Annotated in this window: 44 protein-coding genes, 1 tRNA gene and 2 pseudogenes (1 of these 47 running past the window's edge); 23 read left to right on the forward strand and 24 right to left on the reverse strand. The window is 62.3% G+C overall.

Annotated features, from left to right (window positions below):
- Nucleotides 1–217 precede the first annotated feature (217 nt).
- Nucleotides 218–463: pseudogene (locus NUW13_11850) on the reverse strand (tyrosine-type recombinase/integrase).
- A 758-nt stretch (nt 464–1,221) separates the two neighbouring features.
- Between NUW13_11850 and NUW13_11855 the strand changes: the two are divergent.
- The 19 genes from NUW13_11855 to NUW13_11945 all read left to right on the forward strand — a co-directional run bounded on the left by NUW13_11855 (nt 1,222) and on the right by NUW13_11945 (nt 21,166).
- The gene (locus NUW13_11855) at nt 1,222–1,836 is read left to right on the forward strand and encodes a hypothetical protein (protein MCR4439715.1); all 615 of its coding nucleotides are present in this window, start codon (nt 1,222–1,224) and stop codon (nt 1,834–1,836) included.
- A gap of 27 nt (nt 1,837–1,863) precedes the next feature.
- Nucleotides 1,864–3,048: a divergent polysaccharide deacetylase family protein gene (locus NUW13_11860; GenBank protein ID MCR4439716.1), complete on the forward strand. Its 1,185-nt coding sequence runs from the start codon at nt 1,864–1,866 to the stop codon at nt 3,046–3,048.
- The gene (locus NUW13_11865; protein MCR4439717.1) at nt 3,041–3,775 is read left to right on the forward strand and encodes a pyridoxine 5'-phosphate synthase; all 735 of its coding nucleotides are present in this window, start codon (nt 3,041–3,043) and stop codon (nt 3,773–3,775) included. The genes NUW13_11860 and NUW13_11865 overlap by 8 nt, the downstream gene beginning before the upstream one ends.
- A gap of 28 nt (nt 3,776–3,803) precedes the next feature.
- Nucleotides 3,804–4,343, forward strand: a complete 540-nt coding sequence (locus tag NUW13_11870) for an HD domain-containing protein (protein MCR4439718.1) — start codon at nt 3,804–3,806, stop codon at nt 4,341–4,343.
- Between the two features lie 23 nt (nt 4,344–4,366).
- Nucleotides 4,367–5,743 (forward strand): tryptophanase, encoded by a 1,377-nt coding sequence (locus tag NUW13_11875; GenBank protein ID MCR4439719.1) that lies wholly within the window; start codon nt 4,367–4,369, stop codon nt 5,741–5,743.
- Nucleotides 5,740–6,414 (forward strand): HAD family phosphatase, encoded by a 675-nt coding sequence (locus NUW13_11880; GenBank protein MCR4439720.1) that lies wholly within the window; start codon nt 5,740–5,742, stop codon nt 6,412–6,414. The genes NUW13_11875 and NUW13_11880 overlap by 4 nt, the downstream gene beginning before the upstream one ends.
- A gap of 214 nt (nt 6,415–6,628) precedes the next feature.
- Nucleotides 6,629–7,819, forward strand: coding sequence for a hypothetical protein (locus NUW13_11885; protein ID MCR4439721.1), 1,191 nt, complete (start codon nt 6,629–6,631; stop codon nt 7,817–7,819).
- Between the two features lie 4 nt (nt 7,820–7,823).
- Complete coding sequence (locus NUW13_11890; protein MCR4439722.1) at nt 7,824–9,275, forward strand: hypothetical protein; 1,452 nt, start codon at nt 7,824–7,826, stop codon at nt 9,273–9,275.
- An 11-nt stretch (nt 9,276–9,286) separates the two neighbouring features.
- Entirely contained in the window at nt 9,287–10,255 is a 969-nt protein-coding gene (locus NUW13_11895) for a hypothetical protein (GenBank protein ID MCR4439723.1), read from the forward strand.
- Between the two features lie 15 nt (nt 10,256–10,270).
- A complete protein-coding gene (locus NUW13_11900; protein MCR4439724.1) occupies nt 10,271–11,179 on the forward strand; it encodes a PorV/PorQ family protein in 909 nt (302 codons plus the stop codon).
- Between the two features lie 16 nt (nt 11,180–11,195).
- A complete protein-coding gene (locus tag NUW13_11905) occupies nt 11,196–12,314 on the forward strand; it encodes an isocitrate/isopropylmalate dehydrogenase family protein (GenBank protein MCR4439725.1) in 1,119 nt (372 codons plus the stop codon).
- Nucleotides 12,315–12,375: 61 nt separating this feature from the next.
- Nucleotides 12,376–14,538, forward strand: coding sequence for a DUF1926 domain-containing protein (locus NUW13_11910; GenBank protein MCR4439726.1), 2,163 nt, complete (start codon nt 12,376–12,378; stop codon nt 14,536–14,538).
- Entirely contained in the window at nt 14,517–16,124 is a 1,608-nt protein-coding gene (locus tag NUW13_11915) for a S41 family peptidase (GenBank protein ID MCR4439727.1), read from the forward strand. Before NUW13_11910 ends, NUW13_11915 begins: the two co-directional genes overlap by 22 nt.
- Nucleotides 16,125–16,436: 312 nt before the next feature.
- Nucleotides 16,437–17,051, forward strand: coding sequence for a MotA/TolQ/ExbB proton channel family protein (locus NUW13_11920; protein ID MCR4439728.1), 615 nt, complete (start codon nt 16,437–16,439; stop codon nt 17,049–17,051).
- A gap of 20 nt (nt 17,052–17,071) precedes the next feature.
- The gene (locus NUW13_11925) at nt 17,072–17,473 is read left to right on the forward strand and encodes a biopolymer transporter ExbD (protein MCR4439729.1); all 402 of its coding nucleotides are present in this window, start codon (nt 17,072–17,074) and stop codon (nt 17,471–17,473) included.
- Between the two features lie 45 nt (nt 17,474–17,518).
- Complete coding sequence (locus NUW13_11930) at nt 17,519–17,935, forward strand: biopolymer transporter ExbD (protein MCR4439730.1); 417 nt, start codon at nt 17,519–17,521, stop codon at nt 17,933–17,935.
- A gap of 12 nt (nt 17,936–17,947) precedes the next feature.
- Complete coding sequence (locus tag NUW13_11935) at nt 17,948–18,592, forward strand: energy transducer TonB (GenBank protein ID MCR4439731.1); 645 nt, start codon at nt 17,948–17,950, stop codon at nt 18,590–18,592.
- A gap of 196 nt (nt 18,593–18,788) precedes the next feature.
- On the forward strand, nt 18,789–19,298 hold the full coding sequence (locus NUW13_11940) for a hypothetical protein (protein ID MCR4439732.1): 510 nt from the start codon (nt 18,789–18,791) through the stop codon (nt 19,296–19,298).
- 47 nt (nt 19,299–19,345) lie between these two features.
- Nucleotides 19,346–21,166, forward strand: a complete 1,821-nt coding sequence (locus tag NUW13_11945) for a thioredoxin domain-containing protein (GenBank protein MCR4439733.1) — start codon at nt 19,346–19,348, stop codon at nt 21,164–21,166.
- Between the two features lie 4 nt (nt 21,167–21,170).
- On the opposite strand, the gene NUW13_11950 is transcribed toward NUW13_11945, so the two are convergent.
- Entirely contained in the window at nt 21,171–21,542 is a 372-nt protein-coding gene (locus NUW13_11950; GenBank protein ID MCR4439734.1) for a hypothetical protein, read from the reverse strand.
- A gap of 156 nt (nt 21,543–21,698) precedes the next feature.
- Between NUW13_11950 and NUW13_11955 the strand changes: the two genes are divergently transcribed.
- The 4 genes and pseudogenes from NUW13_11955 to NUW13_11970 all read left to right on the forward strand — a co-directional run bounded on the left by NUW13_11955 (nt 21,699) and on the right by NUW13_11970 (nt 27,079).
- Nucleotides 21,699–21,772, forward strand: a tRNA-Val gene (locus tag NUW13_11955).
- 76 nt (nt 21,773–21,848) lie between these two features.
- Nucleotides 21,849–25,703 carry an alpha-mannosidase gene (locus NUW13_11960; GenBank protein MCR4439735.1) on the forward strand — a complete coding sequence of 1,285 codons (3,855 nt, stop codon included), beginning with the start codon at nt 21,849–21,851 and terminating at the stop codon, nt 25,701–25,703.
- 18 nt (nt 25,704–25,721) lie between these two features.
- Nucleotides 25,722–26,855: an HAD-IIIA family hydrolase gene (locus NUW13_11965; protein MCR4439736.1), complete on the forward strand. Its 1,134-nt coding sequence runs from the start codon at nt 25,722–25,724 to the stop codon at nt 26,853–26,855.
- Nucleotides 26,856–26,899: 44 nt separating this feature from the next.
- Nucleotides 26,900–27,079, forward strand: a pseudogene (locus tag NUW13_11970) (Rdx family protein).
- 18 nt (nt 27,080–27,097) lie between these two features.
- Here the strand turns inward: NUW13_11970 and NUW13_11975 are convergent.
- From NUW13_11975 to NUW13_12080, 22 genes are all read right to left on the reverse strand, one after another.
- Nucleotides 27,098–28,072, reverse strand: a complete 975-nt coding sequence (locus NUW13_11975) for an RluA family pseudouridine synthase (GenBank protein MCR4439737.1) — start codon at nt 28,070–28,072, stop codon at nt 27,098–27,100.
- Nucleotides 28,073–28,090: 18 nt separating this feature from the next.
- Nucleotides 28,091–28,597, reverse strand: coding sequence for a signal peptidase II (gene lspA, locus NUW13_11980; GenBank protein ID MCR4439738.1), 507 nt, complete (start codon nt 28,595–28,597; stop codon nt 28,091–28,093).
- A 20-nt stretch (nt 28,598–28,617) separates the two neighbouring features.
- Nucleotides 28,618–28,995 carry a TraR/DksA C4-type zinc finger protein gene (locus NUW13_11985; GenBank protein ID MCR4439739.1) on the reverse strand — a complete coding sequence of 126 codons (378 nt, stop codon included), beginning with the start codon at nt 28,993–28,995 and terminating at the stop codon, nt 28,618–28,620.
- 61 nt (nt 28,996–29,056) lie between these two features.
- Nucleotides 29,057–32,209 carry an isoleucine--tRNA ligase gene (gene ileS / locus NUW13_11990; protein ID MCR4439740.1) on the reverse strand — a complete coding sequence of 1,051 codons (3,153 nt, stop codon included), beginning with the start codon at nt 32,207–32,209 and terminating at the stop codon, nt 29,057–29,059.
- A gap of 34 nt (nt 32,210–32,243) precedes the next feature.
- Complete coding sequence (locus tag NUW13_11995; GenBank protein ID MCR4439741.1) at nt 32,244–33,065, reverse strand: purine-nucleoside phosphorylase; 822 nt, start codon at nt 33,063–33,065, stop codon at nt 32,244–32,246.
- A 17-nt stretch (nt 33,066–33,082) separates the two neighbouring features.
- Entirely contained in the window at nt 33,083–33,781 is a 699-nt protein-coding gene (locus NUW13_12000; GenBank protein ID MCR4439742.1) for a hypothetical protein, read from the reverse strand.
- A 41-nt stretch (nt 33,782–33,822) separates the two neighbouring features.
- Nucleotides 33,823–34,473, reverse strand: coding sequence for a DivIVA domain-containing protein (locus NUW13_12005; GenBank protein MCR4439743.1), 651 nt, complete (start codon nt 34,471–34,473; stop codon nt 33,823–33,825).
- Nucleotides 34,474–34,488: 15 nt separating this feature from the next.
- Nucleotides 34,489–35,223, reverse strand: a complete 735-nt coding sequence (locus NUW13_12010) for a YggS family pyridoxal phosphate-dependent enzyme (protein MCR4439744.1) — start codon at nt 35,221–35,223, stop codon at nt 34,489–34,491.
- A 94-nt stretch (nt 35,224–35,317) separates the two neighbouring features.
- On the reverse strand, nt 35,318–36,604 hold the full coding sequence (locus NUW13_12015) for a 6-phosphofructokinase (protein MCR4439745.1): 1,287 nt from the start codon (nt 36,602–36,604) through the stop codon (nt 35,318–35,320).
- Nucleotides 36,605–36,642: 38 nt separating this feature from the next.
- Nucleotides 36,643–37,632, reverse strand: coding sequence for a ketoacyl-ACP synthase III (locus tag NUW13_12020; GenBank protein MCR4439746.1), 990 nt, complete (start codon nt 37,630–37,632; stop codon nt 36,643–36,645).
- A gap of 21 nt (nt 37,633–37,653) precedes the next feature.
- Nucleotides 37,654–38,658 (reverse strand): phosphatase PAP2 family protein, encoded by a 1,005-nt coding sequence (locus tag NUW13_12025; GenBank protein ID MCR4439747.1) that lies wholly within the window; start codon nt 38,656–38,658, stop codon nt 37,654–37,656.
- Nucleotides 38,659–38,808: 150 nt separating this feature from the next.
- Nucleotides 38,809–40,227: a pyruvate kinase gene (gene pyk, locus NUW13_12030; GenBank protein ID MCR4439748.1), complete on the reverse strand. Its 1,419-nt coding sequence runs from the start codon at nt 40,225–40,227 to the stop codon at nt 38,809–38,811.
- Between the two features lie 34 nt (nt 40,228–40,261).
- A complete protein-coding gene (locus NUW13_12035) occupies nt 40,262–42,703 on the reverse strand; it encodes a DNA internalization-related competence protein ComEC/Rec2 (protein ID MCR4439749.1) in 2,442 nt (813 codons plus the stop codon).
- Between the two features lie 63 nt (nt 42,704–42,766).
- Complete coding sequence (gene coaE, locus NUW13_12040) at nt 42,767–43,408, reverse strand: dephospho-CoA kinase (GenBank protein MCR4439750.1); 642 nt, start codon at nt 43,406–43,408, stop codon at nt 42,767–42,769.
- Between the two features lie 13 nt (nt 43,409–43,421).
- Nucleotides 43,422–47,642 (reverse strand): S8 family serine peptidase, encoded by a 4,221-nt coding sequence (locus NUW13_12045; protein ID MCR4439751.1) that lies wholly within the window; start codon nt 47,640–47,642, stop codon nt 43,422–43,424.
- Nucleotides 47,643–47,644: 2 nt separating this feature from the next.
- The gene (locus NUW13_12050) at nt 47,645–48,544 is read right to left on the reverse strand and encodes a glycosyltransferase family 2 protein (GenBank protein ID MCR4439752.1); all 900 of its coding nucleotides are present in this window, start codon (nt 48,542–48,544) and stop codon (nt 47,645–47,647) included.
- Nucleotides 48,545–48,944: 400 nt separating this feature from the next.
- A complete protein-coding gene (gene araA, locus NUW13_12055; protein ID MCR4439753.1) occupies nt 48,945–50,426 on the reverse strand; it encodes an L-arabinose isomerase in 1,482 nt (493 codons plus the stop codon).
- Between the two features lie 9 nt (nt 50,427–50,435).
- On the reverse strand, nt 50,436–51,140 hold the full coding sequence (locus NUW13_12060; GenBank protein MCR4439754.1) for an L-ribulose-5-phosphate 4-epimerase: 705 nt from the start codon (nt 51,138–51,140) through the stop codon (nt 50,436–50,438).
- A complete protein-coding gene (locus tag NUW13_12065) occupies nt 51,125–52,840 on the reverse strand; it encodes a ribulokinase (GenBank protein MCR4439755.1) in 1,716 nt (571 codons plus the stop codon). The genes NUW13_12060 and NUW13_12065 overlap by 16 nt, the downstream gene beginning before the upstream one ends.
- A gap of 36 nt (nt 52,841–52,876) precedes the next feature.
- A complete protein-coding gene (locus NUW13_12070) occupies nt 52,877–54,622 on the reverse strand; it encodes a sodium:solute symporter (GenBank protein MCR4439756.1) in 1,746 nt (581 codons plus the stop codon).
- Nucleotides 54,623–55,413: 791 nt separating this feature from the next.
- Nucleotides 55,414–57,093, reverse strand: coding sequence for a glycerol-3-phosphate dehydrogenase/oxidase (locus tag NUW13_12075; protein ID MCR4439757.1), 1,680 nt, complete (start codon nt 57,091–57,093; stop codon nt 55,414–55,416).
- 75 nt (nt 57,094–57,168) lie between these two features.
- Nucleotides 57,169–57,671, reverse strand: partial view of a glycosyltransferase family 4 protein gene (locus tag NUW13_12080; GenBank protein MCR4439758.1) — the final stretch only. The gene runs 709 nt beyond the window's last position; the window shows 503 of its 1,212 coding nt (coding positions 710–1,212); the start codon falls outside the window, past its right edge; the stop codon is at nt 57,169–57,171.

Genomic DNA, 57,671 nt, shown 5'->3' on the forward strand with positions numbered 1-57,671 from the left:
CACAATTACCTGCCATTTTGCTACACTTATGCATCTCGCCCAACGCTGTTTACATGGATCCCCATAGCACCCCAAACTCCCTTACCGTCGCGGCATAAGACGTCTGCGGATGAAGCATCACTTCCCTCCAACCGGTGAGCTATCAGGCTGCTGCGGCGAGGCACTGTCCTTATCACACGGTCTTATGCGGATCGGCATAACAGTCTCCATGATCACCTCAAGGCACATCATCGAGGCTGCCGACCGCGGCCGGCCCGCGGTTAAGCACGTGGGTACACACCATGGTCCTCTTCACGTCCTTGTGACCAAGGGCCTCCTGGACTGTTCGAATGTCGTAGCCGCTCTCCAGCAGGTCTGTTGCGAAAGGATGCCGAAACGTATGGCATGTAGCGCGCTTGGCCAATCCAGCCTTGGTGATGGCATCCTTTACCGCTTCTTGCACCAGTGATTCGTCTCTGTGATGGGGCTCTTCCTTGCCAGTCTCTAGGTCCTTGCGGCTGTTTCCCTGGGGGAAACCCCATTCCCGGCGCCATTCGGCGGGCGCGCGCGGATACTTGCGGTGCAGAGTGGCTGGCATTTGCACCCAGCCCCATCCCCCTCGTGGAGCACTTTGACCTCCCGCAAATGGTCGCGAAGGGGGCGCTTGAGCGATCCCCGAAGCACGGTCCCTCGCTCCTTGCCACCCTCGCCGTCGCGGGCGATGATTTCACTCCGCGCGAAGTCAGTCTCCTGAACCCGCAGTTGCCGCATTGCCTTGCCGTGGCCCAGCACCATGTCCCGTGGATGGCGGAGGCGCTGAAAGCGGACAAAGCGCCCGACCCATTTCGCGTAGGCCTGGATCGTACGGCGTCTGCAATGGGGGGCACAAGTGGCCTCGCGCAGCTGGTTGAGGAGCTTGCGTGGTCGTCCATCTCCGCACAAGGGCCGCTCGGTGTGAAGGGCAGTCATGATGCTCAACCCCGTCGTCGGTATTTGACCAACCCTTTCGGTGGCAATTTACCAAAGTGCCGTGCAAAAGTCAAGAGTTTTCCTGAGTTCTTATGGAGGGATCGGGCACTTTGCCCTTGCAAAAGTGGGGGAATTGTCCTATATTCGCCACGACCCAGGGACGGCCAGAAGTCACGCGCTACGGCGCTGGCCCCGGAGCAAAGGTGCAAGCCTCTTCGGCGGGTCGGCAGAGACAAGCGTGAGCGGTGCCAAAGGCGAGGTGCGACTCGGGCGGTGAGACGCAAACGATGGAACGCAAGTCTGAAGGGGGCAGTCGTTCTGCTGGCACTGCTAGGGGTGCAGTGCAAGAACCCTTTTGCCACCCGCGAGGCAGAGCCGCCCACCGGCGGGCGCACGCCTTGGATCCCACCCACTTCACCCACCCTGGTGCTGGCGAATCTGCGCAACGCTATTTCCGGCAAGAGCGTCGATAACTATCTGCGCTGCCTCAGCGACGGTTCGTCCGGCCGTCGCCCGTTTGTCTTCATCCCCGACCAGGGTGTTGCCTCGCTGAACCCCGGCTTCTTCGACCGCTGGGGCATTGTCAGCGAAGAGAACTATCTCCGGCAACTGTTTGCCGTGGTGCCTCAGGACTCGCTGCACAAGCTGGAGCTTGAGCTTGTCTCGGAGAACTCTTTTCCCGACTCGGCCGTGGTGGTGGAGAACTATGTGCTGACCGCGCACCACACCCTGCGCGACCCCTCTTATCCGCGCCAGGCGCAGGGCCAAGCCGAGTTCCGCCTCCTGTTGGACCAGCAAAGTGGCTACTGGTACATCTGGCGCTGGCACGACAGCGGCACAGGCCAGGCCCATTCATGGAGCACGTTCAAGGCGGTTTTTGGGAAGTGACGACGGCAGGCTCACCGAGCGAAGGCCATGCGCAGACGACGCACATACCGGAGCCCACGCACCTGGCGACGAATGACCGGCTACCTGCTGCTCATTGGGGCCGTCGTCTTGGTGTTCTTCATCGTCTACGGCAGGCAGCGAGGCGCTGGGGGGCGCGTGGAGCGCAAGATCCCCTCAACGGCAGAGCTCAGGTCAGCGGTGTTGCAGCAAGCGGCCAGGCACGGCGTCGGAGAGCAGCAGGTCACCACAGAAGGGCAGTGGCTTGTCCTCTCTGTTCCGCCGGAAAAGTCGGTCCCCGAGTTGGTTGCCGAAATAGCCCGGAGCGCGCCTGCCATGGGTGCCACCGTGGAGCCTTCAGAGACGGCGCCGGGTGGCGACTCGGCGCGGCTCGTTCTCCGCCTGAAAGGCCAAGCAGCATTGCGCCTCCGCATCCAAAAGGCCCTGGCTCCGGGCCACGAAAGGCCCCTTATCGCTCTGGTCATCGATGACTTTGGCTACTCCGCCGGCGAATTGGCGAAGGAATCTCTCGACCTGCCCTGTGCCCTAACCGTGTCGGTGATCCCCGGGTTGCCCTTTTCGCGGGAGGTGGCCGAGCTGGCGGCGGCAGCAGGCAAAGAGGTGATGGTGCACATGCCCATGGAGGCCTTGCACGAGTCCGTGGAGGATCGGGGCTCCACGCTGTTTGTCCACCTCAGTGACGAGGAGATCCGCCAGCGGGTAGATCGTGCCATTGCCAGTGTGCCCCATGCCGCAGGCCTCAACAATCACCAGGGCTCCCGGGCCACGGCCGACGAGCGGGTTATGACCCTCGTCATGGAAGAACTGAGAGGGCGTGGCCTGTACTTTGTGGACAGTCGCACGAACAGCATGAGCATCGCCTACGAGGTCGCCCTTCGCATGCAGGTGCCCTGCACTGCTAACGCCGCGTTCCTGGACGTCGAAGCAGACACGGCCAAGGTACGGCAGCAGCTCTGGCGGCTCGCCCACCTGGCAAAGCGGCAGGGGCGGGCACTGGGCATCGGCCACCTGCGACGGACCACCCTGGAGGCGCTTCGTGAGGAGGTGCCGAAGCTCCAGCAGCAAGGTTACCAGTTTGTGACTGTGTCGAGACTTCTACGCGTATCCCGACCCATTGCTATGCATTCCGACAGGCAAACGGTTCTGGCAAGACTGGCAGAGAGGGGCAGAGTTTGGAGGACTGCACATGCTTAGACTCGGGGTGAACATCGATTTAGTCGCAGTGATCCGTGCTGATCGTCGCGGCAAGGAACCCAATCCTGTGGCCGCCGCGCTGCAAGCGGAGGTCGGCGGCGCCGACGGGGTCGTGGCCACCCTGCGCGAAGACCGGCGCTACCTGACTGAGCGCGACATGGCTTTGCTCAAGGAAACGGTGACCACCCACTTCAACCTGCGTGTAGCAGCGAGCGAAGAGATGGCCAAGAGGGCAGTGGCTATCCTGCCCGACATGGCGACCCTGATTCCTCCCCTGGCGCAGGGGGTGGTGCCAAGCACGGGACTGGACGTGGCGGCGGGCCCGGAGCCATTGGAGGACCTGGTGGCCACCTTGCGCTCCAGCAACATCGTGGTAGCGGCGCGCATCGAGCCGGATTTGCGGCAGGTGAAGGCGGCTGCGCACGTCGGCGTCGACTACGTGGAGCTGAACACGACGCCGTTGGCCATGGCCCAGGATTTGGACGCCCAGACCGAACAATTGGAGAAGCTGCGCGCGGCGGCGTTGGCCGCCAGCAAGTTAGGGCTTGGCGTGAGCGCTGCCGGCGGGTTGAACTATCAGAACGTGCGCGAGGTGGCAAAAATCCCCCAGATCGAAGAAGTGAACATTGGGCACGCGCTCGTCTGCCGCGCCCTGCTGGTGGGATTGGCCCAGGCGGTGCGCGACATGACCACCCTTCTGCGGGAGTGTAGCCCGCCTGGCGAGTGACCAGGAACCAAAAGAGGAGTATCGACTCGTGGAGAGCGCTGACAAGCTGCGAAAACTGTTCCCTGAGCTGGCCATGATTAGCGACGAGAGCCTGCGCGAGAAGACCCTGGCGGTAATGGTCGACGCCTTGCGGCGCGGCGGCTGGTCGGTCGAGGACTTAGCCACCATGCCCTTCACCTTGCTCATCCCCAACTGCAAGGTGAGCTACTTGACCCACGTGCGGGCAGTTACCCAAATTGCCATCAGAGCTGCCCAGGCGTTGTCTGAGCACTATGCGGGTCACCTCTCCCTGAACATGGATGTGCTGGTGGCGGGCGCGTTGCTGCATGACGTGGGTAAGCTCCTGGAGTTTCGACGCGAGACGGCAGGGTTCACTAAGAGTGCCGGCGGTAGACTCCTGCGCCACCCCTTCAGTGGCGTCGGATTGGCGGTGGCCCACCTCCTGCCCGACGAAGTGGTGCACATCATCGCCGTGCATGCCAAAGAGGGGGACGGCGGCTACCGCAGCCCGGAGGCGGTGATTGTGCATCATGCCGACTTTATCACCTTTGAGCCGTTGCGCGGTTGAGCAATCAGGCAGAGGGAGGGCGCATGGAACAACTGTTCGAGCCGTTCAAGATCAAAGTCGTGGAGCCCATCAAGCGCACCACGCGTGAGGAACGCGACCGCTTGCTGCGCCAGGCTGGGCTGAATGTGTTCAACCTGCCCGCCGAAAGCATCCTCATTGACCTGCTCACCGACAGCGGCACCTCGGCGATGAGCGACAACCAGTGGGCGGGAATGATGTTGGGCGACGAATCTTATGCCGGCAGCCGCAACTACTTTCACCTGGAAGAGACCGTGCGCCGGATTTTCGGCTTTAAGCACATCATCCCTACGCACCAAGGGCGCTCTGCGGAGAATCTGCTCTTCTCGGTAACGGTGAGCAAGGGCAAGGTAGTCCCCAACAACAACCATTTCGACACGACGCGTGCCAACGTTCTCCACAACGGTGGCGTGGCGCTGGACCTGGTGATTGACGAGGGACGCGACCCCCATCTTGACCACCCCTTCAAGGGGAACATGGACCTGGTCAAGCTGCAGCAGGCGGTCGACACGTACGGCCCCGAGAAGATCCCTCTGTGCATGATCACGGTGACCAACAACAGCGGTGGCGGCCAGCCCGTGTCCATGGAGAACATTCGCAAGACCAAGGAGCTGCTCAGCAGGTACGGGATTCCCCTGTTTTTCGATGCCTGTCGGTTCGCGGAGAACTGCTACTTCATCAAGGAGCGGGAGGAGGGGTACCGGCATACCCCGGTCATCGATATCGCGCGCGAGATGTTTTCCTACGGCGATGGCTGCACCATGAGCGCCAAGAAGGATGGCTTGGTCAACATAGGCGGCTTCCTGTGCATGAATGACGATAAGCTGTGCGAGAAGGTGTCCCACCTGCTCATCCTGGTGGAGGGGTTCACTACCTACGGAGGGCTGGCCGGCAGAGACTTGGAGGCGATTGCCCGGGGCCTTGAGGGGGTGTTGGACGAGGACTATCTCCGCTTCCGCATCGGGCAGGTGCGCTACTTGGGGGAGCTGTTGGACAAGGCGGGCGTGCCGATTCTGAAGCCAGTGGGTGGCCACGCCGTGTACCTGAACGCCCGCGAGTTTCTGCCACACATCCCGCCGGCTCAGTTCCCCGGTCAGGCGCTGGTGGTGGCTCTTTACCGGGAGTTTGGTGTTCGCGCCGTGGAAATTGGCAGTCTGATGTTTGCCGAGAAGGACCCGGCAACCGGCAAAGTCCGCCATCCGACCTTGGAACTGGTCCGGCTGGCCATACCACGGCGCGTCTACACCACGATGCACATGAACTATGTCGCTGATGCAGTCATTCGCCTTTACCAGATGCGCGATACCATCAAGGGGCTGCGCCTGGTCTACGAGGCGCCGCTGCTGCGCCACTTCACGGCACGGCTCGAGGAGGTGTCGTGATTCGGGCGGTGCTGTTCGACTTTGACGGGGTGATTGGCGACACCATGTCCTGGCACTTGGCCGCGTGGAAAGAAGTGCTCGGCACGGTGGGCATTGACCTGAAGCCGGAAATGGTGCTCAAAAACGAAGGGCGGCCGGCGGCGGAAATCGCCATGATCATTGCCCGCACCGTGGGTGTGCCGCTCTCGCCGGAGAAGGCCGAGGAGGTGGCACGCCGCAAGAACGAGCGCTTCCGGGCCATTCATCGGGCCTCAGCAGCCCCAGGCGCCCTTGAGTTGGTCGCGGAGCTCAAGCGTCGCGGCGTGAAGGTGGCACTGGTCACCGGCACCGAGCGCGCCAACGTGACGGCCGTGCTGCCGGCTGAGCTGGTCGACATGTTCGATGTCATCGTCGCGGCAGGAGACGCTGAGCGCGGCAAGCCGTATCCCGACCCCTACCTGCTTGCGGCGCAGCGGATGGGCGTGCCGCCGAGCAGATGTCTGGTGGTAGAGAATGCACCCTCTGGCATTCGGGCGGCGCGGGCCGCCGGCATGGCCTGCGTGGCTTTGCGCACCACCCTCGACGATGAATACTTCGCGGGCGCCGACGTGGTCCTTGCCGACCTGCGTGCCCTTCACGCCCACCTGGACAAACTGGGGATCGGAAAGCGGTCAGCCAGAAAAATGGCTTGATTTTTCTGGGTCGTTTGGCTACATTTGCTTGCACACGACAGAGAAGCTGGAGGTCGCCTCGAGTCGATTCTTGCTAGGGATTTGTCCGGTTGCAGCATGGTTTTTGGTCTGAGAACGCGTTCGATTTCCTAGCGGCTCGGAGGGCGGCTTTGCCTTTTGACTTATGGACCGGGTGCCGACCGAGCAGACATCCGGCCTTTTTGTATGAGGGTGGATGATGCGTTTCGCTTGCGGGGCCATCGTGGCCTTGTGCACATGGCTGGCGTGCAGCTCAGAGCCCCCCAACCACTGGGAGGCCGACGCCCCGCGCATTGTAGAGATCAGGGTGCCATCGGTGCTCAATCGCTCGCAAACGTACCCGATCCAGGCCGTAGTGGCAGACCCGCAGGGAGCCCCTGACGTGCGCTATGTGCTCATGACGCGTTATGCCCAAGGGATCGCCGTCGCCACCGACACCTTGTGGGACGACGGCGGCTTCCTGCACCCGGACGATGGGGACGAGATTGCCAAGGACGGCGTCTTTTCGCAACGCATCCGCTGGACCTCAACACAGAGCGCCGCGGAAAGCCTCTCCCTTGAGTTCCGCGCCGTCGACCAGGCGGGCCACTGGTCGGAGACGGTGGTGAAAAGCGTGCTTCTGCGCGCCAACTCACCGCCGCTGATCGTCACCCTGAGCGTACCGGACACACTGCCCAGTGGTTTCCAGGGGAGCTACCTGTTTTGTGCGGAGGTATTCGACTCGCAAGGCGTGGCTGATGTCAGCGTGGTTCGTTTTCGCGCCTTGCAGGGGGGAGCATGGGCCTTCGACGGGGTACTTGTCGATGATGGCACGCAAGGAGACGAGGCGGCTGGCGACGGGCGCTTTTCCATGCGTGTGGAGGCCGCCTTTGCTGCCGGCAAGAAAGGGGACTACCGGCTCATCTTCGTTGCAGCGGATTTGGGAGGAGCGCAGAGCCCTGAGGTGCAGGCACAGCTCTTCATCGCCAACGGACCACCCATGCTGAGCCAGTTGAGCCTGCCAGATTCCGTGACCAAACCGGCGAGCGGCGTTATCTTCGTGCCGATTACCGTAGCCGCGAGCGATCCCCAGTCACTGACTGATATCAAGCGCGTCGGCTTCACTTCACAGAAGCCAGATCTGTCCTATGCCAACGGCGGGCAACCGGTCCCGATGGTGGACAACGGCTTGCCGTTTGATCCGCTGGTGAGCCAGGCTTACGGAGACCAGGTGGCCGGCGACGGAGTGTATACCTTCACGCTGGTGGTGTATGCCGACCAGGAGGCGAGCAAGTGGGACCCACGGGGCAGCCCGATTCAGCAGGGATGGTACACCTTTACCTTTCAGGCGGAGGACAAAGTTGGAAATACCAGTGAGGCAATCGCTCGCCCCTTCAAGATCAAGTAGCCGGGTGCGCGGAGCGTGGCGCTCGGGTCTTGTCGTGGTGCTCCTGCTTGCCATAGCCCCTGTGGGGAGCAGCGCGCAAGTGCTGGCTAGGTTAGGTTATCGGTTCAACCAACCGGCGCCGGTACCGTGGCTGGCAGGCAACGCGGTGACGGACATCCTGATCGCCGGGGGAAAGGTCTGGGCAGGCACCGGTGGAGGGCTCAGCGTGAGTGAAGACGGCGGCAGGAGCTGGCGTTCCTATTCCCGCGCCCACGGCCTCGGCAAAGGGGGGGTGTCGGCGCTGGCAAGGCGCAGGGACACCATCTGGACTGCCACCGCCTTCGACACCCTCATTACCAACATTGGCTACCTGCCGGCAGGGGGCGGGCTCTCCTATAGCGTCGACGGAGGGGCCACCTGGCAGTGGATCCCCCAGCCTGGGCCGACCCCGGTGCAAAACGTCACCTATGACATCGCCCTGACAGACGAGGCGGTCTGGATCACCAGCTGGGGAGGCGGGCTGCGACGCTCGCTGGACATGGGCGCGACCTGGGAGGTAGTGACTCCGGACACCTTCCTGTTTGACCCCTACGGCAACCTCAACCATCGCGCCTTTGCGGTGATCGCCGTCGACGACACGCTCTGGGTCGGCACTGCCAAAGGGATCAACAAGTCCATTGACGGCGGCCGCACATGGGTGAACATGAACCACCAGAACCAACCGCGGCCCATCTCGGGCAACTTTGTGGTGGCTCTTGCCCATCAGCGCTCTCAGGGAAAGTCGCTCTTGTGGGCGGCAACCGTCGAGGCGGAGGATCCAGATGAGTTCCGGGCGGTCTCCGTGTCCGACGACGGCGGCAGGAGCTGGCGGACCGTGCTGCGCGGCGAGTTTGTGCACAACTTTGGCTTTGACCCGGTGGCTGGCACCGTCTATGCGGTCTCCGACAACGGCCTTTGGAAGTCCGTGGCGCCGGATTCCTTCCTTGTCTTTCCGCCCATCGTCGACACAGATACCGGCCAGCGTGTCTACACCACGCAGTTCTATTGTGCGGCCGTGGGCCAGGACGGTTACCTCTGGGTAGGCACAGCCGACGGGCTGGCCAGAACGAACAACAACGGCTTCACCTGGCAGGTGTTTCGCGCCTATGTGCCCACTGGGAGCGGAGGAGCGCCACGCACCTACGCCTACCCGAACCCGTTTTCGCCGATGCGCCACAACCAGCTCGGAGCGGATGGCTACGTGCGCTTCCAGTACAACACCACCAAGCCCGCGCGGGTTACCATCCGCATCTACGATTTTGCCATGGACCTGGTGGCCACTGTGGTCGAGGGTAAAGCAAGGCCAGCGGGAGATTTCAGCGAGGCCTGGAACGGCCGCAATGACCGTGGCGACCTGGTGGCGAATGGCGTCTACTTCTACCGCCTGGACATCGAGGGGGAAGGCACGTTCTGGGGCAAGGTGATGATTCTGAACTGAGTGGAGGAGCGATGAGGAGGCGGCTGCTAATCGGGGGGATCGGCGTCGGCTGGTTGTTGGTGAGCTCCGTAACCTTGGCGGGACAGGGTATCGGCGGCTACGCAGGGGCGTTTCTGCGCATGGGGGTGGCTCCCCGAGCCCAGGCGATGGGGGATGCCTTCGTGGCAGTGCCGGAGGGGCCGGGCATTGGCCTGTACAACCCAGCAGGCGTGGCGCTGCTTGGTGGGCCACAGGCGACTGCAGGCGCGGGCGCCCTGGCCTTGGATCGCTCCCTTTACGTGCTCGGTTTCGCATTGCCGATTCACCCCAAAGGCATCGGTGCCATGGACGGCGGCCTCGGGTTAACCTGGGTCCACGGCGCTGTGCATGACATTGACGGCCGCGACGCCGACGGCGTGCACATCGGAACGTTCTCCAATGCGGAGAATGCTTTCGTTTTCTCCTTTGCGGTGCGGCCGCACCGCATGGTGGCTGTGGGCATGACCGGGCTGATCCTTTACAACCGCCTGCCTGGCGTGACGCGCGACAACGGTACTCTCACCAGTTCAGGGGTGGGCGTGCACTTGGGCGTGGCCGCTATGCCCCTGGCGGGCCTGGTGGTGGGGGCGACAGTGCATAACATCAATGCCAAGTACACGTGGAATACCGAGAGCGTGTACGAGCACGGCACCAGTGTCGTGGACCGCTTCCCGCTCTGTTTGCGCGCCGGCGCGTCGTATCGCCCGGCGTGGGGTTGGCTGCTCGTGAGCGCGGAGCTGGAGCAGAGCGACCGGCAGGGCACATTGTACCGCCTCGGCGTGGAAGCAACCGTCAGCAGGCAGTTAGCGCTGCGCGGCGGGGTTGACAACGGCCGCCTGCGCTGCGGTATTGGCTTGACCTTCCCGATGTTCGGTCGGGCTGTGGCGTTGGACTATGCCTTTCTGCCCACCGTCGAGGGCCTTGCGCCGGACCACATGTTCGCCTGGGTCTTCCACTTCTAAAAGCAGGAGCAACTCATGCATCGTTGGCTCTCTGTAGGGATGTTGCTGATAGCGGGGACCGTGGCGGCAGGGCAGTCTGGGCAAACCGGGTTTGCCCTCCTCAGAATGAACTCGGGCGCCCGCGCCGCTGCCCTGGCAGGGGCAGGGACTGCCTCGGCCGTCGACGCCAGCGCTGCCTTCGCCAACCCGGCGGGTGTGGCCACCTTGCGGGGCAGCGAGCTCTATTTCGCCCATGACGAGTGGCTACAAGGGGTTGACCACGACCTGCTGGCAGTGGCAATTGTCAGCAGGAAGAGCGCCTGGGCGGTCAGCCTGGCCCATCTGGCGGTGGGGGAGATCGAACTGCGCACCATGCCCTCCGCAGAGCCGCTTGCTTCCGTCTCAGCCCATGAGGTGGTTGTCGGCCTGAGCCATGCGCGCCAGTGGCACGACCGACTCCATCTCGGGATCACGGCGAAGTACTTGTACGACAAGATCTACCTCGACACCGCCGGAGGGCTGGCGGTCGATGTCGGCGGTTTCTGTGAGACTGGCTGGTACGGCATAGCCTGCGGCGCAGCCGTGCGCAACCTCGGCACCACCGGTCGCCTGCGCGATGAGCGCGTACCCCTGCCGTATCAGGTGCAAGCAGGGCTTTCCCGGCCGGTGCACCTTCCTGCCCTCCAGAGCAGTCTGCTCCTGGCCGCTGATGTGCTTTTTGAACGAGGGCAGAGCGCAAAGCTCTTGTTTGGGGCAGAAGGCCTGTTGCGCGAGGTCGTGGCACTGCACATAGGGTACGCAGCAGGCTACGACTCGCGAAGGCTTTCCTTCGGGCTCGGCGTAGCAAGCGGCCGCTACCGCCTGGACTATGCCTATACGCCGTTCCCAAATGACCTGGGCAGCACCCAGCAAGTATCGCTTTCTATTGCGCTAAGCAAACGGTAACTTCGCAGGAGGAGAGATGGCCAAATACCGCATCGCATGGCTACCGGGTGATGGCATTGGCAAGGATGTGATGGAGGCGGCGCGGATCGTCCTGGACAGGCTCGAGTTCGATGCCGAATACCTGCCTGGCGACATCGGCTGGGAGTTCTGGTGCAAGGAAGGCAACCCGCTCCCAGACCGCACCATCAAGCTCCTCAAAGAGACCGACTGTTGCCTGTTCGGGGCCATCACCTCCAAGCCCAAGGAAGAGGCAGAGAAGGAGCTCATTCCGCAGCTGCAGGGGAAAGGCCTCGTCTACTCCAGCCCCATCGTGCGTTTGCGCCAGGAGTTCAACCTGCGCACGAATCTGCGACCGTGTCGGGCCTACGAAGGAAACCCCTTGAACTACCGCGAGGGGATCGACCTGGTGGTCTTTCGGGAGAATACCGAGGACCTGTACGCCGGCGTAGAGTTCCATCCGGTGCCGCGTGCGGTGCGCAGTCTCCTGGAGGAGCATAACGCCAAGATGCGCCGTTTCGCCCACGTGGCCGACGAAGACATGGCCATCTCCCTGCGCATCATCACGCGGCAGGCGAGCAGGAATATCGTGCGCGATGCCTTCGAGTATGCGCGCAAGCATGGCTACAAGAGCGTGACGGTGGTGGAAAAGCCCAACGTCATCCGCGAGACCTCCGGCATGATGATCCGTGAGGCGCGCAAGGTGGCCCAGGAATACCCTGAGATCCAGCTGTGGGAGGCGAACATCGACGCCATCTGCATGTGGCTGCTGAAGAACCCGTTAGACTATGGTGTCCTGGTGACTTCGAACATGTTCGGCGACATCATCTCGGACCTGTGCGCGCAGCTGGTAGGGGGAATGGGGTTTGCCAGCAGCGGCAACATCGGCGACAATTATGCGATCTTCGAGCCCACCCACGGCTCCGCGCCGAAATATGCCGGCCAGTACAAAGTGAACCCGATGGCCATGCTCTTGGCCGTCAAGCTGATGTTCGATTGGCTCGGCGAGAAGGACATGGCCCAGCGCTTGGAAGGTGCCATCGCCCAAGTGATCAAAGAGGGCAAGGTGCGCACCTACGACATGGGAGGCAATGCCAGCACCTTGGACCTGGCTCGGGCCGTGGCCAGCAAGCTGTGAGCCACGGGAGCGAGGCGGCACACCATTACCAGGACAGAGCAGAAGAGCGGCGAGGGATGGAGTGAGGAAAATCAACATCGCACTTGGCGTCCATAGCCATCAGCCTGTGGGCAACTTTGACTTTGTGTTCCAAGAGGGCTTTGACAAGGCCTATTTGCCCTTCCTGGAGGCGCTCTATCGCCACCCTCACATCAAAGTGGCCCTCCACTACACGGGGATTCTCTTGGAGTGGATTGCGACGCGCTATCCGCACTTTGTGGCGCTGCTGCGCGAGATGGTGGCTCGTGGCCAGGTGGAGATGATGACCGGCGGCTACTATGAGCCGATCATGATCACCATCCCGGATGAGGATAAGCTCGGGCAGATCGAAAAGCTGACCAGCTACGTCGCTACGCTGACCGGCTACCAGGCCACCGGCATGTGGCTGGCCGAACGCATCTGGGAGCCGCACCTCCCTACGCCACTGACCAGGGCCGGCATTCGCTACACGGTGGTGGATGACGCGCACTTCAAGTACGCCGGCCTGCGCGAAGAGCAGCTTCTGGGGTACTTCCTCACGGAGAACGAAGGGGATACGCTTGCCGTTTTTCCCACCAGTGAACGGTTGCGCTACGCCATCCCTTTCCAGGAGCCGGAAGTGACCATCGACTATCTCCGCACCTTGGCCAGCGAGGATGGCAACCGGCTCGTGGTCTTTGCTGACGACGGCGAGAAGTTTGGCATCTGGCCGGGAACCCACAAGCACTGTTACACCGACCGCTGGCTGGAGCGCTTCCTCACCTCCCTCGAGGAGAACAGCGACTGGATCACCATCGTTCACTTCTCCGAGGCATTGGAGCAGCTTCCTCCGGCAGGGCGGGTTTACCTTCCCACTGCCTCCTACCGCGAGATGATGGAGTGGGCGCTCCCCGCGCGTGCCATGCACGAGTACGAGGACTTTGAGCAGAAGCTTGCCCAGGCGCAGCTCTTCGAGCGCTACAAGGTGTTCGTGCGTGGAGGCTTCTGGCGGAACTTTCTGGCCAAGTATCCTGAAGCCAACCACATGCACAAGCGTATGTTGCGCGTGAGCAGGAGAGTCTCCCGGCTGGCGCACCGGCAGCGCAGCACGCTCATCTCGCAGGCGCGCGACCACCTGTGGGCAGGGCAGTGCAATTGTCCCTACTGGCACGGCGTGTTCGGAGGGCTGTACCTGAACAACTTGCGGGCAGCCATCTACAAAGAGCTCATCTCCGCAGAGCAGCTCCTGGACCGTGTGGAACAGGCCCGCCGCACCAAGAAATGGGTGACAGTACAAGTGAGCGACTTTGACGCCGACGGTCACAGCGAGGTCATTGCCGAGACCGACCGCTTCAACCTTTACCTCGCCCCGGCAAGAGGGGGCGTGTTGACCGAGTGGGACTATAAGCCGAAGGCAATCAATCTCCTGGACACAATCGCGCGCCGGGAGGAAGGGTACCATCGCAAGTTGGCCATTGCCGCTGGTGGGGCGCAAGATTCGCCTGGCCAGAAGAGCGTCGCCAGCATTCACGACCTCGTCTTGGTAAAAGAGCAAGGCCTTGAGCGCCGCCTCCACTACGACTGGTACGAGCACAAGTCCCTCGTCGACCACTTCCTGGGGCCAGATACGACCTTAGAGGAGCTGGCCTCTGCACGCTACGACGAGCGCGGCGACTTTGTGGGTGCTCACTACGAGCTGGCCGTCGCCAAAGAGCGCGGCACAGCCGAGATCGTTTTGCGCAGAAGCGGCCAGGTGAACGTAGGAACTGTTGCGCGCGCCCTCGAGCTCACCAAGCGGGTGCTGGTCAGCGCGGGGCGCGACGAAGTGCTCGCTCGCTATGAGTTGCACAATCCGGAGCGGGAGGATTTTGAGCTGCTCTTTGGTGTCGAGTTCAACGTAGCTCTGCAGGCTGGCCAGGCGCCGGACCGCTATTTTACCTTTGACGGGCGCAAGCCTGCCCAAGCGCACTTGGCGAGCACCGGTGAAGAGCAACGAGTCCATGAGGTGGCGCTCACCGACGAGTGGCGGCAACTCCGCGTCAGCCTCGCCTTCGATCTGCCGGCTACAGTTTGGCGATTTCCCATCGAGACGATCTCGCAGTCGGAAGGTGGGTTTGAACGGGTGTACCAGAGCTCGGCAGTCGTACCCTTGTGGCGCGTGGTGATACCGGCTGGCGAGGACTGGCGTGTCCAGGTGGGCATGAAGTGCGAGGTGCTTGGCAGTTGAGCATCCGCTGGAAATGGACAGCAGGAGTTTTCCTCTTCCTATCTGCTGCCTTCGCACTTCGCCTTGACAGCAAGGCAGCAGGGGCCGTCGCTGTTGCCCAGGACCACCTGCGGCGCTTTGTTGAGGTCCTTAACGCCGTCCGCCGCTACTACGTGGAGGAGGTAGACACAGGGCGGCTGGCGGATGCCGCGATTCGCGGCATGCTCAGCGAGCTCGACCCGCACACTACCTACATCCCGCCAAGCAAGGCGGCGCAAAGTGAACAGCGCCACAACGGCTTCTATGAGGGCACGGGGATCGAGTTCATGGTGCTGAACAAGGTGCCGGTGGTCGTGGCCCCGCAGACCGGCAGTCCAGCCGAGCGGGCGGGCATTCGGCCTGGCGATCGCATCCTGCGCATCGATGATCAGTCCACCCTGGGACTGGACGCCCGGGAAATCGAAGAGCGCCTGCGGGGCAGGATGGGTAGCACCGTGACCTTGAGCCTGCGGAGGCCTGGCGCAAGCGAACTGCTCAAGGTACAGCTGCAGCGGGAGCGCATCCCTCTGGCGAGTGTGGCTTGTGCCTTCATGCTAGAAGGGCGCACCGGCTACGTGCGGCTGGCGTCTTTCTCGCGCACGGCCAGCCGCGAGCTGGACCGCGCCCTGGCCGAGCTCCGGCGGCAGGGCATGGAGCAACTCCTCCTTGACCTACGCTCCAATGCCGGTGGCTTCTTGGAGCAAGCCTATGAGGTGGCAGACCGCTTCATTCCCGGCGGGAGGACGATCGTCTACACCAGGGGACGTGGAGCCCATGCCAGCGAGCAGCTCTGCTCCTCAGACCCTACGCCCTATGCAGATCTTCCCCTCGTAGTCCTTGTGGACGGCGGCTCTGCCAGTGCTGCAGAAGTGGTGGCGGGCGCTCTGCAGGATTGGGATCGCGCCCCAATCGTCGGTGAGCCGACTTTTGGCAAGGCCCTCGTCCAGAGTGAAGTACCGCTGAGCAATGGTGGCGCCCTGCGCATCACCATAGCTCGCTACTACACGCCAAGTGGGCGACTCATCCAGCGCGCATTGGAGGACTTGGAATTGGCAAACGGCACCGCACCGCTCGACCAGACCAGACCCGCGCGCCCCCAGTTTCGCACCATGGGTGGCCGGACGGTCTACGGAGGTGGTGGCATTGTACCGGACGTCGAGGTGGCCGCTCCTGCGCCAAGCGCACTCAGCCTTCAGTTGATCGCCGACGGATTCTTCTTCGAATACGGGGCTGACTACGCGGCGCGACACCGAAGCCTGGCACGAAACTTCGCTGCCTTCAAACAGCGCTTTGTGGTTGACGAAGGAATGCTTCTCGAGTTCCGGCGGCTCCTGTTGCGCCGGAGGGTGGGTGTAGATGAACATGTGGCGCAGGCAGAGCGAGAGCTGTGGCGGCAGGCCATTAAGAGCGAGATTGCCCGGCACCTGTGGGGAACGGAGCGGTTCTACGAGGTGGCCGCTGCCCAGGACGCCCAGGTGAGAGCGGCTTTGGCGCAGTTCCCTGAGGCCAAGCGCCTGCTCCAGGCGGGAATGCGAAGCTCCGTTTCGCGTCTGCAAACCGGGGAATAGACAGAACCTCGCAGCGGACACAAGGCGAGCGCACGAGACAAAGCAAAGACGGGGACGCAGCGGCGCGGTGCGTTATGCCAAACTGCTGGAGAACAGAGGTTGGGGCCCTGCTGCCCTGTGGGCGAGGAGCCGGGGACGCGCAGATGGTCGCAGAGGGGAAAAGCACGCGACGATAACACCAGCTGAGGTGCCCCAAAACTGCGCCATCGAGAAAAAAGTATTGACATTTACGCAAAAATTCGCTATACTTATAAGCAAGACAGACGGGCCGTCCGTTGCAGGTTTCTAACTTGTTGAAGAGGAGGAGGTAGCATGCTCGAACTGTATCTTCGTGGCGGCGCATTCATGTGGCCGATTTTGGCGCTGCTCATCCTAGGTCTGGCAATCAGTTTCGAGCGGTTGTGGACCCTCTCGCGGGCCTCGGTCAAGACGAAGGAGTTCCTGGCCCAGATTCGCGAAGCGCTGAAGGGCGGCGGCGTCAAGCTCGCGCTGGAACTGTGCGAGAAGACGCGTGGTCCGGTGGCGGCGATCTTCCACGCTGGTCTGCTGCGCGCCGACCGTGGCATTGACCAGGTCGAGAAGGCCATTGTCAATGCCGGTTCTATCGAGATGGCATTCTTGGAAAGAGGCCTGGTGTGGTTGGCCACGGTGGTGAGTGTGGCACCCATGCTTGGCTTCTTGGGTACCGTGTGGGGAATGGTGAACGCTTTTGACGCCATTGCCAAGGCCAATGACATCTCCCCCACCATTGTTGCCGACGGTATTTCGCAAGCGTTGCTCACCACCGTGTTCGGGTTGATCGTGGCCATCATCACGCAGGCGGCCCACAACTATTTTGTATCACGCATCGACCGCTTGGTTATTGACATGGAGGAGAGCTCGGTCGACCTTATCGACACGCTGGTGGAGGTGGAGAAGACCAAGTAGCTCTTAGCGAGGAACTTAGCATGTTAGTGGAGCGCAGAAAAGAGCGCACGCTCGCAATCCCGCAGGCCTCCTTGTCGGACATTGTCTTCCTCTTGCTCACGTTCTTCTTGCTGACTACCACCATTGACGTGGACAAGGGAATCGGCCTGGCGCTTCCGCCCAAGGGTGAGACCAAGGAGGTGCGGAAGGAGAACATCGCCAACCTGCTCATCAATGCCAGCGGGCAGGTGATGTTGGACAGGCAGCCGATCGAAGTGAAGATGATTCGGGAGGCTATCAAGACCAGGTTGGCCGAGCGCCCGCAGCTCATCGTGTCCGTCAAGACCGATCGACGCACCCCTTACGAGGTGTTCATCGCGGTTCTGGATCAGGTGAAGCAGGCCAAGGCGCCACGGATCTCCATCGCCGAGCCCGAGTCGTAAGACGGCGGCTCCGGGAACATCTGGCAACGGGAAGGAGTCAAAGAATTGAAGTTCCGGAAGAAAGAGAAGGCTTCCGCCGCAATCCCGACGGCCTCGCTGCCGGATATCATCTTCATGCTGCTGCTGTTCTTTCTGGTGGCGACCGTCTTTAAGCAATATCGCGGTCTGCCGGTGGTGCTGCCGAAGGCAAAGCAGATTGAAAAGCTACCCGGCAAGCGCGATGTAGCTTACGTGTGGGTGGACCGCTTGCAGCGCATCTCCGTCGATGACAAGCTGGTGGACGTGCGCGATATCTCCGGCATCATGTACAAGAAGCGCACCGACCCCTTGCACCCGCTGAAGGTGGTGTCGCTGCGCGTGGACAAGGATGCGCAGATGGGGGTGGTCATCGACATTCAGGAGGAGCTGCGCAAGGCCGACGCCCTCAATGTTAACTATTCGGCAAAACCTGCCGGAGAGTGAGGTGATGGAGCCATGTTGAGGAAAGACCCAAAGGCGGACCTCAGGCTGCAGTACCGGAAGGTCTTCCAGCTTTCCATGGTGCTGGCCCTGGTCTTGCTCATCGGGATGTTCCAAGCCTCCAAGCGCTACGAGATCAGGAGCGAAAAGGTGGAGAGCATCGACTTTAAGATGCAGGTCGATGAGATCCCGCCCACGGAGCAGATGGACCGCCCACCTGCTCCGAGCCGCCCTGCCGTCCCCATCGAGAGCCAGAGCGAGGACATCCCGGAGGACGAGACCATTTCCACCACGGAACTGGACCTTTCGGAGCTGCCCCCGCCCCCTCCGCCCCCAGAGCAAGTAGACGAGTCGGCGCAGATCTTCGTGGCCTGGGACGAGCCGCCCGAGCCGATTGGTGGTTTTCAGGCCATCCAGCGGGCGCTGAAGTACCCGGAGATCGCCCGCAAGGCTGGAGTGGAAGGGAAGGTCTACGTCATCGCCGTCATCAGCGACAAAGGCGAGGTCATCAAGGCCTGGGCGCAGAATTCGCTGGGCAACAACGGGTGCGATGAGGCAGCCATAGAAGCGGTCAAGGCTGTCAAATGGAAACCGGCCAAGCAGCGCGACAAACCGGTGACCGTGCAGATCGGCATCCCTGTGCACTTCAAGCTGAAATAGACCGAACGGAACAGAACAGCGCAACGCATGAAGGCGGTGGAGAGCACCGCCTTCTTCATTGATGGCCATGGCCAGGTTGGAATGGCCCAGGTGAGCCGAGGAGCTCGTGCGGCACCCGACAAGACAAGCAAGGAGCGGTCGAGAAGCAGCGCGCCCCAAGTGGACAGAGCCACCCCGCAGGAGGCGCCAGCTATCCGTGCCCGCCGCCCTTCTGTGCGCACTGCTGGTCGCCGGAGCAGTGCAGTGCTTCAACCCTTTTGCTCCTGCGCTGCACCAGGGTCCCGAAGACGAGTTCATTGTCACCGAGCAACGCACGCCCGAAGAGGTGCTGCAGAACTTCCGCTACGCCTACACCTTCAAGGACTCGCTTCTCTATGCCAACCTTTTGGACAGCTCCTTCGTGTTCGTATTCTTCGACCCCAACCAAGGGTCGTCGGGGCTGTTCATGTCCTGGGGCAGGGACGTCGACTTGAAAACCACGGGGCGGATGTTCCGCAGCTTCGATGTGCTCGACCTGAACTGGAACTCTACCATCTACGCGTTTGAGGAGGAGAGTACCGCAGAGCTTTCCAAGAGCTTCTCCATCAACTTCAGTGGAGCCTTTGCCGAGTTTCGGATATCCGGCACGGCAATCTTCTCGTTCCGGCGTTGTGCGCACGATGGTAAGTGGCGCATCACCCGCTGGAAGGACGAGTCCGAGTACTAAGCATTCCCACAGAGGCCGGTGAGATAGCGGAACAGAGGAGAAAGAGCATGGCAACAACGAGGTGCTGGCAGATTGTGGTGCTCACTTTGGTGTTGACTGCCGGGGCTGAGGCACAATGGGGAGGACAGCGCGTGGTGACGGTGCTGCCCGCCGTGAGACCCGACACCCTTAGCGCCGGGCAGGAGGCGCGCGCGGAGATCGCCTTGGTGATCGCCCCGGGCTACCATATCAACTCCCACAAGCCTTTTGACCCCGACTTGATTCCGACGGACATCTCGCTCCAGGTCCCGGCCGGGGTAGAGGCCGCTTCGCTGCGATTTCCTGAGGGCGTCCGCAAAAAGTTGGCATTCAGTGCAGATGAGCTTTCGGTGTATGAGGACACGGTGGTAGTGACCGCAAAGTTAAGGGTGGAGCGAGTGCCCACGCCCTCCGTCCTGCAGATACGCGGCACGGTGAGTTTTCAGCCCTGTACAGACCAGGCCTGTTTCCCGCCCGATCAGGTGCCCTTTGCTCTCTCCTTCGCGGTTACGGCCGGCCAATCGGCAGCAGAGCATCCAGCTACGAGCGAGAACAGATCAGGCCAGGCCGGCAAGCCCAAAGCGATGGAGCTCACTGCCGATGAACTGCGCGCACAACGCCTACTGGAGCGGGGGCTGCTTTACGCGGTGGCGGCGTTTTTTGTGCTTGGGCTGGCTTTGAACTTGACCCCCTGCGTCTACCCCGTCTTGCCACTCACCGTCAGCTACTTTGCCAGCAGGGGGGAGCAGCGCCGGGGAGCGGCCTTTGCCGCGGCACTTGTCTATGTGGTGGGCATTGCCATCGTCTTCTCCGCACTGGGACTGATCTCGGGACTGGCAGGCAGGCAGTGGGGGTTTCTTTTCCAGAGCCCATGGTTTGTGGCGGCCATTGCTCTGATCGTCCTTGCCATGGCGGCGAGCATGTTTGGCGCCTTCGAGATCACCGTCCCCAGCTGGCTGCTGACGCGCGTGGGCGGTGCCCGCGAGGGCATGGTTGGCGGCTTCGTCATGGGCCTTACGGTGGGCCTGGTCATTGCCCCCTGCGCAGCCGGCATAATCATTGGCCTGGTGGGGCTGGTGGCCAAGCTTGGCATCGTCGGCAAAGGCGCGCTCTTCTTCTTCGTAATGGGGCTCGGCTTGGGGCTACCCTACCTGGTGCTGGCGACGTTCTCGCAGCTCCTCTCGCGCCTGCCAAAGGCTGGCATGTGGATGGTCTGGATCAGGAAGCTGTTCGGCGTGCTGCTCATAGGGGTGGCTTTGTACTTCGTGTTGCCGCAGGCAGAGCGCGCCGCAGACATGCTCGCCTTCTTCCTCGGACTGCTGACCATGTTCGGCGGGCTGCTCTTAGGTTTTCTGGATCATGGCCAGGATTACACGCGCGCCTTCAAGCTGGCGCGGGCGGTCTTCGGAGTGGTGCTGCTCGTAGGGGGGGCAATGCTCTTTCGGGGTGCCTTGCATGAGAAGGCCGCAGGCATCGAATGGGTACAGTATCAGGGCCAGGAGATTGAACAGTTGGCGATGGACAAACCCGCGCTGGTGGAGTTCTACGCCGACTGGTGTGCGCCCTGCAAGCAGATGGAGCGCACGACCTTCCGCGACCCGCAAGTGGTGGCGCGCAGCCGACAGTTCCTCATGGTGCGCGTGGACTGCACCGCCCCGGATGCCATAGTGCAGAAGCTGATGCAGCGATTCAGAGTGACGGGCATGCCGACGCTCGTCTTCTTAGAGCCCGGCGGCACGGAACGAACTGACCTGCGCGAGGTCGGGGCGCTCAACGCCGCGGAATTACTGGCCAGGCTGGAGTCACTTCAGGCGCAAGGCTCCCCTTCGCCCCAGGCCGGACCGCAATAGGCCTTTACTGCTTCTCCTCGTACTTCAGATAAAGCGGGATTTCCGTGCCTTCCTTCACCAACGCGTATTGCGAGCGGTAATACTTGGAAAGCTGCTCATTGACGATGCGATAGACGAACTGCAGGCCCTTGGTGAACTGACTGGGGGGGACCAGCTCGTAGCCCTGGGACAGGAGCAGGGGCTCGGGCACAAACTCGTAGCCGCGCGCGAAATAGCGCTCCATGGCAGCAAGATTCACTGCGATGTCCGGACGCGGCCCTTTGAGTTGGTAGCCCGCTTCCACCAGGGCCCGTAACTGTTGTGCCTGCGAGATTGGGGAAAGCTGAGCAGTTGGCTCTGTGTACTTGTCGGCCATCTGAAAACTCCGTAGACTCATGCGCATCCACAGAATCTTTCGATTGCGAACATGGTAAATTTAACCCCGCGTCGGCAAAAAATCAAGGGCAAAGCGCGGCGGCCAGGAGCAGGGGCGCAGCGTCGCATCTTTTCCCTTGATTTTCACGCGCCGTTTTGCTATTATTGCGACAGTGACGGGCGATTAGCTCAGCTGGTCAGAGCGCTGGTCTCACATACCAGAGGTCACTGGTTCAAGTCCAGTATCGCCCACAAGGAGGATGTGGCCGGGCGCCGCACCTCCTTTTTTGTTCTGGGCCATTGAGTACATTCTGCGGAGGGTACCGCAATGGTGAAGCGCTTGCCTGCCGTTAGTCTGGCGATTGCCGTGTTGGCGGCCACTGCAGCTGCTCAATCGCAAGATACCTTTGTACGCGAGTGGCTGGTAGTCGGGGCCTTTGCCGTGGATCCGGAGCACGAGCCCCTGCGCGCTGACCATCTCGGAGGCGAGGTGGATGCCATGCCCCGACTCGGACAGGTCGCAGGCGGCAAGAGTTGCTTCGTCGCCCAGACCGACCAACAGGGCCGCCTGAACTTCATCCGCATGGGCGTCGAGCCGCCAGAGCGTTCCGTGGTCTACGCCCACGTCTACGTCTTTGTGCCCAGGCTTGTGGAGGCCGTCCTCCTGGTGGGCAGCGACGACGGGGTGCTGGTACGGGTGAATGGCAACGCGGTGCACGAACATCTGGTGCTCCGCGGCTGGCGCGCTGACCAAGACACCGTGCGCGAGCAATTGGGTGCCGGGTGGAATAGGGTGCTGTGCAAGGTGTTCAACAACCTCGGCGGCTTTTCCCTGTCCCTGCGCGTGACCGGCCCGCAGGGCGAGGCAATCGAGGGGCTGCGCTACGCGGCCGAGCTGCCTGCCGACTACAGGCCTGCCGTCGTGCCCAGCCGGTACGACCTGGCCAGCCTGTCTGTGGCGCCCCATGCGCAGTTGACGGCAAAGGGTTCGCTCATGGCCACAGTGCAGGCGCAGGTCCGCCCCCACGGCACTACACCAGTCGCCGCGCTCCGCTGCGTGCTTCAGGTGGCGAGCAAGTTGCACCCGCTGCGACGCACAGAAGGGCTGCGCGGAGATCCGTTCACTATTGCCTGGGCGGTGCCACTCAGCGAGGTGCTGCGTGCTGCTACCGCAGGAGATCTCCTAACGGTTGCAGTGGATTGGGGCAGGGGCAAAGCGATGATGGAGCTCTCGCTCACCCGGCAAGAGGCGCTTGGCGCGGTGCTCGCAGGGGTGGAGCTCAGCGAGCTATTCTCCTTCTCGCAAACTACCTCCGGCACGCACGGCAAGGCGCGCCTCCGGTTGCCGAAGGAGTTGGCTGCCCACGAGCTGTGCCTAAGGGTGAGGGCCCCGCAGAGCGTGGTGAGGGCTTTTTGCGATGACCAGGCTCTGCCCCCCCTTCCGCAACGCCAGGGACTGTGGCAGGCGCAGGTGCGGCAGCCTGAGGCGCGGTTTGCGCTGCCCAGGCTGGACTCGACCCGGCAGGTGCGCCTGGCTATCGACCTGGTACCAGCGAAGCAAGCGCCACGGGTTTTCATCGACTTCGTTGCCCTGGACTATGCTGCTCTGCTCGATGACCTGCGGTTTGGCGAGATGTACGCCCCGGGAAGCGACTTTGGCCAGGCGGAGCTGTGGACACGGCCGGTGGAGGCATTTCAAGCTGCCGATGCCGGCGGTTTGCGCGCCGCCCTGCAGGAGTTCAGGGAGAGGTCAGAGCCCCTGCGCCGCGCGATGAAGCAGGACACCATCCACGTCGTCGGCAATGCCCACATCGACATGGCCTGGCTGTGGCGCTGGCAGGAGACGGTGCAGGTCTGCGAACAGACCTTCCGCCAGGCCTTGGAGTTCATGGGGAAGGACTCGACCTTCACTTATGCGCAGAGCCAGGCCCAGGCGTACCAGTGGATGGAATGCTTTCATCCGGAAATACTGGCGGGCATCAAGGAGATGGTGCGGCGTGGACAATGGCTGGTGGTCGGCGGGATGTGGGTCGAGCCCGACTGCAACCTGCCCGCCGGTGAGGCTTTGGTGCGGCAGATCCTCCTTGGCAAGCAGTATTTGCGGGAGAAGCTGGGAGTCGATCCGCGGGTTGGCTGGACACCTGACACCTTCGGCTACGCCTGGACCTTGCCGCAAATCTACAAGAAGAGCGGCATCGATTACTTTGTCACCAGCAAGCTGTGGTGGAACGATACCACCCCGCCAGAGCATCAACTCTTCTGGTGGGAATCGCCGGATGGCTCGCGCATCCTTACTGTGGTGCCCCTCAGCTATGTCGAGGAGTTGGGGGAGGAGCGGACCCTGCGCACCCTCCTGGACTTTCGCCAGGCCACGGGCGTAAACCACGCGCTCGTTCTCTACGGCGTGGGCGACCACGGAGGCGGCCCCACCAAAGAGATGCTCGCCCGTTTCGACCACATGGCCGAGACGCGCCTCTACCCCACGGTGGTCAAGTCCTCCGCAGAAGCGTTCTTCCGCGCTACGGAGACAAAGCTGGACCTGCCCATCGTGCGCAACGAGCTCTACCTGCAGACGCACCGTGGCACCTACACCACCCAGGGCGCCATTAAGAAGAGAAATCGCCAGATGGAGGTCCTCCTGGAGACGGCAGAAAAGTTCGCCTCCTTTGCCCCACTCCCCTACCCAGAGCAGGAGCTGCGAAGGGCGTGGCAGGGCACGTTGTTCAACCAGTTCCACGACATCCTGCCCGGCTCCAGCATTCCGGAGGTCTACAAAGATGCCCACGCTCTGTACGACTCCTGCCAGGCCCTTGCCGGTTCGGCATTGCAGGCGGCCCTGGAGGCTCTCTGCGCGGAGATCGACACGCGCGGAAAGGGCATGCCCGTGGTGGTCTTCAACCCCCTGTCCTGGGACAGAAGCGACGTGGCCTGGGTGAGGCTGCCCGGACCCCTGCTGGAGCAAAGCTACGAAGTGGTGGATGCCAATGGCGTGCTCCATGCCGCACAACTTCACGAGGATGGTCTGCTGTTTGAAGTCAGCGGCGTGCCGGGTGTAGGCTACAAGGTTTTTTGGCTGCGACCTGCTGCCCGACGCTTCTGGCCAGATGCGCCCCAGGCTGTCCCTTGGACCGTGCAGAACGGCGCCTGGGAAGTGAAGCTGAATGCAGAGACTGGCGATATCGCCTCCGTGGTTGACCGGACGAGCGGCCGAGAGGTGCTGGCCGGGCCTGGCAACCAGCTGCAGTTCTTCGAGGACCAGCCTGCGGAGTACGATGCGTGGAACATAGGCTACACTGGCAAGGAGTGGCGTGCTGACCGGCCCACCGAGCTTGAGGTCATTGCCCAGGGTCCGGTCCGGGCCACGCTGCGCGTGGTTCGTCCGTTCGGCAGCTCACGCTTTGTTCAAGACATCACCCTCTACCGCCGCCTGCCGCGCATCGACATAAGCACGCGTGCGGACTGGCATGAGTCGCACGTGCTGGCCAAGGCCGCCTTCCCCGTTGCTGTTCAAGCACGCGCTGCCACCTACGAAATCCCTTACGGCTGGATCCAACGCACCACCGTGCCGGCCACGCCTGCCGAGAAGGCGATGTTCGAGGTCCCCGCGCAAAAGTGGGTCGACCTGACGGACGACTCAAGCCTCCATGGCGTGAGCCTGCTCAATGACTGCAAATACGGTCACGACATCTGCGGTAACGTCATGCGCATCACGTTGCTTCGCTCCCCGAAGAACCCAGACCCCAACGCCGACATGGGCGAACACGAGTTCACCTACAGCCTGCTGCCGCATGCCGGCAATTGGCAAGAGGCAGAGAGCCATCGACGCGCCTTTGAGCTGAACTACCCTCTGCAGGTCCTGCTCACGCAGCCGCATCCGGGGCGCCTTGGAAAGCAAGGTTCTTTCGTACTTCTCGACGCCGGCTCTGGTGTGATGCTTTCGGCAGTCAAGCGAGCGGAGAAGGGCGAGGCAACAGTTCTCAGAGTTTACGAGCTCTTCGGCAAGGAGACCAGCGTGCAGGTCACCTTCAGGGAGAGGGTTGCCGAAGCATTTGAGACGAACCTATTGGAGGCAATCGGCGGCAGCGTGCCCGCTGCGCGTCGGACGATAAGCACCAAACTCGCCCCCTTTGAGATCAAGACCCTTCTGGTGCGATTCGCAAGCCAGGCCGGGCCCAGGAGGTAGCCCCTGCGCGACAGCCACATGCGCCCGCGAAGCGACAAGATCAAGCCCCGGGAAGAAGTCGCCGCTCTGTGCGCACAGGCGCGGGCGGAGGGCAAGAAGGTCGGCTTCACCTCTGGGGCCTTTGACCTCCTCCACGCCGGCCATGTCGACTATCTGGAAAAGGCGCGCCAGGCCTGTGACCTGTTGGTGGTGGGGGTGAACTCCGACGCCTCCGTGCGGGCCTACAAGGGGCCCCACCGGCCCATTATCCCCGCCCAGCAACGGGCGGAGGTGGTGGCCGCCCTGGAATGCGTCGACCTGGTCTTCATCTTCTCGGAACGCCGCAACAAGGTGAACATCGAACTCTTGCGGCCGGACCTTTACATCAAGGCAGGCGACTATCGGCCAGCGGAATTGACCTCCAGCGAGGTGGTGGAGCGCTGTGGGGGCCGGGTGCTGTTGCTTCCGGTGGCCACCCCTCTGTCCAGCACGGAAATCATCGCCCGGGCCGCCGCGGCACATGTGCCTCAGGCCGCGCCGGTGGAACGCGATGGCGCCGTGCATATTCGTCGCCCGCCTCCGAAGCAGGCGCCCGCCGTGTTCGTCGACCGGGATGGCACCATCTTGGAGGATGTGCCCTTTCTGCACGAGCCGGACAAGGTACGATTGCTCCCCGCGGCAGCCGCAGGCCTCAAGCGCCTTCAGGACATGGGCTATCGGATTGTGGTGCTGACCAATCAGGCGGGAATCGGGCTCGGTTACTTCACGCTTGAGGACTTTTACCGCGTCAACAGTGCGATGCTCAAACTCCTCGATGCCCACGGAGTGCGTGTCGACAAGGTCTACTTCTGCCCGCACGGGCTAGCTGAGCAGTGCGAGTGCCGCAAGCCGGGCACAGCGCTTCTCCGCCTGGCCCAGGAGCAGCTCAATGTGGATCTGCATCACAGCGTGGTGATCGGTGACCGCACAGCCGACGTCGAGACTGCCCGCCGCGCGGGGTGCAGGAGCATCCTGGTGCGCACCGGCGCAGGCGGCCAGGATGGGGAGTACGCCGTGGCGGCCGACTTTGTCGCCAATGACCTCGAGGAGGCCGCTGCTATCCTGCTGGAGCAGGAGCGGAGACCTGCAGGGGAAGACAAGACGAAAACACCAGCTTCCGGAGAAAAGCCATGACCGTTCGCATTCCTTACTGCACCACCTGAGGCTTTCGAGCGCGCGCCGTCAGTTTGGCGGAGGAAATAGCACAGCACTTTGGCATAGAGCCAGAGGTGGTGCAGTCCACCGCAGGCGTGTTTGAGGTGGAAGTGGACGGCCAGCTGATTTTTTCGAAAAGGCGACTCGGCCGCTTCCCGGAGCAAGGCGAGGTCGTGCGCTTGCTTCGGGCTGCAATGCGATAGAGCTGATCCCTCCGGGGGCTATTTGACCGGCATTTCTTTCAGCGCGGCAAGAAGGCGCTGAAAGTCATCCGGGGGCGGGACCTCGAAGTACATCTCCTGGTGCAGGACCGGATGCACGAAGCCAAGGCTGAGGGCGTGCAGGGCGGGCCGGTTGAACTGCTTGAGGAGCTTCACTGCGAAAGCGAGGTTTTCGCGGCTCAGGCCGCTCAAGCGCTTACTTCTGCCGCCGTAGGTGGCATCGCCGAAAACTGGATGGCCGATGTAGGCCATGTGCACGCGAATCTGATGCGTCCTTCCGGTCCCCAAGGTCAGGCACAGCAGGCTGAGCAGGCGAAACTCCTCCAGCACCTCGTAGTTGGTGATGGCCAGCTTGCCGAGTTTGGAGACGGTCATGCGCAGGCGGTTCTTGGGGCTGCGCCGCAGCAAGGTCTCCACCCGGCCGCTCGGCGAGCGGAAGTGTCCCCAGACCACTGCCCGGTACTCCCGCTGCACCTGGCGCGCGGCAAATTGTTGCGACAGTGCCACATGCGCCGCGTCGCTCTTGGCTACCACCATCACCCCCGATGTCTCCCTATCCAGGCGATGGACGATGCCGGGCCGCTGCACGCCGCCAATTCCGGACAGCTGCTGGCAGTGCGCCAAAAGGGCATTAACCAGAGTGCCGGTGTAGTTGGCAAACGCAGGGTGGACGACCATGCCTGCCGGCTTGTTCAGTACCAAAAGATGTTCATCCTCGTAGAGAATGTCCAGGGGGATTTGCTCGGGAAGGATCTCTAACTTCTTGGGTTCAGGAACGGTCACCTCCACCACCTGCCCCGGCCGGACGCGATGGCCAGGTTTCGTGGGCGCGCCGTTGAGCAGGATCTGCCCCTCATCGATCAGGCGTTGAATGCGCGAGCGCGTCAGGTGAGGCAAATGCTGGCGAAGGAAATTGTCTAAGCGCCGGCGCTCATCCGCCTGCGGGACCACCAGGGTGTGCTGTTCGCGCGGCATGTGCCACTTGAGGCACGCTCAGGCAGAGAGTTGCTCGCTGGTCTGCCGGTGGCCGCCACGCTCGGAGCTCAGCAGAATCATTAAGATGAGGACGATGACCCCGATGGTGACGGCAGCGTCTGCGACGTTGAACACCGGCCAGCGGGCCATCAGGAAATCCGGAAAGTCCACATCCACAAAGTCCACAACCCGGCCAAAGAGGACTCTATCGGTAAGATTGCCCAGTGCCCCGCCAAAGGTGATGGCCAAAGCGACGCGCTCGATGTTGCTCACTGCGTGGGCGCGCAGCAGGTAGACCAGCACCACGATACTCGCCACAGCAATCAGCACGGTGAAGACTGGCCCATGGCCCACTCTGATGCCGAAAGCGATGCCCGGGTTTTCCACGTAGGTCAGGCGCACCAAGTCACCCACCAGCGGCACCGAGTGGTCGCGCGGCAGCAGATGGCGCGCCAGCACCTTGGTCAATTGATCGGCCACCAGTACGAGCGCTGCATAGCGGAGCACTTTCACTCGTTCGATCACCTATCGCACCTCGGTTCGGGTCACTGACGCTGCTTCTCCTCCTTGGCCTTACACTCGATGCACAGCCGCACATGGGGCACCGCTTCGAGCCGCTCCTTGCCGATATCCTTGCCGCACTGCACGCACTTGCCGTAGGTGCCGTCCTCGATGCGCTCCAAAGCCCTGTCCAGGTGGTAGAGGAGATTTCCTTCCCGGGAGGCAAGGAAAAAGGCCTTCTCACGCTCCATGGTGTCGGTGCCCTGGTCGGCCATGTGGAAGGAGTAGGAAGAGTGGTCTCCGGTAGCCTCTTTCAGCGTGGAGTTCAACCCCGACTCCTTCAGCCTCTCCAATTCCCTGAGGAGTTCTTCCCGCTTCTGCAGGATCAGCTTCTTGAAGTACTCCAGTTCCTTTTTGGTCATTGTCTCCTCCGACCTGTACACATCACAGGTGTTGTGGTGTGTGCAGACTCCCCACCATCTGTCACCGTTCCCTGATGCGGCTCACCCCGATGGTGACTACCTCCTCGCCAATGTTCCATTTCTTCGTGTACTCGCCACTGACCTCCGGCAAGACGATCTCTTTGGCCAGCGTCTCGGTGCGGATGTACGAGGCAAGCCGCGAGATGGCCTTGGCCAACTTGCCCTGAGCGTCACACGAGATAATGATGCGGTCGACGACGTCAAACTGCGCCACTTTCCGGGTGTTCTGCACCCGGTTGACGAACTCCCGCGCCAGCCCCTCCAGTTCCAGGTCCTCGTTCAAAGTGGTGTCCAAGGCGACGGTGAGTTCGCCTTCGCTGCCAACCACCAGCCCCGGCGCCTGTTGCATCACCACTTGCACATCCTCCGCGGTGAGGGTCACTTCCGTGCCGTCGACCGTGAGGGGCAAAACTCCGCGCGCTAGCAGCGTGCTGATCTGCGTTTCCTCCAGCGAGCGGATAGCCTGGGCCACTGCGTTGACCTTGCTGCCAAACTTCGGCCCCAACGCACGGAACAACGGCTCGGCGCGACGGCTGTGCAGCGCTGATGAATCCGCCACAAACTCCACCCGTTTGATGTTCAACTCTTCCAGAAGCAGGTTCTCCATGCCGTCCAGCATGGCCCGACGTCGGTCGTGAGGATCGACCACCACCAGTCTGGCCAGTGGCTGCCGCACTTTCACCCCCTCCTGGTTGCGTAACGCGCGCCCGAGGAGGACAATTTGCCGCACCAAGTTCATGCGCTCTTCCAGCCGTTCGTCCCAAAAGTCGCAGGGAGGCTGGTCAGGCACTGGATAGGCGTCCAAGTGCACGCTCTCCGGCAAGGAGGCGCCACTCCCCTCCTCCAGCCTTCGGTACAGCTCGTCAGTGAGGAACGGCACAAAAGGCGCAGCCAGACGCACGCTGGTGAGGAGTGCTTCGTAGAGCGTCTGATAGGCGGCCAGTTTGTCTTGGTTGTTTTCTGCTTTCCAAAAGCGTCGGCGGGAGCGCCGTACGTACCAGTTGGAAAGGTCATCGATCACGAATTCGCCGATGCGCCGCGCCGCCCGCGACAGCTCGTACTGCGCCAAGTCGTCGTTGACCACGCGCACGGTGCTGTGCAGCGTCGACAGCAGCCAGCGATCCAGCTGCGAGCGCTCTTCCACCGGGAGACGTTCCGCGCCGGGGATGAACCCATCAACGTTGGCGTACATGGCGAAAAAGTTGTACACATTGACCAGCGTGTCCAGGAATTTGTTCTGCGCCTCAACAACCCCGGCCGGGTCAAAACGCGTGGGCAGCCAGGGCGCGCTGGCGGTGAGCAGGTACCAGCGCAAGGCGTCGGCGCCCTCCTTGTTCAGGTGGTCGAACGGGTCGACCGTGTTGCCACGGCTCTTGGACATCTTCTGGCCTTCCTTGTCCAGAATCAGGCCAAGGGATACGCAGCTCTTGTAGGCCGGCTTGTCAAAGAGCAGGGTGCTAAGCACCAGCAGCGAGTAGAACCACCCTCTGGTCTGGTCAACACCCTCAGCGATGAAATCGGCAGGAAAGTTCTGCTCGAAGACCGCCACGTTCTCAAAGGGGTAGTGGAATTGGGCGTAAGGCATCGCCCCGGAATCGAACCAGCAGTCCAGGACCTCTGGCGTGCGCCGCATGGGCTGGCCGCAAGAGGGGCACGGAATGCTGACTTGGTCAATGTAGGGGCGGTGCAGGTCGATAACCTCACGCAGTCCGCCGCGTTCCATGAGCGCCGCAACATTGCCGATGCTCTCCTGGGCTCCGCAGCCCTCACAGATCCAGATGTTGAGCGGCGTGCCCCAGAACCGATCCCGTGACAGGGCCCAATCGACGTTGTTTTCCAGCCACTCACCGAACCGGCCCTCACCCACCTCAGGGGGGAACCACTTGATCAAGCGGTTGTTGCGTATCAAGGCCTCCTTGAAGGCAGTGGTGCGCAGGTACCACGACTTGCGCGCGTAGTAGAGCAGCGGCGAGGAACAGCGCCAGCAGAAGGGGTAGCTATGTCTGATGCGCTCGGCCTTATACAAGAGCTTCCGCTCGCGCAGGTTGTCGATGATCAGGGGATCGGCATCTTTGACGAACATCCCCTGCCAGGGCTGAATCTCCGCGGTGAAGCGTCCGCTCTTGTCCACTGGCTGCAACACCGGCAGGTCGTACTGTTCGCCTACCTGGTAGTCCTCTCCGCCGAACGCCGGGGCAATGTGCACGATGCCCGTTCCCTCCTCGGTGCTCACAAAATCGGCGACCATGGTGTAGTAGGCGCGCTTCTCCGGGGTAAGGTAGTTGAACAGCGGCTCGTAGCTCACACCTGCCAGCTGTTCCCCGCGCATCTTCTCTTCGATTTCATAGTCGCCGTCGAGACACGACAGGCGGTCAAAGCCAAGCACGAGGTGCGCTCCCTGGTGCCACACCTTGACGTAGGAAAGCTCCGGGTGCAAAGCCAAGGCGACGTTTGAGAGAAGTGTCCACGGAGTGGTGGTCCACACCAGGAAGAACGTGTTTTCCTGGCCGACAATGGGCACTTTCACGTAGATGGAGGGGTCTTCGACCTCTTCATAGCCTTGCGACACCTCGTGGCTGGAGAGCGGCGTTTCGCAACGTGGACAGTAAGGGAGGATCTTGTGACCCTGGTAGAGGAGGCCCTTGTTCCAGAACTGGTGCAAAATCCACCAGACCGTCTCGATGTAGTCGTTGGTGTAGGTGATGTACGGCTGCTCGAGGTCGACCCAAAAGCCGATGCGGCGCGTCATCTCGTCCCAGTCTTCTTTGTAGGCAAAGACCGATTTGCGGCACTCCTCGTTGAAGCGCTCGATGCCATAGGCAATGACCTGGTCTTTGCGCTGGATGCCCAGCTTCTTTTCGACCTCAATTTCCACCGGCAGGCCGTGCGTGTCCCAGCCCGCCTTGCGCTCCACGCGGTAACCCTGCATGGTCCGCCAGCGGCAGACGAAATCCTTTACCGTGCGCGAGATGACGTGGTGAATGCCAGGGCGCCCGTTGGCAGTAGGGGGGCCTTCATAGAAGACGAACTTGTGGGCCGGGTCGCGGGACTCGACGCTCTTCTGGAAGATTCTCCGTTCTTCCCAGAATTTGAGGACATCCTTCTCCAGTTGAGGATAATCGACCCGACCCGAGAACTCGCGATACATAGCCATTCACTTCGACTCAGCGTGGTTGGTGCTCGTCAGTTCACATTCGCTCGATGACTTTGCGCATAAGAATCGTCAGGCTGGGCTCGGCCTGTTTTGCAAAATGCAGAATCTCGGTGATGTCCGCCGGCTTCAGGCAGTCGGCAAAGCAGGCATCGGTGATGACGGACAGGCCCAGCACGCGCATACCCGCATGCACGGCCACTATGACCTCCGGCACGGTGGACATACCCACCACGTCTGCCCCGATGGTGCGCAGGAAGCGGTACTCGGCAGCCGTCTCTAACGAGGGGCCGGTCATGGCCACGTACACACCCTTTTGCACCCAGATCTTCTCCTCCATGGCCACCTGCTCGGCCAAGGCGATGAGGGCGCGACTGTAGGGTTCGGACATGTCCGGAAAGCGCGGCCCCAGCGACTCGTCGTTGATACCGATCAGTGGGTTGTCGCCGAGAAGGTTGATGTGGTCGGTGATAATCACAATTTGGCCTGGGCGGAACAGCGGATTTAGGCAGCCACTCGCCGAAGAGACCACCAGGGTGTGTGCCCCAAGGTGCTTCATGAGGCGCACCGGATAGGTGATCTGCTTCATCGTGTACCCTTCGTAGTAGTGGAAGCGGCCCTGCATGGCCATCACCCTCTTGCCGCCCAACTTACCGAAGAGCAGCTTGCCCGCGTGGAATTCCACCGTGGAGCGGGCAAAGTGCGGGATCTCCTCGTAAGAGAGCACGGCTTCCTTTTCGATTTCGTCGGCAAGGGCGCCGAGCCCGGTGCCAAGGATGATCCCCACCTCCGGCTGCATCTGGGTGTGCCTGCGGATGAAGGCAGCGGTCTCTTCAAGCTGCTGACGTAGTCCCTGCATTGCCGCAATACCTCTTCTCAGCGTGGCGGTTTTTGCTTTCCCTGCTTTTGGGCCTCTCTCTGCTTGCGCAGCGCTTCAATCTCGCGTTCCTGAGCCTCCTGCTCGCGGCGCAGCCTGTCCAGCTCTGCCTCCACCTGGGCCTTGCGCGCCCTTTCGGCGTTCAGCTCCTCTTCCGACCTGCGCAGCCGCTCGGCGTTGATCTGCTGGATGGCATATTGACGGTCCCTCTTGTCCCCCCGCAGGGCAAAGTACAGGGCGCCGACAGCGCTGCCCACGGCAGTGGTGGCGATGCGCAGCGTGTTGTCGGTCTGGTCTTCCTGAAAGCCGCGTTGCAACATCGATCCTAGGTAAAAGCTCACTCCGCAGCTCAGGGCCGTTCCACCAAAGGTGTGCAAGAAAAGTTGGCGATGCCCCTTGGCTGCGGCGATCTCCCGCTCGGAGATGGGCATGCCATTTTCATCGTAGACGGGAGGCCTGCGCTCGATGCTGGAAATGTCGTGAGTCGCCACCCGAAACGCCCGACCATCATCGCCCTGCACAATCAGGTTCGTGGCGTCCGCGGCGACCAGTTCGCCCTGCACCACGGTGCCAGACCTGAGAGAAAGGCGCACCGTCTGTTTCGGCTCGACTTCTTCTTTGGACACAGCCGTCCAGTGTGCGCACCCCACAGCGGCGCTGAGCACGGCCACCACGCCAACCCACCTCACACCGTTCATCCGGCATCCTCCCTGTTGCTCTGTGCCTGCCACCCTGCGGTTCAGATGATGAACTCGTCGCTCAAGCGCCCAGGAGGTGGCGCGGAAGGTTTTTCCTGCGCGGCGCGTTCTGCCCCTGCAGCCGGCGGCGTTGCCGGCTGTTCATCCAGGCCAACGATGCGCGGTTCGCTCTTTTCGGCCGCCGCTTCCTCCTGAATTTCTTGCTCCTCCCGCTGCACGGTCCGAAAGCCACCAAGATCAAGGTCGTCACTGCTCAGCACCTCGACGAGCTCCACTTGCGACTGCAGGAGCTGCTTCAGCCGTTTCACGAAGGAGGCCTTTTCCGCGCGCAGCAGCAGGAGCTCGTTTTTCAGCTGCTGCAGTTGGTTGCGGGCGTCCTCGATGATCTCCTCGGCGCGCAGTTCCGCCTCCCGCACGATGAGCTCGGCCTCTCGTCGGGAAGACTCACGGGACTCGCTGATGCTCTGCTGGGCGTTCATCAACGTCTCCTGCAGGGTCTTTTCCACCTGCTGGTAGTCCCGCAGTTGGGTGCGGACCTTGAGCACTTCTTCGTTGAGCCTATTGCGTTCGCGGAGCAGGGTTTCGAACTGTTCGGCCACCATGTCGAGGAAGGTCTCCACTTCATCGACGTCGAAACCGCGCACGGCGCGTCGAAACTCCTGCTTGCGTATGTCCAGTGGCGTCAATCTCACCGTGGCACCCTCCGGTCAGCTGACGTTGCGCAGCACTTCGCCAGAATCCGGGCCAGGCGGGCCCTCCTGGCGCTGACCGAAAATCGCCCTACCGATGCGCACCAAAGTTGCCCCTTCTTCGACCGCGACTCCAAAATCGTCGGTCATGCCCATGGAAAGATGTGGGATCTGCACGTTGTCGATACCCAGGCGGTCTATCTCTTCTCTTACCTGGCGCAGGGTGACGAAGCAGGGGCGGACGAGCTCTGGGTCAGGAAGGAAGGCACCGATGGTCATCAGCCCCAAGACGCGCACGCCAGGCAGTTGAGCTATGCGCGCCACCAGGTCCGGTGCCTGCTCAGGGGGGACGCCAAACTTTGACGGTTCCCCAGAGGTGTTAACCTCGACAAAGACCTCCACCCGACGCCCACAGGCGATGGCACGGCGACTGATTTCTTCGGCCAGATGCAGACTGTCCACCGACTGGATGAGGTCGAAGCACTCCAGCGCCCGCTTGACCTTGTTCGTCTGCAAGTGGCCCACCATGTGCCACGCTACCCCTCTGCCAATGGCCTGCACCTTGGGCCAGGCCTCTTGCACTCTGTTCTCCCCGATAATGCGGATGCCCGCGGCAATAGCCTCACGAATGCGGTCCACGTGCACGGTCTTGCTCACCGCGACGATCTCCACCTCACGCGGGTCGCGACCCGCCCGGGCGCACGCCGCCGCGATGCGCTCCCGGACCTGGCGGACGTTGTCCTCGATTGCCATAATCCCTTGCCAACGTTGGCTTAAAATATACGCCATTCCTGCAGGAAAAACAACCGGAAAATTGCCCGTTTCCCTGGTCCCTGTGCCGGCGACTTCAAGGGAGCGCGACGTGCGCCAGGCGTTGCCGGAGGTGCTCAGGGTCCTCCCGGGCTAACTTGGCCATCTCTGCCAAGAACTTGGTGTCATCCAAGTCGCGCTGGTGCAAGCGCACCATGTACTCCACGGCCACCTGATAGGACTCGGTAGTTACGTCCACCAGGCGCAAGCGGGTCTTACCCGTGGCGGGGTCCAGCACGTCCTCGAAGCGCACCGGCAGCTGCTTGCCGCCATTCACGCAAATGAGGGCGCTGTCGCGATGCTCGGGGCGCGTGCTCAGCAGGTAGCGCACGGCACTGTAGCCGAGGTCGCGGACGTACTCGCAGTCGAAGGGGATGGGATCGGCGCAGCGGAGCACATAGCCGATGTTGATTTCGACGATCTCTATCTTGTCGCCGCGGGCGGCAAAGCGGTTTTCGAGCTGCAGCTTCAGAATTTTGCCCAATTCCACTTCGCCCAGCCGGATATTCCCGTAGGGGTCATGCTCGATGACCACCCCCGGGATGGCCTGCAGCTCCGCAGGAGTGAATCGCTCGGCCAACCCCTCGGCGATTACCGCCACACCGTGCTTATGGCCCATGGCCCGCCGCTTAAGGATGGCCCCTTCCAGCACGTCGCACACGGCCTGCACGGTGATGGGGCCCGGCTTAAACTCCTCGGCGATGACCGCCAAGGTAGCCCCTGCTGCCTTCGCCATGCCCAGCGCCAAGTGACCGGCCTTCCGCCCCATGGCGACGATGAAATACCAGCGGTTCGTGGTGCGCGAGTCCTCCATGAGATTCTTTACCAACTCGGCCCCCAAGTGCCGGGCGGTCTGAAAGCCGAAGGTGGGAAGATTCTCGGGCAGCGGCAAGTCGTTGTCGATGGTCTTGGGCACGTGCGCGAACTTGATTTTGCCCTTGGCCGCCGCGGCCAGCTTGCTTGCCGCGTAGATGGTGTCGTCCCCGCCTATGGTGATGACATAGTTGACGCCCAAGTGGTGAAAGGCGCGCAGGCAATTGCGCAGCGTGCGTTCATCTTTGGTCGGGTTGACCCGTGAGGTGCGCAGGATGGAGCCGCCCATGAAGTGAATGCGCGCCACGTCCCGCATGTGCAGCTCCCGCACGTTTTGGCGGAGCTCATCCAGGTTGTCGCCGATGAGCCATTTGAAGCCATCCATGATGCCCAACACCTCGAGGTCCGATTTGCGCGCCTCAGTGGTGGCGGCGCTGATCACGCCGTTGATGCCCGGCGCCGGGCCGCCGCCCACAAGGATCGCCAGGCGACTCTTGCCACTCTTGGTCATGGGTGACTCTTCACCTCCAGGCATACGATGAGTCCATCCTACCACTTGACCACTGCCGAGGCCCAGGTGAATCCCGAGCCGAACGCCACCAGCACGATATAATCACCCTGTCGTACGCGCCCCTCCCTGACCGCTTCATGCAAGGCAATGGGGATCGAGGCTGCCGTGGTATTCCCGTACTTGTGAATGTTCGAGTAGACCTTGTCCATTCCGCCAAAGCGCTCAGCCACCGCTTCGGTGATGCGCAGATTCGCCTGGTGCGGGATGATGAGGGCCACTTGCTCAATGGTGAGCTCGTTGGCCCGCAGCGCCTCCTCGATGGCCTCGCAGAAGCGGGTCACGGCGTGCTTGAAAACGGTCCTGCCGTTCATCTTGGGGTCCAGGCTGCCGTCGGTGAGCATCTCCGGCGTCAGACGCGGACTGCGCAAGCAGCCAGGGTGCTCCATCCACAGCTCCTTGGCATAGCGACCATCGGCGAGCAGATTGGTGGACAGGATCCCAGAGCCGTCCGCGCTGGGCGTGACCACCACTGCACCGGCACCGTCGCCAAACAGCACCGCCGTGTCCCTCCCCGCAGTGCTGAGGTTGAGCCCGATTGATTGCACCTCTGCTCCGACGACCAGCACGCAGCGATACATGCCGGTGCGAACGTACTGGTCGGCAATGGACAGGCCGTAGATGAAGCCGCTGCACTGGTTGCGCACGTCAAGAGCGCCAACGTCGGTGATGCCCAGCTTGGCCTGCAGCAAGCAACCGGAGCCGGGAAATGGGTACTCCGGGCTCAGCGTGGCAAAGATGATAAAGTCCACCTCCTCTGGTTTCTTGCCGGCATCTTCCAGGGCCTTCAGGCTTGCGCCTAACCCAAGGTCGGCAGAGCCGACGCCTGGCGTAACGAACCGCCGCTCCACAATGCCGGTGCGCTCCCGAATCCACGCATCGCTGGTATCCATCAACTTTTCCAGATCGAAGTTGCTCACCACCCGCTCGGGAACACACATCCCTGTGCCGGCAATACGCGCTCTCACCATAGATTATCAGCCCGCCTCGATTCAATTGGCAACTGTAGTCACCAGGGCTGCTGGCTTACGGGCAGGGCGCGCCAGCAGCGGATCGATCACTTTCGGCATAAGCACTCGGGTTACTATCACGTAGGCAACGACCACATAGCCGGTACCAATCAAAAGATCGATGATGTAGTGCTGATTGAGGTAGACGGCAGAAAACCACACGCACAGAGGGTAAAGCGCCACCAGTGGCACCGGCCAGCGCAGGCCCTTGTGCACGAACAGGGCGATCACCACCGGGTAGGCCCCGTGCAAAGAGGGGATCGCTGCGAAATGGTTGGGATTGAATCCCCCCCACAGGGTGGTGAAGAACTTCATCCCGATCATCCGGTCCACGTTGAGAAGGCCGCCCGGGCCCATGCCCCAGAAAGAGGTCCTGGCCGGCTGACCAAAGCCATGGGCATATACGTACCACGGCGGGGCCGCAGGATAGGCCATGAAGGTGGCCAGCGCCGAGAAGTTCAGCAGCGTCAGGGTGCCAACGAAGGTGTAGAACAGCCGACGATCGTCCCTCGTGTGCCAGAAGTACCACCCCAAAACAATGGGCAGGCCGAAGTGAAGCGTATAGAACAGGCCCCCAGAGGCATCCAAGAGCTGGCGCAGCGGCGAAGCGCCCAACCTCTGTTGCCAGTGCTGGAAGAAGAAGCAGGGGAGCTGCCCGCCAAACAGTGGGCCAAACAGTGCCAACTCCACTCGGTAGGGGAGCGCCACGTTGATGACCCCCCGCACCGAGTCGGCAATGCCCCGCATCATGTCGTAGGCGGTCCAGAACACGATGAACGGGCTCCAATCGATGAGAAAGCGCTTGCCTTTCTCCTTGCCAAGCAGGGTAGCCAACATGAGCAAAGCCACGAAGGCGTGGTCAGGGCGGACGCGGATCACCTGGTTGATGGCGACAAAGTAGAGCACCACCGCGAGCAACACATACACTCGCCACCGCCGCGAAGGTTTATTGAAATACTGCCGAACGCGCACGAAGAGTCGCTTCATGGAATGTCTCTCACCTTTTCCCACCGATTCCGCGCGGGCGAAAAATGTATAAATGCCCCCGCAGAAAAACAAGCGCCATTTGTCCTCGTGAACCGGGGGCCGCTTTACGGACAGTGTTAGCCGCGCCGGGACGGTGGCGGCCCACCACAGTCAGCCGCGCACCTGGTGAACGGTTATCAGATTGGTAGTGCCCCGTCTGGGGATGGGGAAGCCCATCACCACCACCAGTAGGTCGCCAGGCGAGGCAAGGCGGGCGGCGAGCATGTGGGCGTCGATTCTCTCCAGAAGGTCCTGCAAGTCATCGCTAAACTGGAGCAGGCGGGGGCGCACGCCCCAGACAAGCTGCATCTGCCGCTGCACCGCCACATGCGGCGTAAAGGCGACAATCGGCGCCTCTGGCCGATACTTGGCAATCATGCATGCGGTGTAGCCTGACTGCGTGAGGGTGACAATGGCGCGCGCCTTCAGGTCAGCGGCTGCGCGGCAAGCAGAATCAGCCACTGCGTCGGCAACAGTCGGGGTCGCGGCTGGGCGTGGCGGCGCCTCGCTGCGCAGGTAGCGCTCCTCGCCTTCCACCGCACGAATGATGCGCGCAAGCATTCTCGCCACCTGCACTGGACGCTCGCCGGTGGCAGTTTCGGCGGTAAGCATCACGGCATCGGCCCCTTCCTGGATGGCATTAGCTACATCGGTGACCTCTGCGCGGGTGGGACGAGGCTGCGTGCGCATCGACTCCAGCATCTGCGTGGCGACGATACAGGGCACCCCCGTCTGCCGGCAGCGGTGGACAATCTGTTGCTGCACCACCGGCACCCTCTCCAACGGCAGCTCCACGCCCAAGTCCCCGCGCGCCACGATCACGCCATCGCTGGTGCGAAGGATGGCATCCAGGTCAACGAGCGCCTCCGGCTTCTCGATCTTGGCAATGACGCGCACCGGCGCCCCCTGTGCGGCGATGAGCTCCCGCACTGCCGCAACATCTGCCGCCCGGCGCACAAAGGAGACCGCCACAAGATCGACCCCCTGTGCGAGCCCGAACAAGAGGTCTTTCCTGTCCTTGTCCGTCAGCGCAGGGGAAGAAACCTCGACTCCCGGCAGGTTGATCCCTTTGTAGCTCGTAACCGTCCCTCCTTCGATGACTTTGCAGGTGACAGACCGGTCGGTGGTCGCGAGCACCTTCAGCTGGATGAGGCCGTCATCGATCAGAATCTTGTCCCCTGGACGCACGTCCTTGGGCAGGTGCAGATACCAGGTGGTCAACACCCCTGGGTCTGCCTCTGCCTCTTGGGCAAGAATGGTCACCTCCTGCCCGCGAAGCAGGGTTAGCGAGCCACCCGCCACCTGGCCAATGCGCAATTTGGGCCCTTGCAGGTCCTGCATGATCGCCACCGGCACCCCCAGTTGTTCCGAAGCTCTGCGAATCATGGCGATGGCCTCGGCGTGCTCCTCGTGCGTGCCATGCGAGAAGTTGAGCCGCGCCACATCCATCCCGGCGCGGATAAGGTTTTCGATGGTCTTCTGACACGCGCTTGCAGGGCCGATGGTGCAACAGATTTTCGTCCTTCTCATCTCTTGCTCCGAACTGTGGTTCACAACCTATGGACTACCAGGCCAAAAGCTCTGACAGCGGGGTTAGCCTCCGTCGCCAGCGCACAAGGTGCCACCGCTCGGCATCGCTGTACAAAACTGCCGCTGCGTCATGATCGGTTCGCCAAATGCGGGCCCCCTGCTTCCTGATGCGCGCCAGCGTAGCAGCAGAGGGGTGATGATGCGGGTTCCATGCCCCCACCGAGATGAGGGCAAGCTCCGGCCCCACCGCTGCAAGGAACCGCTCGCCCGAGGCCCCTCGACTCCCGTGATGCGCCACTTTGAGGACCTGACTCCTCAGCAGTGGGCCAAAGCGCAACATGGCCTCTTCGGCCGGCATCTCCGCATCCCCGGTCAGCAGCAGGCGCGTCTTTCCATATGCCACCAGGAGCACCGCCGAGCAGTTGTTGAGGCCGAACGGCGCTGGCCCCGTGTTCCGCACAAAAGCCTGGGAAGGATGAAGCACGAAGATCAGCGCCGGCTCCCACCCGGTCAGTTCGTCACCGGCCCGTATGGTCTGCCGCCGCACTCCGACGCTGTCAGCCACCCTGACCAGCGCCTGGGACAGAGGCTCCTGTTGCTCCTGGCCAGGTTCAAAGAGTACGCCAACCGGAAATGCACGCAGGAGGTGTGCCGCGCCCCCGTAGTGGTCACTGTGTGGATGCGTGACCACTATGCCGTCCAGCCGACGCACGCCTTGGTAGCGCAGGAAGGGTTCCACAACGTGCCGGCCGGCGTCGTAGGTGGAGTCTGCGGGGCCGGCGTCCACCAACAGGCATTTGCCGTTGGGGAAGCGCAGAAACACCGCATCGCCTTGTCCGACATCGAGGAGCGTGACTTCAAGTCTGCCCCGGGGCCGGAAAGCATCCGCCCACACTGCGACGCATGCCAGGGCAAGGACGAAGAGCAAAACACGCCCGCGCCAGCGGGCTTCGCGCACGTGCAGAAGACAGACCAACAGACCGTAGTAAGCCACTGCGTGCATGAGCCGTGGCCTGGGATAGGCAACATAGGCGAACGGCAGATTTCCCACCCACTCGACGCCGTGGATCAGGCAACTGAGCAGAAGCCAATTCGCCGCGGCATAGAGTTTCGCCAGTGGCCAGCACAGTGGGGCCAGCAGCGTTGTGGTGTAGCCCAGGGGCACGATGACGCCCACCGTGGGCACCACCAGCAGATTGACGACGATGGACCACAGCGGCACACGTCCAAAGTAGTAGGCAGTCAACGGGAGAGTGCCAAGCTGTGCGGCCAAGGAGACAAAGAACAGAGGGAGCACAGAGGTTCCCCAGAAGCTGCCTTTCTCCACCGCACGCAACAGGAGGTCGCGGAAGGCACGCTGCAGCCACCGATACAGACCCAGAATGGAGCCCACAGCAGCAAACGACAGCTGACAGCCCGCCTGGAAGAGCTCGAAAGGATTGATGAGCAGCACCACCAGCCCTGCGACGGCCAGGGAGTTCCACACATTGCCCACCCGGCGGAACGCCGTGCCGCCCAGGAGCACCACAGCCATGATGGAGGCGCGCACCACCGGGGGACGGGCCTCAGTGACCAGCACATAGAGGGCCAACACTGCGCAGATGGCGACCAACCTCCCCCCTGCCGGCAAGCGCAGCACCCCGCAGATCGAGGCGGCAATGAGCACCACATATCCCACGTGCAAGCCGCTCACCGCCAGCACATGCACGACCCCGGTGTTGGCGAACGCCTGACGCAACTCGGGCCTGATCTCGCCTCTTTCGCCGACGAGCAAGCCTTTGAGAAAGGCCCCCTGATCGCCGGCAATGGAGCGGTCCACCACAGAGGTCATGTACTCGCGCACCGGGTAGACCACCTTGCGCAGTAGCCACGCCCCGTGCCCCCCGCTCAAGTAGCGTACGTTCTTAGCATCCCTGCAGGACAGGAGTGCGTGCACTCCACGAGCGCGCAGGTATTCGCGGTAGTCAAATTCACCGGGGTTGCGCCTGTTCCGCGGCAGACGCAGCGTGCCCTCCACCTCCAGCGAGTCGCCGTAGCGGATGGGACTCTCGTCGCCCGGCACGGAGAGGAGTACCTTGCCGTGCACGGGAAGCATGCCGCCCGGCAGAAATAGTTTGCTCGCCTGGAGCGTCACGAGCGCGCGCCCCACGCGCTGGTCCGGCCCAGAGGTGACCATGCCGCGCAGGCGCACCGGAAACGGGAGGCCGGTGAAGTGGACAATGTGCGTAGGATCATCGGTAGCCCCTGCTGCGAGCAAGTACCGGAGCGCTCCTGCCACCAGGAGGCTGAACAGCAACATGGCGCCGGTGAGCCGATCGCGCCGTACCAGCAGGGCGGCCATCCCCGTTGCCACCAGACAGCATCCCAACACCGCCCACGCGGTCTGGGCGGACACATAGTCCTCCAACAGGTAGCGGGCAGCCGCTACCCCGATGGCAAACAACACGCAGCAAGGAACTGCCGGCTTTCCCCTCATCGCTCCCCCTGACAGCCAGTGATTCTCCTCTTGGCAATCCCCGGCTCCTGTGGCAGACTCTGCTCAAACGGCCCGCCCGCTTTCCTGCAAACGGGCCTGGAGCCAGGAGAAGAGGGCGCGAACCTGTGCGCGCAGGGCAAAGAGCGAGCCGCTGTTTTCCACCACGTAATCGGCCAGTCGCACTTTCTCTTCCAACGGCATCTGGGCGGCCATGCGCGCGCGCACCTGCTCCTCGCTCAGGCCGTTGCGGCGTCGAATGCGCTCCACGCGCTCCTCAAGCGGCGCGTAGACCACCACAAGGTAGTCCATGTGGCTCACCAAGTCTGCCTCGCCGAGCAGCGCTGCATCGACCACGACGATGGGGGCCCCTGTTGCAAGGTGGGCAGCAACCTGAGCATCAATCCGCTGGCGCATGGGCGGATGCACGATGGCGTTCAGCTTTTGCCGTGCCTGCGGATGCGCGAAGACGATGGCCGCCAGCTCCTCCCTGCGCAGCTTGCCATCGGGGGCGAAAATCTGCTCTCCGAAGGCAGCCCGCAGAGCCGCCTGCACCGCCGGGTCGGAGGAGGTGACCTCGTGCCCAATAGCGTCGGCGTGGATAACGGGCAGGCCGTAGCGCGAGAGCAGGCGCGCGACAGCAGACTTGCCGCTGCCAATTCCACCGGTGAGGCCGACCACGATCCCAGTGCCCTGCTTCGACGCCATCGGCTGTCTCCTCCTATCGCACCACCGCCAGCTTTCCCATCACGCGCTCTTTGTCGTTGCTTATCACGTACAGATAGACACCAGAGCCAACAAGCTGGTCGTTGCCGTCCTTGCCGTCCCAGAACATGCCGCCATTGCCGTCTCTCTCCTCAAGAACGCGGACCACCTGCCCTTCCACTGTCATGATGGAGATGGTGGCCGTTTCCGTGAGGTTGGCGAAAGTGACACGCCCCGTGCCGCTCTGGAGAAGGAAAGGATTCGGGTAGGTAAACACCTGCGACAGATCGGCCCGGACCAGACGGAGCGCCAGCCGGTCGCCCCGGCCAGGTACCACCGCTCTCCCTTCTTCCGACTTGACGCCGCTCACGTAGACGATGTGGTGCGCGTTCGGCGCTCCCAGGGGGGCGAGATGGCCGATCTGGAGGAGCACCCGCCGCAGATCTTTGGGGTCAAGCACGCTGCTGACAATGCGCACCTCCGGTTCGATCCGGTAGTTGGTCACCGTTTCTGCGCTTGTCTTGTCCAAAGGCTGACTGAAAGTGAGGACGACCTGCGCGCTCCCACTCAGCGACACGGCGGTGAGATATGGCGGCTCTGGCGCACTCACGTAGCTGAAAGTGGCGCTGCTGCGCGTCGTGTCAATAGGAGTGCGATCGCAGTCCGAGACACCCCGTACCTGCACCCTGACGGTGTCGCCGCTGCGCAGGCGTTCCGCAAGTGTGAGAATCACCTCGTGGCCAGAGCGGTCGTAGAGCACGGAATGCACGCTCCCGCCAGGAGAAAGGGAATAGCACGAGGGGTCTTTGACAGAGGCATTCATAGGCTCACTAAAACGCAGGCGCAAACTTGTTTCACTCAGCGCGGTGGCGGCAGCGAGCCACGGGGGGCGATTCGGCTTGGCGGTCGCCATGCGCGAGGGCAGACTCTCGGGTGGGTGGCGGCTTGAGTCCACCGCACTCACCGCAAACCAGTACATCTGGTCTTGTACAAGTCCGCTCAGAGAACACAGGGGCGCAGTTGTCCAAACGCTTTGCCGCAAGCTATCCGGATACGTGCCGTACTTGACCCAATAGCCGTCGGCTCGATCGACCGGGCTCCAGGTGACGGCGATGCGAGCAGTATCCAGAGGGAAGGCATCGACCGTCTTTGGCCGTGGTGGGCGGCCCCCGATGGACAGGTACTGATGCGCGATGACGCCGCTGCCGTCGTTGAAATAGAGCTCACGAACGCCGTCGCCATCGGTATCGGCCACGGGGGCCACATTGCTCCGGTTTGGACGATAGTGCCACACCGGCCGATACTCGCCTGCTTCGGGCACAAACTTGACCACGTAAAAGTCCGGGAAGACGTTGATGAGCACCTCATCGCGCCCATCGTTGTCGATGTCTCCGGAAGAGACCCCGGCGTCAAAGTCCTTTGGCGAGGCAAAGCCGAAGAAGCGCAGTTCGGCCTGGGGCGAGTAGCGGTCGTTGCCTGAGGCCTTGTACACGCGGTACAGCCAGTGCCGAGCGTCGTACTCGTGCTCTGCGTCCAGGCTGGGGTCGGAGTGGCAGCCGACCACAAATTCTGGGCGCCCGTCGCCGTCATAGTCGCCACTGCTCAAAAAGTCAATGGCGTCCATGAGTGGCAAGTGCTCCGACCACGTCGTCCGGAAGCGGCCATTTTCCGTGCGTTCATAGATGAACACGTCGCCGTCATAGTCGCCGATGAGGATCTCCATGAGGCCGTCGCCGTCAAAGTCCTGCACCTCCACATGGGGCACGCCCGTGATGTTGCTGCCGGGTGTGTGGTTGGGAAGCGAATCCAGCAGGGCGAAGGTGGGACCTGGCAGGCTCCGCCACACCTGGTAGGTAGCGTCCACGCGCACGATGAGCTCGGGCCGACCATCGCCATCGAGGTCGGCGATGCGAGCCCCCCAGACATTGCTGCTATTGCGCCACACTGCCTGAAAGCTCAAGGCGCGTGGAGCGGTCTGCTCAAACAGCACGGACGTGCCGCCGTAGCCGGCAAGGATTTCAAGCAGGCCGTCGCCGTCGGTATCGCCGATGCTGCGCGGAATGGCCGGCTCGCGACTTTCCCAGACAGGGATAAGGGAGCCGTCGCGGTTCTGCCAGACCACAAGGGGCCCGAAAGAATTGCCGTTTTGATACCGGCAGCCGACGAGCTCCTCTCTGCCGTCGGCATCGAAGTCGCACACCTGCGCCAAAAGATAGGCCGGCGGGAGCGACAACGGCAGGAAGACCATCTCCAGCGCCGAGATCGGCGCCGCAGGCAGGGCCAGAGAATAGAGTCGGCCGGCATTGTCGTCGACAGTGGTGAGCTGCGCCCGGTTGGTTGCGACGATGCAAAAGCCCGCTTGCCCAGGAAGCATCTGGGGGGTCAACAAGATGCGGTGCTCAGTGGTCTGGTAGGCCAGGCGCAGTTCCTGCCATTGGTCTCCAGGAGTCGGCCACTGCACCGCTGCCTCGCAAAGGTCATCTGTGGCGAAAGTGAGGAGCGAAGCGAAGTAGTCCCCTTCGAGCATCGGGGTCTGCACCACTTGGCTGATGCGCGGTGGGGTGCGGTCCACAAACAGACGCAGCGATTGCGACACCACGCTGCCGCCGGCGCTTTCCACGGACAGGCGCAAGGTGTACTCGGTATCCGGAAGGGCGCTGACATCCCACAGGCCCAGGGTGTCGTCGATGACTTGCCGGTTCTGCACCCGCACCAGCGGCTGCCAGACGTTGGGGTCGACTCCTGCTCCATAGGAGAGCCCGTAGGCGCGCATGAACACCCCGGCGGCCGTGCCCACGAGCGGCACGCTCCCACCGGCAATCCCTTGGTCCAGTCGCGGCCAGGTAATACGGGCCACCGTGAAGTTGGGACTGTGGAGGGCGCTGCTGGCATTGATCCGTCCTGCCCCATAGTAGCGGTCCCACCCTGTACTCCCCAGGTCGTCGGCGGTTGCAAGGAGAGTTCCCCGCACATTGTCACTGGCATAATCCGGGTGCTGTGTGAAAATCAGTGCGGCAAGGGCGCTGACGAAAGGCGCAGCTGCTGAGGTACCGCTGAACATCGTGTACCCGCCGCCGAGGCTAGTGGTAAGGATGCGGGATCCAGGCGCCACAAGGTCAATAGTGGCACCATAGTTGGAAAAGCCGGCCAAGTAGTCGGTGGAGTCGGTAGCCCCTACGGCCAGCACCTCCTCGAAGCCCGAAGGGTAATGCACCTCGCTGCTGGCACTGTTGCCAGCGGAGGCGACCAGCAGCACCCCACAAGCATGTGCGTAGGCGATAGCGTCGCGGAGGAGGGGCGTGCACACTACATCGCCAAAGCTCATGTTCACCACCTGCGCGCCATTGTCAGCGGCGTAGGCCAAGGCTGACGCCACGTCGTCTTCCTCCAGCAGGCCGCGACTTGTCCCTGCACGCAGATTCATTAGCCGACAGCCGAACGCCAGGCCCGCAATGCCCACGCCGTTGTCAGCGACCGCGGCGATGATCCCTGCCACCGCTGTGCCGTGACCGTGCTCGTCGGCCGGGTCGTTGTCGCGCACCAGATAGTCCCCCCCATCGGCGAAATAGGGCGCGTCGGTAAAGTCCCACCCCTGCACGTCATCGACAAAGCCATTGCCATCGTCGTCTATGCCGTTGAAGTCAGTGGAGTCGACACGGCCATTGCTGTTGAGGTCCTCGCCTGGGTTAATCCAGATGTTTGCTGCCAGGTCCTCGTGCCGGTAATCGATACCCGTGTCGATGACGCCCACAATCACGCTCCGCGAGCCCGCAGTGACCTCCCACGCGGCGCTCGCCTGGATGCGCTGGAGCCCCCACTGCGAGGGGAACATAGGGTCATTTGGCAGGAAGTGCAGGGAAAAGACGTGATTGACATGCGCGTACTCCACCTCCGGATCGCTCGCCAGCGCCGCGACAAACGTTTCCGCTTCAGCACCAGGGAGACGCACCTCATAGATGCGATCCAAGCCCAAGGAGCGGCGCACCTCGGGGTGGCAGGGTCTTCCAGGACGGACAAAGGTCGGACGTACGCTCTCTACCCGATGTGTCTGGCAGAGGTGGTCCAAAGTGGTCATGCCAGTGCTGATCGGCCCCTCGGCGGTTTTGCCCAGCGCGCGCAGGGGCTGCCGTGTCTTGACGATGACCTCGACGAGGCCGCGGCCTTCGTCGCCAACAAGGTGCGACGAAAGAGTGAGCAGCGCGCAAAAAGCCAGTATTTGCTCTGCCAGCCTCTTCATCCTTACCTCTCCCTGCGCCGACCCGCTCTCAGGAGTGCCCATGCCACCCGTGGCCACAGGCTCACCAGGAGCAAGATGGCCACGCAGAGGTCAACTGCTGCACATCGTGCAGGGTATTTGCGGAAGTAGCGCAAGAAGTCACGATGCGAAGCAATCAGCGCCGGCACGCGATGGGCGAATACACTGGCGCCTTTGTGATGGACAGCATGCACCTCCGGCACGAATGTCACCCGCCACCCTTTTTCCCAGAAGCGGCGACACCAGTCCACGTCGCTGAAGAACATCACAAAGCGCTCGTCGAGCAGTCCCACGGAGGCCACCGCCTCGCGCCGTGCCAAGAGAAAGGCACCCTGCGGCTGGTCAACATCCCGTCGCGAGAGGTGGTCGAAATCGCCCATCTTCCAGGCATTGAACAGTGGACTCTCAGGGAAGAGGCGTGAAAGCCCAAGCAGCTCGAACAGCAGGTCGCGACGTCTTGGAAAACGCCGACAGGACGGCTGCACGCTCCCATCCGGAAAGCGGAGTTGAGGGGCCACAATCCCCACGTCGCGCTCTCGCTCCAAGAAGGAAATCAGATGGGGAAGCGCACCCCGCGGCACCTCGACGTCTGGGTTCAACAGTAGCAAGAACCTGCCGGAGGCGGAGGCCAGTCCCTGGTTTGTAGCACGCGTGAAGCCGAGATTCCACTTGTTGCGCAGCAGGCGGATGGGGATGGGCGCGCTTGCAGCGATGCGCTCAACAAGGGCACAGGTGCCATCCTCTGAGGCATTGTCGATAACCCATACCTCTGCACTCAGGCCCTCAACTGCCGCAAGGAGGGAAGAAAGGCAGGCGCCGATAGAGCGTTCGCTGTTGTACGTGACCACCACGGCGGACACGCCGCCACGGGAGAGGCCTTTCACCTTCTGCCTCGCACTGCTGTCCTGTCGCTGCCCTCACCGTCGTGCGCCCATGCGCGAGAAGAAGGTAGCAAAACGGCAAAAAAATAGCAACCGCTTTCTCTCCTCGTGGAGGCCAGAGGTGGGGTGGAGCTTACCAGGGACGCACAGTGGCGGAGGACAAAACCCAGGCTCGGCCGGTCCTTCATGGCTGGCGTACTTGTCCACCCGAGACGGAGCATGAGCGCCCCCTGGCAAAGGGGGAGACGACTGATTCCATCGGCCGGGGGATTGCCTGACAGCGTGCTGTGCAGTGCGGCAAACGGGGGTGCTGCTCCTCCGCTGCGGGGGCCTGCGCTGTCCGTGGCTCATACCCACCCCTTTGCACCAGAACCCGACGGGGCGCCTTGGCTTCCTGGCGCACTCAGTACGCAGAGGCGTTCCAGCGCAGCTCCTTCTTGAAATCCTGCACTGTGGTGGAATCGTTGATTTCTACCAGCTCAATCCCTGCAATTTCAGCAAAGTCGCGCAGAGGCTCGGCAGTGAGGGTCATGGTGAATGCCGTGTGGTGCGCCCCTCCCGCCATAATCCAGCAATGCGCGGCAACGCGAAGGTCGGGCTTCGGCACCCATACCGCTCTCGCTACCGGCAATTTCGGCAAGTCTTCATCTGGCCCGACACTTTCGACCTCGTTGAGTACCAGGCGGAAGCGGTGGCCGAGGTCGATCATCGCGATGTTCAGAGCCGGTCCGGGGGGTGCGCCAAAGACCAAGCGCGCCGGATCGGCCTTGCCGCCGATCGACAGCGGATGAACCTCTAGGCGGGGGCGCTCAGCCGCCAGTGTCTCGCACACCTCCAGCATGTGCGCCCCGAGCACCTTCATGCCACCCGGGGCCAGATGGTAGGTGTAATCCTCCATGAACGAGGTGCCGCCCCCGAGTCCGGCGGCCATGACCTTCATGGCCCGCACCAATGCCGCAGTCTTCCAGTCGCCCTCCGCCCCGAATCCGTACCCTTCAGCCATGAGCCGCTGCACGGCAAGACCAGGCAGTTGAGCGAGGCCGTGCAAATCCTCAAAGGTCGTCGTAAATGCCGAGAAGCCACCATCGCGGAGAAACTCCCTCAGGCCCAGCTCAATGCGCGCCGCCTCCCTGATGGCCTGGTGCTTTGGTGCACCGGGTTGGGCATCTTTGGCGATGGTGTACTTCTCGCTATATTCCCGGACAAGGCGATCGACCTCAGAGTCGGAGATACATTGTACCGCCTTGACCAAGTCGCCAACGCCGTAGCCATTAACCGAATATCCCAGCTCCATCTGGGCTTGGACTTTATCGCCCTCGGTGACGGCGACCTCGCGCATGTTGTCACCAAAGCGGGCGATCCTCCCTGCTTGCCAATCTTGCCAGGCGGCGGCAGCGCGCATCCAGACCGCCAGCTCCCGGTGGACCGTCTCCTCCTGCCAGTGGCCGACGATGACCTTGCGCTTGAGCCCCAAGCGCGTGCAGATGAAGCCAAATTCCCGATCTCCGTGCGCCGACTGGTTGAGGTTCATAAAGTCCATGTCGATCTCCGACCAAGGGAGATCGCGATTGTATTGCGTGTGGAGGTGGACGAAAGGCTTGCGCAGCGTCTTCAGTCCTGCGATCCACATCTTGCCTGGCGAGAAGGTGTGCATCCACACGATGAGGCCGATGCAGCTCTTGGCGCTGTTCGCCGCCATCGCCAGGGCGAGGATGTTATCCGGATCCGTCAGCACCGCCTTAAAGACGATGCGCGCGGGGATTTCCGGCACGGCGTCCAGAAAGGTGGCAATCTCCCGAGAGTGGCCGGCCACCTTTTGCAAGACCTCGTCCCCATAGAGGTGTTGACTGCCGGTGACAAACCAGACCTCGGAATTCTCGTACACCTTCACGTTTCACCCCTCACGAGCTTTTTTCTGCCCGTAATAGGCTTCAGGCCCGTGTTTGCGCTGAAAGTGCTTGTGCAAGATGTGGTCGGGCAGATTTCCCACCCTCGCATTGAGCAGGATGGTGTGAAAGGCCATCTGGGCTACTCTCTCCAAGACAAGGCTGTTGTTGACAGCCTCCATCGGGTTCTCGCCCCAAGTGAAGGGTCCGTGGCCGGCCACAAGGACGGCAGGCATTTCCAGCGGGGCGATTTGGGCAAAGGCCTCGACAATCGCCAGACCGGTGGCGCGTTCGTATTCCCTCTCCACCTCATCCGCAGTCAGAAAGCGCGTGACCGGGATTGGCCCATGGAAATGGTCCGCGTGCGTGGTCCCTAAGCACGGTATGGGCAGGCAGGCCTGCGCGAAGGAGGTAGCGTAGTCACTGTGCGTATGGGCGATGCCCCCGATGCTGCGAAAGGCTTGGTATAAGGCCACGTGCGTCGCCGTGTCGGACGAGGGCTGCCACTGGCCCTCAACTACTTTGCCGTCCAGGTCAACGACTACCATGTCGTCCGGGGACAATTGGCTGTAGTCAATTCCGCTCGGTTTGATCACCACCAGGTTCTTTTCGCGGTCGCGTCCGCTCACATTACCCCAAGTCAGGGTGACCAGCCCATATTCGCGCAGAGCGAGGTTGGCTTTCAGGACCTCTTCCTTTAGCTCCCCGAGCATGCCTCTTCCGTCCTCACTCTGTCCCTTATGTCCAGCAAGTCTTTCATGACATTGTACATCTGCCCTGACCATTCACGGGTGCCGAAGGCATCGTGCAGCTGGCGATACAGGGCGTACAGCCGTTGGTAAATGCGGTGGTTCTCCTCCTGTGGAGTGTAGATCTTGTCGGTGCCGGTCATGGCCTGCCTGGCATCTTCAACCTTGGTGTATCCGCCCTTCTGCTTTCCGGCAGCCACAGCGGCAAACATGGCCGCTCCCAGTGCCGGCGCCTGCTGGCTGCGCGAGACCTTCATCGGCCTGCCGGTCACGTCCGCATAGATCTGCATGAGAAGCGGATTCTTGACTGCCAGACCGCCGCAGTTGACAATTTCCCGTACCGGCACGCCGTAGCTCTGAATGCGGTCGATGATGGTCAACGCCCCAAAGGCGGTGGCTTCAATCAGGGCGCGGTAGACCTCATGGGGCTGCGTATGCAGGGTCTGCCCCAACAACAGCCCTGCGAGACGCACATCCACGAGGATCGAACGATTGCCATTGTTCCAATCCAAAGCAAGCAGCCCACTCTCCCCCGGTTTCAGTCGCGCTGCGGCCTCTCCGAGCCGCTCGAACCTGTCATCGGCAGTCCTGCCGAATGACTCGGGGACGAGGTTATTGACGAACCAGACAAAGATGTCGCCCACTGCTGACTGCCCGGCTTCGATGCCGTAGTAACCGGGGATCACCGAGCCGTCGACAATTCCGCAGACACCGGGAATGGCCTCGAGTTTCTCGGTATTCGGGAGGACCATGATGTCGCAGGTGCTGGTGCCGAGAATCTTCACCAGGATGCCCACGTCAATGCCTGCGCCCACTGCCCCCATGTGGGCGTCGAATGCCCCTACGCTCACCACAACGTCTCTGGAAAGCCCCAGCTTTTGTGCCCACTCAGGCGACAGAGTCCCGACCCTCTCATCCGCGCAGTACGCAGTCTCGTAGAGCCTTGGGCGCATGGCGGCTACCTCGGGGGACAGCTGCCGGAGGAACTCTTCATCAGGCAGCCCGCCCCACTGGGCATCAAACAGGGCCTTGTGCCCGGCTGCACAGGTGCTGCGCTTGATTTTGGCAGGACGGGTCTCTCCCACCAGCACCGCGGGAATCCAATCACAGATCTCCACAAAGCTGTGCGCCGCGCGAAAGACTTCCGGGGCCGTCTTCTGCAGATGCCAGAGCTTGCTCCAAAACCACTCCGAGGAGTAGACGCCGCCTATCTTTGCCAGGTAGTGCGGTCTCATCTCTCGGGCAATTTCGGTTAGCCGCTGCGCTTCTGCGTAACTGGTGTGGTCCTTCCACAGCCAGACCATGGCCGCAGGATTGTTGCGGAACTCCTCGTGGAAACAGAGCGGCACGCCTCGCTCGTCCACCGGCACCGGGCTGCTCCCCGTCGTGTCAATGCCAATGCCGACGATGTCGTCGGCGGAAAACTCCGGCTCATTTTCCCTGGCCAGGCTGATTACCCCGGGAATCACTGCCTCCAGGCCTGCGAGGTAGTCAGCCGGATTCTGCCGCGCCACATTGGGATCGGCAGGGTCCAGGACGACTCCCGCCGTGCCGGAGGGGTAGTGAAAGACCTGAGTGGCCACTTCCCTGCCGTCGGCGATATCCGCAATCACTGCCCGGCACGAGTTCGTGCCAAAGTCAATGCCTATGGTGTATTTGCCCAAGCCTTTCCTCCTGCACCGAGCCAGTGAGGTAGCCACTTATCCTGAGAAATAGATGTATGCCATCACGATGAAAAGAACCAGCAGCACCGAGGCGACGACATCGCCCCTTGACCAACTGGCCCGGGAGGCGCGGCGCTGTTCGTCGGTGGTGGTCGCGAAAGTCAAGCCGGTCAGCCTCTCGTATGGCGGCTCCGCAGCCGTGTAGCTGGCTAAAATCATCACGCCGACGGTCACCAGGGTGATGAACAGGCTGTAATACTGGAAGTAGATGTGGTTGATAATCCACAGGAAAGAGCCTGGTGCATATTGCACGTGGAACAACTTCACTGGCGTGTCGACGGCCAATCTGAACAGCCCCAACGCGAATCCGGTGGTAAGGGCGGTGACACACCCCCTGGCGTTCATCCGCTTCCAGAACACTCCCATGAAAAAGACCACGAAGATGGGCGGGGCGAGGTAGGACTGCACACCCTGCAGGTAGTCGTACAGTCCTTTGCCACCGCGGATCACCGGAATCCACAACAGGCCGATGATGACCATGACGGTGGTCGCCATTCTCCCGATCCACACCAGGTGCCTTTGACTGGCGTCCGGGCGGCAACGGGAGTAGAAGTCAATGGTGAACAGAGTGGCAGAGGCATTGAACACACCGGCCAGGGAGCTCATCAGCGCTGCTAGTAGGCCGGCAACGACAATTCCTCTGGCCCCCGCGGGGAGCACATGAGCGACCAGCAGCGGGAAGGCTTTCTGGGCATTTTCGCGCACGATCTCCCCGTGTTCGCCAATCAACTGCGCCTGCAGGACAGCAATCTTGCCGCTCACCGCCAGCGCGTAGACAATCATGCCCGGAATGATGAAGATGAAAACTGGCAGGAGCTTGAAGAACCCGGCACAGATAGCGCCGCGACGGGCTTGCGTTTCGTTTGGCGCTCCCAGCGCCCTCTGCACGATGTACTGGTCGGTCGTCCAATACCACAGGCCAATAATGGGCGCGCAGAAGAGCATCCCTATCCAAGGATAGTTGTCGTTGAAGTACCAGGCCATGCGCCCGCCTTCCATCACCGGGGCCCAGGTGCCTTCCACCCCGCGGGGCACCAGCGGCTTCCAGAGATTGAACATCTCTGACCCTGCAACTGCGCGCAATGTCTCCCAGCCGCCCAGGGCATGCAGGCCAAAGAGGGTGACGAGAATGGAGCCAACCACCAAGACTATCGTTTGCAGCGCCTCCGTGTAGGCCACGGCGCGCAAGCCGCCGAGAATCGTGTAGATGCCGGTGAGCACGATGACCAGGATCGCACCGACCCAGAAACTGTCCATGCCCATGAAATGCACTTCGGGCAGGAGGACGCTGAACACGATACCTCCGGCGAAGATGCCGACGGCAATTTTCGTCAAGACGTAGGCGATCAGCGAAATTGCCGAAAGGATCGTCCGTGCTGAGGATGAGTAGCGCCGCTCCAAGAATTCGGGCATGGTAAAGACGCGGGAGCGCATGTAGAACGGCACCATTACCCAGGCCAGCACCAACAGGCACCAGGCGTGGAGCTCATAGTGCGCCATCGCCACCCCGTCAGTGGCGCCCGAACCAGCTAACCCGACCAGGTGCTCCGAGCCGATATTGGACGCGAAGATCGACGCCCCAACAATGAACCAGCCCAAGTGCCGCCCGGCCAAAAAGTACTCGGTGGAGGTGTTCTGCCTCTGCCTGATCACCCACCAGGCAATGCCCAGAACTATGGCGAAGTAGACGGCAATGATCAACCAGTCCAAGGTCTGTAGCATGTCCGTTCCCTCCGGGTTCCTTGTCTCTCAAAGCGCGGAATCATCCGGGGCAGTTTGCTTTCATCCGTCCCTGAAAGGGGGCACAAGAAGGCATCTCGCCTTCGGAGAGGCGCGTGCCTGCAGGCGGAGGCTAAGTCGCCGGCGTGGCCGCGTGCCTGTGCGGGCAGGCACACCCTCTGTCGAAAGGGGTGCCGACGCAAGATCTCTGCTCTTTGCTGCTCTGGGTGCGGGCGGAGTCGGCAGGAAATGAAGAGGATTTGCACTGGCTGCCACGCGCTTCTGCCACGCCTCAGGCATGCGGAAGCGGTGAGGCATGGGGCGCCACCGCCCGAGGCGGAGCAAGGGCTTGACCGGCGCGACGGTAACGGCGTGCGATGAGGCTCCCGTGTCCTGCGTCATATGCCCTCGTGTGCGCGAGGATGAGGTGCGTCAACAATGACGCAGGAATTTTACCAAATCCACAGGACAATGTCAAGCTGTTTTTGGCTGAGCTGCCAGGGGTACTAAAGGGCTGTGACGGAGCACGGGTGATTCCGCCCATTGCCAGAGGCGCCCAGAAGCATGGGGACTCCGTTCGCGGCACGCTCACGGCGCACAATCAGCAGGGGCTCGCACCTTCCGTGGACCCGAAAGGCGCAGTTGGTAGGCGCTTCGCTCCTGGTGCAAGTCGGCGCTGTCGTCCGCCGGTCCGCTCTCGACTTCTCCATCTGAAGCTGCTCGAAAGGCCACCTGGCGCCTCACGCGCTCGCGGCAGGCGAGTGTCCCTCGGGTCTCGGCGGTTCCTTCGCCGCCTAAGGGACCGCATGCGGCATGGGGTAGCCGCGCTTCATGTCCTCGACCTCTCTCTCGGCACGCCTTGCCGGCCAGCCTAACTCTTTCGCCATGAGCCGGGCACAGCCCTTCACGGCCTCATCGCCAGGGTACTCGGCGCTGCCCAACTCGGTGCGGCGCAGCACCGCATCCGACAGCTTACAGGCCATCTCCTCCCTGGCGGCGTGCACGACCTCCGCGCCGAGCACCTGCGAGCCGGGAAAAGGCGAAAGCAGCTCGGCGCTCTCCTGCCCATAGGCGAGGAGGCGGGCACAGTCGGAGCCGTAGTTCATTACCAGGTGACGCACCAAAGAAGGACTCAGCCCGCCAGAGGCATGCGCAACTGCGTCCTCAAGAAAGGAGGAGAAGCGGGGAATGTGCCCGCCCACGAGGGGCGTGGTGCGGGAGCGACCCCCATCCTTTGCCTTCCCGAGCTTTTTCGCGGCGAGGTTCACTGTCTTTTCTGCCACATCGCGCGCGGTGGTGTACTTGACGCCGATGACGGTGAGCAGCCCTTCCGGACCGCCCAGACGCGCGTGGTCGACGAGGCGATAGTGCTTGGTGAGCTGCACCTCGCCCGTCTTGCCAGTGACGCCGTCCATCGGCAGGAAGCCCTTGTGCACAAAAACGATGTCGTCTCTGCTGATCGCGCCCCCCGGATAAGCGCTGTTGACCTCCGTGAGGAATTGCTCTAGCTCCTGCTCGGTCGCTTGCAAGCGGACTTTGCCGTCCAGGTAAGGGCGGTGGAAAGTACCGATGATGGTGTAGCCCCGCCAGGGCGCCATGAACAGCACGTGCCGACCGGCATGGGTACGGCCGCCTGGCGTTGGATAGGTGAAGTTGCCGTACACCCCGGCCGCATAGCCGTTGAGCAGCCGCTTGCGCACGATGATGTTCATGGCGGTGGAAAGCTGAAATGGCACGGGTGGCAATCCGCTCGCGGCAAGAAGTTCATTTGCCCACCCACCAGCGGCGTTGACCACCAGCCTGGCGCGCACGTCGAGTGTGTCGCCGGACAGCACGTCGCGGGCATGCACCCCCCTCACCACTCCTTTGTCTGAGGCCAGCCACACCGCTTCCACATAATTGGCCAGCTGGGCCCCTTGGCTGGCCGCCGAGAGCAGGAAAGCCAAAGTCATCCGCTCCGAGTTGTACATTTGTGCGTCCGTCCAGCAGGCGCCACCGGTCACCCCTGCGGGGTCGATCCCTGGGAGAAGCTCGAGAACCTGCTTGCGCGAGATGACCCGGCCGGCGGGAATCCATTTGTCGGGGTCGGCTAAACGATTGCGGTCAAAACTGAAGAGGTCATTGGCCAGCAGGCCGAGACGCATGACCTCCTTACCTTTCATCAAATGGCCATAGGTGGGCATGACGCACGGCAGCGGGTGGACTAAATGCGGAGCAATGGCCAGAAGGATGCAGCGCTCCCGCACTGACTCCCGCACGCGCTTGATGTCCAGGTGCTGGAGGTAGCGCAGCCCGCCGTGGATGATTTTCAGGCTGCTCGCAGAGGTGCCGGAGGCAAAGTCGCCGCGCTCGACGAGGGCCACCGACAGGCCGCGCAGCGCGGCTTCCCATGCCACCGTCGCGCCGTAGATACCCCCGCCGATAATCAGTATGTCGAATTCAGTCGCTGCTAAAGCGTTCAGGTCCCTTTTCATGCAGTTGTGCGTCTCCTGGCAACTTCGGAAATGGTAAACAATGGCGAAGGAGTGGATAGCAGCCGCTGGCTCTGCTCATGAGTCAGTCTTTTCCCGCGGCTGCTTCGGGCGCCTGTCGATGACCTGCTCCACGAGCGCCCGCAGCTTGGCGCGGTAGACTACGGGGCTGTACCTCTCCTCGGCTAACCGTTGAGCAGCGGCCACCAGCCGCCGCGCCAGCGCAGGGTCAACCAGTATGCGCACAATCCCTTGCGCCAGCGCCGATGGCTCGATGCCGGTGAGCACGGCGACCTCGCGGCTCAGCACCTGCGTGTGCGTGATGTGGTCGGTTGCTACGATGGGCACACCGGAGCGGAGATACGAGTAGATTTTCAGCGGCGTATTGGTGCCCTCAAATCGAGGACTGACCAACACGTGGGCCACTCCGTAAAAGTCCTTGATGCGCTCCGGTGCCACCGCCCCCACAAAGACGCAGGAGTCGGCCACCCCTTGCTGCTCCGCCAAATGCCGATAGTACGCCACCTGGTCTGACCTGCCCCCCACGAGCAAGAAGATCGCCCTTGGCTCTTGTCGAATCA

The organism is candidate division KSB1 bacterium (assembly GCA_024655945.1).
GTDB lineage: Bacteria > Zhuqueibacterota > Zhuqueibacteria > JANLFK01 > Oleimicrobiaceae > Oleimicrobium.

What these genes read in the sequence shown, in the direction of transcription:
- NUW13_11860 (MCR4439716.1), top strand. Translation starts at nt 1,864, where the DNA reads ATGCGCAGACGACGCACATACCGGAGCCCACGCACCTGGCGACGAATG.
- NUW13_11865 (MCR4439717.1), top strand. Translation starts at nt 3,041, where the DNA reads ATGCTTAGACTCGGGGTGAACATCGATTTAGTCGCAGTGATCCGTGCT.
- NUW13_11875 (MCR4439719.1), top strand. Translation starts at nt 4,367, where the DNA reads ATGGAACAACTGTTCGAGCCGTTCAAGATCAAAGTCGTGGAGCCCATC.
- NUW13_11885 (MCR4439721.1), top strand. Translation starts at nt 6,629, where the DNA reads ATGATGCGTTTCGCTTGCGGGGCCATCGTGGCCTTGTGCACATGGCTG.
- NUW13_11895 (MCR4439723.1), top strand. Translation starts at nt 9,287, where the DNA reads ATGAGGAGGCGGCTGCTAATCGGGGGGATCGGCGTCGGCTGGTTGTTG.
- NUW13_11900 (MCR4439724.1), top strand. Translation starts at nt 10,271, where the DNA reads ATGCATCGTTGGCTCTCTGTAGGGATGTTGCTGATAGCGGGGACCGTG.
- NUW13_11905 (MCR4439725.1), top strand. Translation starts at nt 11,196, where the DNA reads ATGGCCAAATACCGCATCGCATGGCTACCGGGTGATGGCATTGGCAAG.
- NUW13_11920 (MCR4439728.1), top strand. Translation starts at nt 16,437, where the DNA reads ATGCTCGAACTGTATCTTCGTGGCGGCGCATTCATGTGGCCGATTTTG.
- NUW13_11925 (MCR4439729.1), top strand. Translation starts at nt 17,072, where the DNA reads ATGTTAGTGGAGCGCAGAAAAGAGCGCACGCTCGCAATCCCGCAGGCC.
- NUW13_11935 (MCR4439731.1), top strand. Translation starts at nt 17,948, where the DNA reads ATGTTGAGGAAAGACCCAAAGGCGGACCTCAGGCTGCAGTACCGGAAG.
- NUW13_11945 (MCR4439733.1), top strand. Translation starts at nt 19,346, where the DNA reads ATGGCAACAACGAGGTGCTGGCAGATTGTGGTGCTCACTTTGGTGTTG.
- NUW13_11950 (MCR4439734.1), bottom strand. Translation starts at nt 21,542, where the DNA reads ATGAGTCTACGGAGTTTTCAGATGGCCGACAAGTACACAGAGCCAACT.
- NUW13_11960 (MCR4439735.1), top strand. Translation starts at nt 21,849, where the DNA reads ATGGTGAAGCGCTTGCCTGCCGTTAGTCTGGCGATTGCCGTGTTGGCG.
- NUW13_11965 (MCR4439736.1), top strand. Translation starts at nt 25,722, where the DNA reads ATGCGCCCGCGAAGCGACAAGATCAAGCCCCGGGAAGAAGTCGCCGCT.
- NUW13_11975 (MCR4439737.1), bottom strand. Translation starts at nt 28,072, where the DNA reads ATGCCGCGCGAACAGCACACCCTGGTGGTCCCGCAGGCGGATGAGCGC.
- NUW13_11985 (MCR4439739.1), bottom strand. Translation starts at nt 28,995, where the DNA reads ATGACCAAAAAGGAACTGGAGTACTTCAAGAAGCTGATCCTGCAGAAG.
- ileS (MCR4439740.1), bottom strand. Translation starts at nt 32,209, where the DNA reads ATGGCTATGTATCGCGAGTTCTCGGGTCGGGTCGATTATCCTCAACTG.
- NUW13_11995 (MCR4439741.1), bottom strand. Translation starts at nt 33,065, where the DNA reads ATGCAGGGACTACGTCAGCAGCTTGAAGAGACCGCTGCCTTCATCCGC.
- NUW13_12000 (MCR4439742.1), bottom strand. Translation starts at nt 33,781, where the DNA reads ATGAACGGTGTGAGGTGGGTTGGCGTGGTGGCCGTGCTCAGCGCCGCT.
- NUW13_12010 (MCR4439744.1), bottom strand. Translation starts at nt 35,223, where the DNA reads ATGGCAATCGAGGACAACGTCCGCCAGGTCCGGGAGCGCATCGCGGCG.
- NUW13_12015 (MCR4439745.1), bottom strand. Translation starts at nt 36,604, where the DNA reads ATGACCAAGAGTGGCAAGAGTCGCCTGGCGATCCTTGTGGGCGGCGGC.
- NUW13_12020 (MCR4439746.1), bottom strand. Translation starts at nt 37,632, where the DNA reads ATGGTGAGAGCGCGTATTGCCGGCACAGGGATGTGTGTTCCCGAGCGG.
- NUW13_12025 (MCR4439747.1), bottom strand. Translation starts at nt 38,658, where the DNA reads ATGAAGCGACTCTTCGTGCGCGTTCGGCAGTATTTCAATAAACCTTCG.
- pyk (MCR4439748.1), bottom strand. Translation starts at nt 40,227, where the DNA reads ATGAGAAGGACGAAAATCTGTTGCACCATCGGCCCTGCAAGCGCGTGT.
- NUW13_12035 (MCR4439749.1), bottom strand. Translation starts at nt 42,703, where the DNA reads ATGAGGGGAAAGCCGGCAGTTCCTTGCTGCGTGTTGTTTGCCATCGGG.
- coaE (MCR4439750.1), bottom strand. Translation starts at nt 43,408, where the DNA reads ATGGCGTCGAAGCAGGGCACTGGGATCGTGGTCGGCCTCACCGGTGGA.
- NUW13_12045 (MCR4439751.1), bottom strand. Translation starts at nt 47,642, where the DNA reads ATGAAGAGGCTGGCAGAGCAAATACTGGCTTTTTGCGCGCTGCTCACT.
- NUW13_12060 (MCR4439754.1), bottom strand. Translation starts at nt 51,140, where the DNA reads ATGCTCGGGGAGCTAAAGGAAGAGGTCCTGAAAGCCAACCTCGCTCTG.
- NUW13_12070 (MCR4439756.1), bottom strand. Translation starts at nt 54,622, where the DNA reads ATGCTACAGACCTTGGACTGGTTGATCATTGCCGTCTACTTCGCCATA.
- NUW13_12075 (MCR4439757.1), bottom strand. Translation starts at nt 57,093, where the DNA reads ATGAAAAGGGACCTGAACGCTTTAGCAGCGACTGAATTCGACATACTG.